This is a genomic window from Fimbriimonas sp. LA-C6, assembly GCF_055398105.1.
In genome coordinates this window covers 1542313-1599983 of the sequence record NZ_AP038796.1, presented here as the reverse complement: position 1 = coordinate 1599983, position 57671 = coordinate 1542313, and the positions used below count along the sequence as shown (strand labels likewise).

The following is a 57671-nucleotide window of genomic DNA, read 5'->3' as shown; positions in this document are numbered from 1 at the left end:
ACTCACGGCGGAGGAAGGGAAGAAGGTCCTTGGGCCATCCGCGCAGCTATGGTCCGAGTACATGCCGAACTCCCGCCATATGGAGTTCATGGCGTTTCCGCGCTTGTGTGCTTTGTCTGAGGTGGCGTGGAGTCCTAACGATCAGAAAGACTTCGCCGACTTCAAGCAGCGGCTCTCCACGCATCTGAAGCGCCTCGATGTGCTGGATGTGAACTATCGCAAAGAACAAGCCTCTCCGTTTCAGAAGTCCGTGGGCAGCTGGAAGTCTGGGCAGGTCACTTCCGAAGCTTCGGTCCAAACCTGGGACTTGGGCGGGGCTGTGGGTGGACCAGGGAAGTATGAGGTCACCTTCAGCTACGCCTCCGGCGAGCACCGACTCGACATCGAGTGGGTCGAACTCCTCGAAGATGGCAACCCCGTCGCCCGAGATGAGCACGCGGGCTTTACGGGCGGCGCTGAGAAGCTGAACACCTATCTTCTGGAAGTCAAGACTGCTACGGCAGGGAAGAAGTACACGCTACGCGCAAAGGTGAGGGCCGATGGAGGAAACGACTCCAACGGCAACATATTTATCAGTCGGAAGTAGAAAGCTCTGGGCCGCTGCTCGCGCGGTGGCCCAAAGCCTCGTCCAGGGGGACCTAATCACCCACCTTGTCTCTCAGACGTCGAAGCAGGTCAGTCTGTGAGTTCGTCTAGTCCGTGCATGCGACGTTGTGCCTTGCCTCTCATCGAGAAATAGCGGACATCATTCCCGGTCTTCCTGAATTTGCTTCTGGTCGTAAGAGTTCCTGCTATCGCAACAAAGGGAGTAGTCGCCCACATGTATGGGAACCGGACTCCAAGTGTCCATACAACAGTGACTGCAATCAGGATCAGCAACAGTTGACCAACAAAAATCGCAGCAAGGAGTTCTAATTCATCCAGTAAGGCTCTCTTGGGAGATGTGTGGCTTGTCATTTTTACTCTTGCGATCAGGCTTCAGTTTGACGGTGCGGGTCTCTTGACAGGTTTAGGACCCGTGCCATAAGGTGCCGCGTCAACCAAGCGGGCGCGCTTGATGAGCGGTGGGTTGTTCGGGCGATCCTCTTTACCCACAGCCACAGCCGCGGTCTTCAGAATCGTGTCTCCACCCAGGATGGCTTCGCCGAACGAGGCGTATTTGTGGTCGAGCCGCGCCGTTCCTTCTCGGCTGAGACATACGAAGAACTGGCATCCGTTGGTGTTGGGGTCGGTGCTTCGGGCGATGGAGATGACGCCAAAATCGTGTGGCAACGGGGAGTCCTCCAGCGGGTAGGCGAAACCAGGACCGCCGTTCCCAGAACCCGTCGGGTCGCCGCCTTGGATCACGAAGGGGTTGCCCCTTGCCACTGCCACCACGCGGTGCCAGATGACATCTCGATAGAAGCCACCTTCCACCAGCTGCATGATGTTCCATGTGGTGTTCGGTGCGCAGTCGGGGCGTAGACGGAACCGGATATTGCCGAGAGATGTTTCCAGTAGCAGTTCTTTGTCCACCCAGGCTCGGATCCCGGCGTATGCCTGGTCTTCATCAGGCACGAACTCCACGGTCTTGTCGTCCTTTGCAAGACGTGAGATCTTTGGGTTGGTCATCGGCTGCAAAACCACTGCCGGGCCGATTCTTCGTCCGCCAATGACTAGCTGAGCGTAGAGGAGTCGCGGCTTTTTTGTCTTCCAAAGGTCTGGGAAGATCGCCGCGAGATCGGCGATGCCATCGGTTGCCTCTGCCCGTGAAACCACCTCAGCGGTCACTGGAGCCAAGAGGAGAATTTCTGCCCGACCAGCTTCGCTGTTTGGAATCTTCACCCGTGCCCAAAGCGGGCGGTTGATGCCGTTGTAAGCGTAGTTGGGGGTGATTTGGGACAAAGCTGCTGCGCTGCAAAGTGTTCCAAATAGCAAAGCCAGAATCTTCACATGGATAAGCGTATCACTTTTCCTGCTCAAGTCGGATAGGTGCATAGTACACCTGACGACGAAATGTGAGCTAAAGTCTTGAACGTGACTCCAATCGAACTCCTGAGCGACCTCGTACGTATCCCCGGCCCTCCTGGTCAAGAAAACCGGGTTCTGGAGTACCTTGCTGAACGGGTGAGCCAACTCGGACTCACCTCAACCAGCGACGCGAAAGGCAATCTCTTGGTGAAGTTAGGCACGGCCGAGAAGCCAAAGATCGTGGTCACCGCCCACATGGATGAGATCGCCATGATCGTCCGGCGCATCGAACCAGACGGCCAGCTCGTGGTAGGCGCATTGGGAGGACTGTTCCCTTGGAAGCTGGGCGAAGGCCCTGTGCAAGTCTTGTCCCCGACCCGGGACATTGACGGCGTGCTCTCCTTCGGCTCGATCCATACTGCCGACCCCAGCTCTACGGTTCGCAAGCTCGATTCGGGTTCGCTGAATTGGGACATGGTGCGTGTGTTCACTGGGCAAACAAAGGACCAGTTGGAGTCTCTAGGCGTACGCCCCGGCACCCGCGTGGTGGTTGGGAAGCAGAGCCGCGACCTTTTCACCTTTGGCGAGTATGTCTCAGGCCACTTCTTGGATGACCGCGCAGACCTCGTCGCCTGGTTGCTGGTTCTAAACGCCCTGAAAGACTCTGGTGTAGAGGCTGTGTTTGTCGCCAGCGCCGCCGAGGAAGTAGGCGGTGAGGGTGCGCTGTTCGTGATGCAAGAGCTGAGACCCGACGTGTGCATCGCCCTGGAACTCTCCCCCAGCGTGACCGACGCCCCTGTTGAGTTGAGCGCCGCCCCTTCCATCTGGGTGAACGACAGCTACTCAGCGATGTCCGCAGCCGATGGCGACCTACTCGCGTCGATCAGCTTAGAGAAGAGAATCCCCATCCAGTTCCAGGCTCTCTCAAGAGGAGGCAGCGACGCCTCTTGTGCGGCAAGTCACGGCCTGTGCGGACGACCCATCACCCTTGGCATCCCAATGATGAACAGCCACGGCTACGAGATCATGCATCGCGACGCGATGGACCAGCTTGCAGCGCTCACGATTGAACTCATCAAGCGGTTGTGATCTCACCTATTGGCAAAACACGGCTCTACATTGCTACGATATCGGTATGGCAGTAGAAGGTAGAGCCGTTATTTTAGAGGAGCCGGGCCAGCCCTCCGTTTTGCGCGACATCGTGATCGATTCGCCAGGCCCTAATGAGGTTCTCATTCGATTGGCCGCCAGTGGCGTTTGCCATACCGATTTGACCGTGAAGAACCTGAACGGCAACGGCATGTCGTTCCCCATCGTGTTAGGACACGAAGGTGCAGGTTATGTAGAAGAGGTCGGTCCTGGTGTGACCCACCTTCAAGTAGGGGACCCCGTGGTCATCGCTTACCGCGCTCCATGTGAGCAGTGTCCAGCTTGCCGAAGAGGAGATCCTCGCCACTGCTATGTAGCTTTGAGGCCACAACAGAGAATCCATCGCAAGAGCGACGGCGCGCTTTGCTCACAGGTCCTGCGATGCGGCACTTTTGCCACGCACACAGTTGTTCACGCAAAGGCCGCCATTAAGATGCCGAAAGAGATGCCGCTGGACAAGGCCTGCCTCATCGCCTGCGGCGTTGTCACCGGAGTTGGAGCGGCCATGAACACCTCACCCGTGTTTGCAGGCGCGCGTGTCGCGGTCATCGGCTGCGGCGGTGTGGGACTCAGTGTCATTCAAGGCGCCAAGCTGTGCCATGCCAAGCAGATCATCGCCGTAGACGTGAACCCGACCAAGCTGGAATGGGCCAAGATGTTTGGAGCTACTCACCTGGTCAACGCGAAAGAAGTCGATTCGGTCGCGGAAGTGCGACGCATCACAGACGACGGTTGGGACGGCGGCGTGGAGTTCGCGTTCGAAGCCACGGGTATACCGGCATGTACAGAGCAGGCCATCAAGATGCTGTCCTACGGCGGAACAGCCACCACCATCGGCTTCCCAGCCGCCACGGACTCCGTGAACCTGAACCTAGGTGACATGGCAACCGGTGTGTACTGGAACAAAGCCGCCCTGCACGTATGCCACTGCGGCGACGCGCTTCCCTCACACGACTTCCCGTTATTGGCAGATCTGTACCTGAAGGGCGAACTGGACCTCGATAGCATGGTCACTCGCAAGATCGGGCTAGAAGACGTAGAAGAGGCATTCCATGTGATGGAAACCGGCGATGTGATTCGCTCGGTCATCATTCTGTAGGTTCTCATTAGTCCCGAGTCTAAGACTCGGGACTAACGCGTGGCTCCAGAAGCTCATTCAGGATTGCTTCGTGTTCTGGTTTCCAAAATTCACGAGGCACCAGACTGTTCTTAGAGTAGTGCCCAACCCAATCCCAGACCGATTCGAACCAAAGGTGTTTCCACGGCAGCAAGTCGAAGAGTCGCTCATCTCCCCAGATTTCGAAACCTGGATTGTGATAAGTGCCCTCAATTCGAATCGGCCCGAACTTCAAAGAGGTCACTTCGAGATTAACCGTATCGATTTTGTATAGTGGGGCGAAGTTAAGTACACTCTCAACCGACACACCATCAAACTTGCAAGAACCCGGAGTGAATTTGCGAATCTCATTCTGTAGTCCTTCGAGCGGCACAGAGTACTCCAAACCACCCGAAACAACGGTGTCTTCGAGCAGCGGCGAGATGTTGCCGAAAATCTCTTGCCATTCGCTGCCCGAACTCACTGGCGAAAACACTTGAGTCGAGCCATACATGCTCCAACTCGCAACCATCGCATGTCGCTGGGTCGCTTCAAACCTTATAAGGCTTCTCCCGCGCACTTGAGGCTCCATTACACTTATGGAAATTTACTTCGCCGCGTTGTAGTGACCCAGCACGCAAGCACGAGTCCAGGCGTCGCACTCTTTCAGCCGTTGGAACAGCGTCAACTGGGCAATGCCTCGAACCTTGTTGAGATCGGGCTCGTCGCCGGGGCCCAGCATGAAGTAGTTGTCTCCACGCAGGTAGTCGGTGAGGAAACGGACGCCTAGCTCCAAAGTGATGATCTGCACGGCATCAGCCATCAGTTCTACTTCAGCTTCGGTGACCTCTTTTGCAGTCTGCAAGAAGCCGCGTGTTACGTTGTCGTAAACCGACTGATCCACGCGAATAAGGTCGGTGTTGGCCTCTTTCTCACCCGCAACGTTGCACAGGGACCGCATCATGTCGCCCCAATCGGCAAGCCAGGTGAACGGCATGATCGTGTCGAGGTCTACCAGGCAGCGCACCTGTCCACTCTCGCGGGCGAACAGGAAGTTCTCAATCTTCGTATCCCCGTGGATGGCGGTATTTCGGATGGTGCCCTCTTCGAGAGCACGGAACAGCGTGAGGGCGTTGCGCTCTTCTTCTTGGATCAGCTGAATGAATGGCTGAATCTCAGGATCGTTGAGCCTGTCTTTCGCTTCTTCTTGGGAGATAGCCAGCACATAAAGCTCTTGGGTGGACTCGCGAACTTCGGAGTCTGTAGGCAGCAGGTCTTTGCAGTCGTCTAGGCTGGTATTGCTCGCCACCACGGAATGGAACTGGTTGTAATAGCCCTTGGTATCGCGATAGCCGGGAAGCGAACTGACCAAGCCATCAATCTTCATGCGCGAGGTGAGATCGGCGCTCAGTGCGAGGCCGCGACCGACTTCTTCGGCGAGTGCCGCACGCTTATCAAGATCCTCAATGGCGCTGAGGCTCTTGTAGCTCACGCTGTCGGCAATCTTGATCATCATGCGCCACACCGACCAGCCCGTCGAGTCCGAGATGTCCAAGAACGACTCTTGAGAGGTGGTCTGCACAAGGGTGATCGGCTCCCAGATGGTCCAGGTGGGTGCCTTGCCGCTGGCGATGTACTCGGACTGCGCTTTGATCCACTCCTGCATCGCGTTCATCACACGGTAGGGCTGTTTGAAAACATCCGTGTTGATCCGCTGGAGCAAGTACTCGCGACCCTCGACACACTCCACCAAATAGGTCTGGAGGTTGATGTTGCCCCGCTCGGCAAAGGGCGTGATGGATGCGATCGGTGCAATCCCGAACTGCGACGCTACCCAGAAAATATCTGATTCCGAGAAGTTTCGGAAGGAGCCGATGAGATGGTCGGGCTTAACGGCACCATTGCCGTGGCCAATGACAGAGGGGGGCAGCATCGGGACAATTCTACCGGCGGTTGGGTCAATTTCTTAACAAGAGAATCTCTAAATCAAACAATTGCTTTACGAATCGTTGTTCAACTCAGGTCCCCACGTATGGACTAGGGGACCGGTTGACGCTCGGACTGGAACTGCTCCATGTACAGCTTCGCGTACAAGCCATTCAATGCGAGCAGATCCGCGTGCTTGCCACGCTCCAAAATCTGACCATCTTGCACGACCAAAATGAGGTCCGCGTTGAGGATGGTAGACAGTCGGTGAGCGATGGCAAAGGTGGTTCTTCCGACCATCAGCGAGTTCAACGAGTTCTGAATGATGCGCTCGGAAGTGGTGTCCAACGCCGACGTGGCTTCGTCCAAGATGAGGATCGGCGGGTTCTTGAGAATTGCACGAGCAATGGCAAGCCGCTGTTTCTCTCCACCCGAGAGCTTGTACCCACGCTCACCCACCACCGTGTCGTAACCCTCAGGAAGGGAAGCGATATGGTCGTGAATGGCTGCGTTGATGCATGCCTGCTTCAACTCCTCATCCGTCGCATCTGGCTTCGCGATCAGCAGGTTTTCCTTGATCGTCGTGTGAACCAAGTAGGTCTCCTGAGTCACCATGCCGACGATCTGCTTGAGGTCCTCCATCCGGATATCGCGGACATCCACGCCATCAATCAAAACCCGCCCCGCATCCACATCGTACAGGCGAGGAATCATATAGGTCAGTGTGGTCTTACCCGCGCCGGAAGGGCCCACCAGTGCGACCAACTGGCCGGTCTTCGCTTCAAAAGAGACATCCTTCAACGCCCAGTCGTCGCCGGATTGGTCGTACTTAAAGCCGACGTTCTCAAACACAACCTCACCTTTCGCAGCCGACCTCGGTAGCGCTTTGGCGTCGGGTTTGTCTTGGATGTCGTGAGGCATGTCGATGTACTCAAAAATACGGTCGAACAACGCCATGGAACTGATCAGCTCCACCTGAAGGCTCATGAGTCCTGTCACAGGGAAGAACATGCGCATCTGCATTCCAGAAAACGCGATGAGCTTTCCTACCGTGATGGTCTGGTCTCCCCGGAAGATAAGCCAACCCGCAAACCAGAAGATCAGCGCGGGCACGATCTGCGTGATGATGCGGATCATCCCAAAGAACACGTACTGCAGGATCGATGCCTTGATCTGCCACTGGGACAGCTTCTCGTTCTCAACATCGAACTTGGCTGCAAGAACGTCGGCTCGCCCAATGGTCTTGCCCAACAATGCACCGGAAACGGAAAGGTTCTCCTGCATCATCGAGTTCAGCTCGGAGGTCTGCTCTTGGGTGCCGGTCCTCACGTCACGGCTGAAATCTCCCACCCACTTGCCGATGAACCCGATCAAAGGGATCAGCGACAAGGAAAGGATCGTGAGCCGCCAGTCCATAAACAGCATCGCCAGGATCGCAGAGATCACAATTCCGATGTTGCTGAGGGCATCGATGAAGGTGTTGGTGAGGACGTTCTGTACACCACCCACGTCGGAGATCAACCGCGTCTGAATATCGCCCGTTCGAGTGCTGGTAAAGAACCGAAGCGACATCCCCTGGAGGTGCGTGAACAGCGTGTTCCGCAGTTCCCGCATGATCTTCTGCCCGATTACTGCGCTCTGATAGCCGTAGAGCAAGGTGAAACCAGCTGCAAAGAGGATCGTGACAATAGTGAGCGTGGAGTAAGTCGAAATCACGCTCAGGTCAGCTTTCGAAAGCCCCTTGTCGATAATGATCTGCGTGAAGAAGGGCGGGATAATTCCCAGCACCACCGCTACAAGCACCGAGAGAAGCATGATATACGCCTCGCCTCGGTGAGGCTTAAACAAGCCAAACACGCGCTTGAAAGATGTGGGGTTGATCTTGGGAGTACCCGGCTCGTTCGGTTTCACACTCCCTTGTTACCCAATCGGGTCGGGTGGTTGTTGGATATTGAGTGCGAACTTTGGATTGTTACCCACCGCACCTGAAACCCAAGCCCTGAGAGACTAGGATTTCAAAGCTTGCTCGCGTTTCATTTTGCCAATCGCCTCGAGGATCGCCACCGCATCTTCAGGAAGAGTGCCGTCCGGTTTGGGGCCGATGCCGAGGAGGAAGTTGCCTCCGCGTTGATTGGTGATGGATAGCTCTTCGAACACAGTCTCGGCCGATTTCAAAGGCTGATTCTCAACATGCTTCCAGTCGGGGCCAAGGGGCAAGCATGCTTCCCAAGCTCCGGGCAACTGTTCGTCAGGGATCTCGCGCTCCGGCGTGACGAAGTCCTCAAAGTCTCCCACCGTTCTATTAGCAACGATGAGTCCTGGCTGAAGCTCCCTCGCCATAGCGACGAGTTCGCCCATGCGGATGTCCTCTTTCTCCTTCACCCAACCGCCATCGAGCCACAAAATATCGACCTTGCCGTAGTCCGTCATCAACTCTCGAATCTGGGTGTGAGTGAACTGCACAAACTTCTCCCAGGTCTCGGGGTTATCCAGCGTGTTGGCTCCTCGGCTCGTGGGACGAGGCTCGGGTGCCCAGTAGTAGGGGCAGTGCCAGTCGGCTTTACTGAAATAGACAGAGATGCCCAGCCCGGCTCGGCGACAAGCCTCGAACAGCTCCTTTGTAAAATCGCGCTGTGCGGGGCAGCGGGGACCGGTCACTTTGTAGTCGGTGGTAGCTGTGTCCCACATGCAAAATCCATCGTGGTGCTTGGTGGTGAAACACACATACTTGGCACCAGCCCGCACAAAGGTCTCTGCCCACTCGTCCGCATCAAACTCAGTCGGATTGAACTGCTCAATGAGATTCCAATAGTCGCGCTGAAAGAGGTCAAGGTCCTTGTTGCGGTCAGTCCAGCACTTGATCTCGTCCCGGCGAGACCAGTCGTCCTCGGGCACCAGCGGCCAACTCTCACAGCAGTCCCAAAACGAGTACAGCCCCCAATGGAGGATGATGCCGAACTCAAGGCTCTTGAACCACTCCAATCGATCGAGTAGCCACTGGGGCTTGTCGGCAGTCGAGTTGGAGGAATAGGCAATAACATCATCCCGCATGATGCGTAGATCCTACTTGAAAGCCACGCTTCCTCGTCACGTTAAGGTTTTGTTGTCTTTAGAACGAACGTGAACACAGTCAGGATAATTTCACCATGGCCACGGAACACGTTGCCCTTTCCATGAAATCCCAATCAAAAGACGCCGTTGTCGTTGGTGCTGGCATTGTTGGCCTTGCCCACGCCTACCATTTAGCCCGTGCTGGACGCAGGGTCACCGTGATCGAAAGAGATAACCGCGCAGTGGGTGCATCGGTGCGCAACTTCGGCATGATCTGGCCCATCGGCCAACCAGCCGGCGAGGTCCGAGAAACTGCCCTTAGATCGCGCAGCCACTGGCTAACACTCCTTCGTGAGGCGAATATTTGGCATCGCGAATGCGGCGCCCTCCATCTCGCATACGCTGAAGATGAACTCGAAGTCATGCAGGAGTTCGTCGAGAGTGCCCCAGATACTTCACGCATCATCTCGCCTGAGGAGGCTCGCTCCATCAGCCCACACATCCGAGCCGAGGGCCTCATCGGAGCAATGCACAGTGACACAGAGCTTGCCGTCGATCCTCGCATTACCGTCCGCGAGCTAGCAGCTCACCTAGAGACTGCCTACGGCGTCGAATTCCTGTTCGGAACCCCCGTGCAAAGCATCTCATCCGGCACGGTCGTTACGGAAAACGAAGTCTTTGAAGCAGAGCAGATCTACGTTTGCCTCGGACCCGATGCCTACTCGTTATTTGGCAAGAGCGTGCAACCGCTCCGCCGGTGTCGGCTCCAAATGATGCGACTCGTTCCGAAAGATCCAAGCTTCCAGCTTGGCACCCATCTGTGCGCAGGACTCACGCTCACGCACTACGCAAACTTCGCCAACTGTCCTTCGCTCCCAGCTCTGGCAGAGCGATTCGGTCGAGACTGGCCCGAACAAGTGGAGCGCGGAATCCACCTGCTCGTGTCGCAACAAGGCGATGGCTCCATCACCGTAGGTGACTCCCACGAATATGGGCATACCTTCGCTCCCTACCGAGACGAGCGAACAGATGACCTCATCCTAGAATACCTAAACACCTTCCTGCCCGTCGAATTATTCCGCGTGGCCGAGCGATGGGATGGCTTCTATAACACCAGTTCCAAGATGCCCTGGCTGATCGACCAGCCACTACCTGGCGTGACTCTGGTCAACCTGTTTGGAACCGGAATGACGCTCTCGTTCGGCGTCGCTGAGAAAGTGGTTTCGGAAAGCAAACTCGGAGCGATGGCCTAAGCCACCGCTCCGGCGATTGTCAATTAGCCTCGGCTCTTATGTCGTCGGCTCTTGCGAGTCTTCGTTGCCTTCTTGGCAGGCTCTTCCGTAGCTGGCTGAGCGGGGCTGATCGCATTGAACTGCAAGAAACCAGCGTCGTTGGTCGTCACCAAAGTCGATCCATCTGCCGTGAAGCAGAGCGGCGAACCAACCGGGCTCTGATCCTTCAGGTCAGCAATCTTCTGGAACGTATAAGCGTTCCAAACCTTCACTGTTCGGTCGCTTGAGGAGGTCGCAACCAGCTTGCCGTTGGGCGAGAACGCGACGTTGACCACCCAGTCGCCGTGCCCCACAAACTTCCCAAGCTTCTTGTATTTCGCCACGTCCCAAAGGATCGCGTTGCCGTCTCGACCAGCCGTGACTGCTCGGGTAGCTGACTTGTTGAATGCGACGTCAAAAGTGCCTTGTCCGCCTTCGTCTGTCAGGAAATTGTTGATGTTCCCGTTGGTCGCGTTGTAGAACCTCGCGCCGCCCGCAAGCATGCCCACCGCCAAGGTGTAAGGAAGCTTGGAGTGGAACGCAGCGCCGTAGAAGTTGGTGCCTTTACCAAGAATAACCCTGGCCTCCTTCGGCTTCGGAGAAGTGAGGTTATAAATATTGATCTGGTCGTCTTTGCCCGTGCTCAGAAGCAGAAGACCGGTTGAGTTATAGCTGAGCTTCTGAATGCCCTTGGTATGGGTTCGGTACTCGCGCGTTTTCTGACCGGTAAGCGGATTCGAAATCCAAATGCGCGCGCTCTCATCGCCTGTAGCGATGAAATTGCCATCAGGACTCCAGGCTGCCGCATAAGCAGGCTGTGGGTGCTTGGGCATCTGGCGGATGGTCTGGCGAAGCTTGGAATCCATGATCCGAACGGAGCCGTCTTCCATGCAGGCCACGAATCGGGTCCCAGTGGGGGCAGCTGCAAATGCAATGGGCCTAATGCCTGGAATAACTTTGACTTGGGTTACCTGAATGGTTGGGGTTTGCGCCAGGGCGAGCGCAGCAACGAGAATGGTCATCTTTCCTCCGTGAAACGATGCAATTTTGACGCAATAGGAAGCGACATGGCATGCACAGCAAACATACATACGTTTGAGAACCCCCTGCAATTCTCCCAAAACGTGAAACCTACCCCTATACATCCCGCAATTTAACGGGGGTTTGGTGCAAAATCGCCTCGGACATGGCGATCAAGCTCACAGATTGGACAGTGGACTACGGCGATGGCAGAAAACCGAAGCCCGTTCGAATCCCTCACTCATGGGGCCAGCAGCTGCCTCTGGAAGAAGAAGGCCCGGTCATCTATTCTGTCCAGACCCAGGTGCCCGCAGACTCCGCCACGCTCCGATTCCATGGTGTCAGCTATGCGGCCTCGGTCTATCTCAACGGCACCTTAGTCGCCGAGCACAAAGGACTCTGGGACGCCTTCGACATCAATCTCTCAGCCTACAAAGGCCAGGATGTTTCGCTTGAAGTTCACGTGGTGAAAAACGGCGGTCCGACCTATCCAGTCAAGGACGTCGCCAGCGGATTCCTGCCCTACGTCTTCCACACCTTTGGAGGGATCTACAAAGATGTCGAGTGGGTCACACCCGCCCCCGCCCCAACAATCACCGAAAGCCGCGTGGAGCTTGACGGCAAAAAGATCTATGTAGACGGCGAACCCTTCTACACCCGCGGACTGCTCCACTGGGGCTGGTACCCCGATTTTGGCCACACCAACCCGCCCGAAGACGTCATCCTCCAGGAAGTCCTGGCCGTGAAAGAACTTGGCTTCAATCTCATCAAGTTCTGCTTGTGGGTGCCCTCGCATGAGTTCCTCCAAATCCTGGATGACTGCGGCATGTTCGCCTGGCTGGAACTACCCCTGTGGGACCCAACCGACGATCCAGATAAGCAAAGCGCCATCACAGCCGAGTTCGAGCGCATCGTAGACCAATACCGACACCACTCCAACATCCTCTTCTGGACCATCGGCTGCGAGCTCTCTCAATCAACTCCCCCCGAGTTCCGCCGCTACCTCACCCAAATGGTGCGAAACCGCACCGGATGCCCACTCGTGAAAGACAACTCAGGCGGCGCAGAAATGTACGGCGGCGACCTACGCGAGTTCGGAACCTTCGAGGACTTCCACCCCTACTGCGACACCCCGTTCTACGCACCCGTTCTCGACTCCCTCCTCCCAGGAGCAAGAACCGAACTGCCGATTCTCCTCGGCGAGTTCAACGACTGCGACGTTCACCGAGACCTGCTCGAACTGCATCACAAGCTCCCCTTCTGGACTTCAGCCCTCTCGGAACTCAACCACCAGGGTGTCCGCTGGAAGCACGATCTCCCCAGCCTGCTCCACTCCAACCGCTTCGCCCAAGAGCCCGAAGACAACAACCACGATTGGCTCATCGAGTCGTCCCGCCACAAGGCGCTCTTCATCCGCAAGACCGTCAACGAAGCCGTGCGCGCCCGCGATGCCATTCAAGGCTACGTCATCACCGGCCTACGCGACACCCCGATCTCGACCTCTGGCATGTTCGACGACTGGGGCATCCCGCGCTTTTCTAGCCAAGAATTAGCGAATTGGAACTCCTCCGACTGCCTATTCGTCCTGCCAAACCGCTATCCCGCCTGGACCTCAGGTGGCAACCGAGCAGGCTGGATGGACCCCTTCAACCACTTCGTCGGTCAAATCCACCTTCGAATCGGATTCAGCTCCGAGCACGGCAGAGAGTCTGGCCTCGTGTGGAAGATCCTCGATGAAAGCGGAAAAGTCGTCGCCCGAGACGCCTGTTCCGAACAGTTCTGCCCACCACTCGAAGCCCACGAAGTCGGCCAAATCTCCTGGCACTGCACACAACCCGGCAGCTACCACTTAGTCGTGCAGTTCGGCGAATCCACCAACGAATGGCCCCTCTGGGTGGTTCCCCAAGACAAGTTCACGGACCTCAAAGTCACCGACCCACTCGATCTGCTGAGCGATCTCAAAGCAGTCCAAGGCCTTGATGTAGCCACCGCATTCCAAACTGGCGAACAGCCCGCCATCACCCTGCTGCAAGCCGAAGGAACCACCGCAGCGCCCTTCTGGCGAGAGTCCATGTACGAGTTCCTCGACGACGACTTCTGGATTCACGTCCCCTTCGCCGAACAGTGGTCGCGCCTCCTCCCCGTGTCCGGAGACCGAGTCCTCAACGCAACCTGGCTCCAAGAAAAGCTGGGGACAGAATTGGAAGTCCTCCTGAACCGAGTGGACGTCCGCACCTACGAAGAAGCCCCCATCCTGGTGAGGGCCAACGGCAAGTTCTACACCACACTCCGACCGTTCGGCGGACTCGGTACCCAACCCACCGGCATCACCCGCAACCCAGCAGGGAACTACTTGCTGAGGTCCCTGCTAAACGTAGTCGGCTAAGTATCGCTTAGCCGACTCCTTGTCGTCGGGTTGGAGTTTGCCTTCCATCACCAGTTCCGTCAGCAGGTCCTTCAGCTTCCCAACCTCGCGTCCTGGCCCAAGCCCACTCAGCTTCATAATCTCCTGACCCGAAAGCGGGCTCACCAGCTTCTCACGAGGCGTGTTCTGGGTCACCTTCTCCAGCGTCGCGCGGATCGGTTCCAGATCCATCACCCGCACCCCAGCCTTTAGCCCGTTCGCATCGGCCTCAACCAAGCTCAGCAGCCGCTCCAAGCTGTCCCCCAGATCGCGAATCAGACGCCGCGCAGCCGACTCCGTAAACACCGGCGCGCTCCCCAGTCGCATGTGGTTGTGAACCAGCAGACACACGCTCTCGATCTCCTTCTCAGAGAACTTCAAGCGCCGCAACACCTTCGCCGTCATCTGCGCGCCCACATGCTCATGCCCAAAGAACCGGATGTTCCCATCCGCATCGATCGACCGCGTCGGTGGCTTCCCGATGTCGTGAAACAGCGCCCCAAGCTGCAACATGAGGTCCGAATGGCCCGAGTTCCGCAACACCTTCAGCGTGTGATCCCACACATCCAGATGGTGGAACTTCCCCTGCTCGCAACCCACCATCGGAATGAACTCCGGCGCAAACATCTCCAGCAGCCCCAGCTTCATCAGGTCGTTCAGTGCATCCGGACCCGTCGGGTGGGACAGCATCTTCACAAACTCATCCCGAACACGCTCAAAGCTGATGATGCTCAGCCGACCCCGCATGGTGGCAATCGCCTCGTACAAACCTTCGGCAGGCTGAAAATCCAGCTTCCAGCGGAACCGCACCGCCCGCAACATGCGCAGCGGGTCGTCGTGAAACGTCTGAACCGGGTCCAGCGGAGTGCGCAGCACCTTCGCTTCAAGATCCCGCAGCCCCTTGCCCAAAGGGTCGATCAGCTCACCCGTATGGATCGATTGCATCAGCGCGTTGATGGTGAAATCCCGCCGACTGGCATCGTCCAAAAGGGAAGCCGCCTCCACCTTGGGCTTGCGCGAGTTCTTGGCGTAACTCTCCTTCCGAGCCGTCACCAGCTCAATATCCACCCCCTCCACCCGAACCATAGCCGTCCCAAATCGCGGATAGACCACCGGGTTCTTGGCAAAAAGATGAGCCAGCTCGATAGCCGAATGTGTGGTCACCAGGTCGAAATCAGCACTATGCTCAATCCCCAGCAGCTCATCGCGCACAGCTCCGCCCACCAGGAAAAGGTCATTCTCAAACACAGTCCCCAAGGTTTTTTCACGTATGACGTCAAGCGCTCGATGCTGCATGCTCATATAAGTATGGAAGGCAGTTGACGAACCCCAGGTCGAAAGGGTTTACTATACATTCCTATTGGGGATATAGCTCAGCTGGGAGAGCGCTTCCATGGCATGGAAGAGGTCAGGGGTTCGAGCCCCCTTATCTCCACCAATACTTTGAAACTCAACGGCTTTTAAGCCTAGTTTCTAAGTTCCCAACCCTTTTCGTATTAAGGCAAAAGGACAGTATCCAGCGTTCTTGCTAGGAACCGAGGACCGAAAAGCACGAGAGTGAATGGCGCGTCCGAAGTGACCGATTGTTTTGGAAACAAAACCCTAATCTCGTCAGAAGGCTTCCGCATGATCAATGTGTGTGAGTCCTTGTTTGACTGGCAAGAAGACCATTGCTGCGAGGATAGACCGGTTCAAGAAATACACCCGACCGTCTTGTTTTAACTCGTCTTCTATGATTACGGGCGGGAGGGAACGATTGGCAGTAGAACATTTCTTTTGCTCTAAAGTCGCAACCTTGAATGCTGAGTCCTCCCCCACAACCCATCATTCAGCACTTGAAGTGAGATTCAAACGTTTCTCGATCTTCATTTATCACAGGCCATGCCGACACCAGTTGCCGGCCCTTCCCCCTTACGTTTGAGCTTCTCTTGAACATGTCAACTTTGCAGTAGCTCATGCACGTACAGATGCTTCTTGCGCAGCAATTGAGATGATCATCCAGGCACGGTTGATACTTAAAACCCGTACACCTCTGTCTCTGCATCCATCTAGCCACGATGGATATGCCCCTGCCCCAAGAGTCACGCCTGGTTATTACAATAATGAAATCTATGTTAATTCTAACAAATACTTTGGTTATATATTGACTAAAGGTAGAAACTGTCTTATAGTGATTTTGCCTGATCAAAGGTAGAAATACGAGTGTGTTAGGCAATGAGGAGACTAGAATGCAAACAAAAGAAAAAGTACTTTTGACAAATAACTCCATTAGCTTCAATGTGACAAGTACTGAATCAGTTCAGCTGCAGCCAATCGACATCGAGCCTGGATTCATCGCTGTTTCATCCATTTGGCCAAACGGTAACGATCCTGTAGGGAACGGCAACAACGTGTTTGTATGGCTTAACAACAGCAGCACAAGTGTGCCATGGGGACAGCAGCCAATCGCCTCAGCAGCTGTTACCGGCCAATCTGTGGCGGTTACAGGAACCTTTGGTGCCAACCAGTATGTCGTTGGTTTCTCGGACGGTCCAGCCGTAACGGTTAATGGCGTCGTGACTTATCCAAACATCTGCGCTACTGCTGCTATCCCTGCCAACTGGGACCTAAACAACTGCAAAATCGAGTCTTCAAGCGTCGTTCCAGGCACTGTGCAGGCGAGCATGGTAACAGCCAACTACGCCTTCACCTCTGGCTTTAATCCAAACACGTCTGGAAGTTGGGTTGGCCTCTTTGCCGGCAATGTCACTCCTTACAAGAACCTTACCAATCTCATTGGGTTTGGCGGGATTTCCGCTAACACCAGCAGCGGATCGGCAGTGATCGCCAACGTCATCGTTGCGCCGAACCAGCCATACACCTTGGTTTTGTTCAACACCGGATACAACGCAACTCAGTCGAAGCTTGTTTTGACGTCGGTTGCTGCGGTTGCCGTGTTCCAGACCGGCGCTTCAATTGTGTAAGGCCCTCTAACTTAGCCGGGTGCGTGATTCGCACTCGGCTTTACCATGCCGCGAGTGAACTATGTCGTTCTTCCAACCAGCCCTTGTGCCACAACTTTTCGTAGGGCAGAACCCAGGAGGCAATGTTGGCCTGGTAGTAGCTGTTATTCCTTCTACAGCGTCCTCCTCTGGGTTCGAGATTCCGGATGCAATCCAAGATAAATCGCTCAACGCATCCATTGTGTTCCTGCAAGAGCCACTGAGTTCAGTGCAAGCGGATCAGCAGGCATTTGTCGATAAGGTTCTGCAGTTAGCTGAGCCGACGCTCAATGATCGGATCCTGATGTGGGTGTCATCGGATACGGGCTTGACGAGTGGAAGTGCAACGCCGAACTTTGTGGGCCTTACATGGCCGCTTGGTACGGGAGGAGTGCAGACAAACGGTGCCCTAGCCATCAATATCGGGCCTACTCTCACTCTCACCATGGGATCAGGGATGACCCTTGCGCCTACTGAGGTAGACGTGACTTTTTCGGGTGCGTTCATCACCTTCTCTGGACTGTCGGCACCATCAGGCGCATCAAGCGTAACTGCTGCTACCGTGCCGTTCACCGGCTCCAATCTTGGGTGTTTGCAGTTCGAAATCAACCTTACTCAGACCTCCCTTGCTGGCACTTTGAACATGGGATTTGAGTTCTTTTTCCCATCTGACGCGGCTTCAGGTCCGGCGATTTTGATGTTACAGGCGCCACTGGTAACTCCCGATCCGGGTAGGTCTCCTGGCTTCAACGCCAGCTTCGATCCACTTGATCCTTTTAACACCTTTAGTCCGAACCGGACCGCACTGATGTTCTCCGGCACTGACCTAAACGGGAACCTGACAACACTTAATTCCTGTTACAGCACGACGTCTGGGCAAGCAATCACCTTCACTCCGATTTCTCAACCTGATGCGAGTGAGCAGCTGGCCGGGTTGGTGTTTACAAGTGCCAATAGCAATCTTCAACCCGCGAACTCGGAATACCTTGCACTGGCCCCGGTCGGGGATTTTGTGTTGTCTCTTCCAGGCGTCACTTCAACGCAGACGCTTCTTTGTGGACTCCAAGGGACCGAATACCTTGTATTCCAACCGCAAGGGAATGGCAATGCCGGTGATCGACTTCGATTCATTCCGCAATGTCACGCTTACGCTCCAACTTTTCCATTTCCTGTGTCGTCGCCCGTGCTTGCTCCAGTCGATAACACCTTGCTTGACGGCACCTATGTGACTTCTTGGGCTACTTTGCTGCCTGCTGTCTCAACGTCTCCGATCCAATCGGTTGCTCAGCCTCCAGGCTTTAACTTGTTTGGGCATGATGCGGACATCTACTCCCAGAACCCTAACTTGATGGGGTCAGTGGATCCCGCAACAACACTTAAGGTGAACCCAACGCTGGCCTACCCACTTGTTCCGTTCTCAAATGTTGCGTCGGGGGACGGCATCATTAGCTTCACACAGCAGCAGATCCAGGAGTTTGAGACTCAAGTCATTAGTCCGACACGGCATTCTGTGATCACTAGTCTTGCTTCTGGTGGAACTCTAAGTGCCCAATCGAAGTTGGCATCTAAGTTTAAAACGGGAACAGTTGGTGATCCGGTTACAAGCAGCGTCACCACTCCCTCTGGTTTCCTTGTTGAGCTCCAGCAGACCGGATCGGATATGGAGTGGACCTCCATTCTGCTTGGTCAAATTCTAGAAACGAATCAGGAGTTTGGGTTCAACAACCCGACGCTCACTTTGCAGCAAGCGTTCCAAACAGGGCAACTGTTTCTCGTGGTGGCAAACAACCTAAACTTGGGGACACTTGGCGGAACAGGGACAGGACCGACATTTGCCAACAGCCTGACGATGGGTGACTGGACTCTCATTGCAGATGTTGGCGAGGACAGCACTTTCTCGGACTACGCCAACGTGATGATCGTTAAGGGTATGCCAGGCAAGCTGTACGATCCAACCCAAGATAATAGTGCGAACTTAGTCTCTAGCCCATCAAAGTGGACTTCGGCAGACACATTTGCTTCTCCTACAACTATCTCAAACTCTGTTCCAGATCCGACGCAGCATGTGAATCTATCACAGTGGCTACAGAGCTACTTTCAGGAGGCGGCCACTAATCCGGACACGTACTATTTCAACGACTTTAACAAGATCGCGCGAGACTATGACTGGACCGGCGTGATCGTTCTGAAGGGGCAGATTGGGGAAATTCCTCCGGGACTCAACGGCATCATGGCTGGTGTCACCGATCCAAGCGCCTTCAATGTCCACCACATGGCCGTCGCGTTAAGTTCTGTAAAGAACGGCCCAACGGGGCCAGTTTTGAGTCAGTCCAGCTCCGTATATGGACTTATTTACTATCTGGACCCAAGCGCAAACCCGGCAGACCCCTCGGCACCCCTGCCAGCAAGTACAAGCGCTCCGTACGACTTTCGGCTCCTGTCTCTCAAGGTACTTTTTGAGAACACTGCGGTCAAATCGTTCTCAAGCTACGCTCAGCTCAACCTGCAGAACATACTTGGCATCCCTGTTTTAAGCATGGGGCTTGGTGGTAATTCGTATAACGCCATCGTGCTTCAAGGCACCTACCAACTGGTAGACAATCAGCCAATCTACAGCCTAGCCAGCGTTGCGGATTCTGTCTTCATGTTGAACAGCAACGTACTGAACAGGGTGGAGATGACTGGCGTGACTATGTCGACAGTGCAGGCCGATCCTACAGGGCTTTCCATCTCAGATTTTTCCTTTACTGGCTATCTAGATTTCGCTCTCGTTCCAGGAAATAGCAGTCCCATCGATATCTTTTCCTTTGGAAACCAGAGTGGTCAACAGCTACCTTTCCAGGGACTCGCCTTCCAAGATCTCATCCTTTCGATGAGCTACCCAACAGAAACGCCGAACAACCGAACCTTCATTCTGTCTACGGACTCGATTCGGTTCGATCTTCAGACAAGCACAGTAAGACCCAACAGCCTCGTGCCTTCGCTCGGGCTTACTGTCCAGAACCTAGTCAACGGAAACAGTAGCACGACTTTGTCTCAACTCGGCTATCTGCCTGTAACACTCGATTTTCGATCCGGTTCTCTCGGTAAGCAATGGTACGGGTTGAACCTAAAACTGAACCTAGGAACACCGGGAGACTTGGCGAGTAACGCCGGGTTTGATGCTGCGCTGATCCTTGCGTGGTCCACCCAGAGTACAGGTACAAACTTCGGCATCCAGGTAGGTCTGAACCTGCCGGGGACAGCGCAGGGAGCACCGCTGATCAGTTTGCAAAACGTTCTCAAGCTCTCAATCGGCCAGACCTTCTTAACCTACAACACCTCAGATCAAGCCTATCTGCTGATGTTGAACGAGATGGCTCTGTGCTTTATGAATGTGCTGAAAATCCCGCCAAACGGATCGAGTTCTTTCTATCTTTTTGGAGGACCCACGGGAGCCACCGATGGACTCGGTTGGTTTGCAGCCTACAACAAAGAGCCCAAGACTCAATCGAGTGCCAAGGCGCTTGTCTCGTCATCAACGAAAGCAACAGAAGCAGAGACTTCTGGTCACCTGTAGGAAAGCCATGCCTTTTAGCGATCTTCTCAAACAATTAACGCAGCAGGCGAAAGGCCTCAATGTCACGTTGGCTCAAAAGTCAACGGACGATGTCAAGGCCTTTTTTACGGGCCTGGCCTCGTTGCGTGTTGTGTTCGTGAATGCCTCGGGATTTGGTCACCAGGCTTCCACATTGATCGCCATGCAACGCGCGATTCAACTGGGTTATACAGGCACGATAGATGTCTTCTATGAAGAAGTTGAGGGAGATTACGTTGCAAAGAGGCTGGAACTCCTCATCCCAGGATTCGTTTTTGGAACGACGGTGACCATGCAGTACATGGGAGTGACGCTCAACTTCGAAACAGCCGAAATTGATCGAGATAAGCCGGAGCTTGATACGAAAGCCTTTGGGTTGACGGGCGGCATGGACCCTTCGCAATACATTGCAAATCCTGCGGACTACTTTTCAACCAATATCTTCATGCAGTTGCAGCCGCCGGGTTGGGAAGCGAAATCCACTGCTGATGGTAATCCAGCACTTAACATGCTGTGGCATGCAGAAGTCGCGGATGGCACTCGACTCACTTCAATTGCCCAGCTAGGCGGAGCCTATTTCGACGGGTTTGCCTTTAACATGCTTGATCCGGTGCTTACGCCACAGGATTGGGTCGATCTTGCAGCCGTCCTTACGGAGCCAGAGAAGGCGAACGACTTACAGTGTTCAAAAGCCATTATTGATTACCTGGGAGCAGATAAGACTGCTGCGCCCGCCAACATGCTGGCTGGATACGGAGTTGCTAAAGGAGCGAGACAGACCTTTCCAACAGAGCCCAATAGCTACACGTACATGCTGTCGCTCTTGTGCGTCTTTGCGGGTCTGCAAAGTCAGGCTAGCCCGGCCAATTTCAGAAAGCCCATTGTCATGCTCATGCTGGGAGACTTCGGTGCGCAGTATTGGCAAACGCTTATCGCAATGGCGAATGGCACGTTCAACTTTGATCCACCCGCAGAGGAAGACGACCTACTTGCCGAGTATTACAGTTCCGCTGCGCGACAACTGATCACCCAATATGCACAACAGCTAGCTACCTATGGAGCTGCCGCAGGCATCTCTTATTCGTACTGTGGACAGAACGGTGACGACGCGACAACGCTTGAAGGAAAGCTAGCAGCGTTACAGAACGGGCAAATCCTCATTGTCAACATTCCATCGACACCGCCGCTAGTCTTCAACCTCCTCATGGCGTCTTGCACGCTGCCCTATATCTTTGAGGGGCAAGGCACGGCGATCTTGGCTTTGAACCTGGGAACGCCCTTCCTTAAGATGGCTAAGTTTGCCGAGCGGAGAGATTATCAGGACGTTGTTTACAACCTGCCGATGATGCCACCGTTGAAGACGAAGGTCTCGGCGAAGATGATCAAGGCCATTCGGAATCTCTGCATCCAAGACTCCGCCGTCACCATCAACAATCGGCTAGCTGACTTGTACACGGTGATGGATAGTGCACTCAGTGGACAGGGAGCTGTTGTCAACTATTTCAAGCTCCTTAGGCGCTTTTATCATAACAACGCCTTTGATAAGCTAGTCTTGGGGACGCGATACTACACGTCGACGCTTGCAGAAGAGTTTGTTGAACAACCGGTCAGGACGGCTCAGGCATCGGATATCTATCCTAACCTACGACCTGTTCCCGAGGGAAGAAACAATGATATCGTGCCGCCATGGTACGGCGATTTGGATCCGACCAACCCGTTGGATCAGCTGTACCTCTCGATTATTAATAACACATCGAATGGGACGCTGAATCTGTATCCGGGAGCCATCCCGGCCGACGGTAGCGATATAGCGACGTTCCTTCAAAGTCTTCTTGGAATCGCTAATATCCTCACGATAGAGGGCGTTAATAAGCCTCCACCTCCTGGAACCAGCATCACCCTTACGGGAACTTGCAACTACTTTGGCACGATGCCCGATGATATCAAGGTTGTTTTCACTCTAGGATCGGATGGAAAGACCCTTGTGATGGATCTCATCGCGAGCGACCCATTGCTCCAGTGGAGCGGTGCGCCTTGGTTCTCAATCGCTGACCCGTACATGGGGATTCTGGTCTCGAATGGCGGAATCATGAGCCTGGGGCAATTTGGCGGTCAGGTCAAGATTGGTGAGATCACAGTAAGTATCGACGCAACCTTGCCAACGTCCGATTCGATGATTCTTACGGCTACCTTCCCAGAAGTGGGGCCGAGCCTCGATTCGGTATTTCAATTTATTGGAGGTGTCAATCTCACCTCATATATCCCGCCACCTCTCAACACGCTAGTCGATTTGGAACTCCAGAGCGTTTCGTTCTCTTACGACATGAGTACGAACGCCGTGGACGCAATGACCGTGCAACTGCAGTCCACTCCCGACTGGACTCTCTTTGGCGATTTAACTCTTGAGACGCTCAACTTCGCCTGTACGGTAGTGGACCCCGTAGGCGATCGCGAAGTTTCATGGGAAGCGTACGGCACCTTTAGTCTCCCGCCTGGAACGCTCGAATTTGGGGTGTCTTACCCCAACTATGCTGTCGCCGGAGGACTGGCAGATGGTAGCCCTCCTATTCCACTCAGCAACATCGTTGCCTTCTTTATTGGTGGCATCGAGGTTCCGATCAGTGGCGAGTTGACGAGCTTCAGCATGTTGGTTACGCCAGCGACAGTGACTACTTACTCCATCGATATGGCTGTCGAAGGTGATTGGGCGTTGCCGAGCGTCGAAAGCGCGATCTTTACGGTTACTGAGCTTGGATTTGGCATCAGCGGAAGCAGTGATTCATCCGATTCTAGCAATAGCTTTGTGACGGGTTACATCACTGGCACGATCGAAATGTTTGCCAGCGATCCAACTTTGATGTTCGCTCTGACTGTCACATCAACCTATGGTGAAGACGGAAGCTGGGACATTGTTGGGCAACAGTCAGACGCCCCAATCAAGGTCACGGACATCATCAAGGCATACCTGCCAGCTAGTTGGCTCACAGATAGTCTGCCCGAGGTGCAGGTCTCGAATCTACATGTAGAGATCAACACCGGAAGCGCAAAGACGAACGCGTTTTATATCATAGGTGGCACCGTCACGGTTTGGGACATCCCGTTCATTACCGGACCGGTAACCGCTACTGCCGAGATAGGGGACACCTTAGGCACACCAACCCAGCCGCAAACGAAATTCCCCTTTGGGGACATAGAAGCCAGCCTGCAGTGGTACGGAATCGATATCAAGATCGGTTACGACTACAACCCATCGGTCACCTCATACACTCTTGAATGGAATGGACTTATTGCGACCGTGAGTGAGCAGGTTATCGACGGCAAAACTCACTGGATTAGCACACTCACGTTCAGCTCTACCACCACACTGGGCGGCATGATTGAGCAGGCAATCTCTTGGGCGACGGGTACTCCGTATGGACTAGCTTCACCGTGGAACTTGCTCAACGATATCTCTCTGAGCGCATTCTCACTTACTTACGACTTTACGGCGAACACTGTCAACTTCGCGGTGAACGTCGGCCCGATCGACCTTGGGTTCTGCCGAATTGACTCCATTGGCGTTACCTACAACAGTTCGGATACCGGAACGGGTGGGGTTCAGATTGCCATCAGCGGAAGTTTCCCTTGGAACACTGGAGCAGAGGCAAGCAATCTCTCGTGGGATGCTACCAAGCCAGAGACCACGCCAGCGCCACCTGGTGGAGGCAACAAGTATTTCGACCTCCGCTTACTCGCCATGGGACAGCACATCAATGTTGCGGGAGTAGCCGAAGCCCAGACCGTGGAAGCAGCGATCCTCGCGATGTCCAGCCTTGAGCCACCCAGTTCTGGCGAGATGCCAAGCGTCACTTTTGACGCAAGCAACGCGTGGATGACTGGGCTTGATGTGGGCATTCTTGGGTTAGAAGGGGGTGGCTACTGCATCACCGGACAAGTTGTCTTTGACGATCCAGATCTGTATGGGCTGCGGTTAAAACTAGAAGGACCTCCGGCCAAGATCTTCGGTGGTCTCGATTTCGAAATCATGTACCGGAAGATCAGCGACACGCTAGGTGTGTATCAAGCTGAGTTAACACTTCCCACATCCATGAGGACGATTCAGACTGGAATCTACACCATCCAGCTTCCTGTCTTCGCCATTGAGGTCTATACAAACGGCGACTTCCAGATCGACGTCGGATTCCCTTGGAACGAGGACTTTACGCGGTCCTTCACTGTTCAGGCGATTATCTACCCAGGCATTCCGCTCATGGGATCTGGTGGTTTCTACTTTGGCAAGCTTTCTAGCGCCTCAAGCAACCAGGTTCCGGTTGTGTCGAACGGCACCTTCAACCCTGTCATTGTGTTCGGCTTTGGTGCGCAGGTTGGGTTTGGAAAGAGCGTCAGTTACGGTCCACTAAGCGCTTCTTTCAGCCTTACTGTGCTTGGAATTATCCAGGGAGTGATCGCCAGGTGGTGTCCGTTTGAGGCAGGGAATAGTGGCAATTCCACTCCCTCGCAGCTTGATGGACAGTACTACTTCAGCATCACGGGAACCTTTGGCATCTCGGGAATTCTTGCTGGATCCATCGACTTTGCAATCATTAAAGCAAGCGTTAACATTTCTCTGCTTGTGATTGCTCAGATCGTATTCACCTCATACGAGCCGATCGTCCTTACCGTCGCCGCTTACGTGGATGTGTCCGCCTCGGTTAAGATCAACCTCGGATTCTTCTCGATCAAGTTCAGTTTCCACTTCTCGCTCAGTATCCGCGAGTCGTTTACGATTGGTTCTCAGGGATCGCCTCCTTGGAATGTTGTTGGCAGCACCTCGACTGGCCGTCTCGATGGCCCGCTTTATCTTCGCCACACACCTACGCGGCGGGCTCTTCTCGCAGCGCAAGGCAAAGAGCATTTGCTACAGACGGTTGCCGCTGGTCCCACATGGACAAACCTTGCTGCTGCCACTACCAAACTGCAGCTTACGGGTTACTACTCGCTCGCACTTACAGCAGCGGGAGACGAGGCTACGACCCTGAGCCAGCAGATTCCTTGCTACGTCGCCATTTTGGCCGTTGATGCACCTGCTCCAGCGACAACCGAATCTCTTGCAGCATCACGTGTTCAGGCAACTTCAGATACGTCGTTCGAAGCACTCTGCAAGCTCGTAACCCGGTGGGTAATTGCGGCGTTCCAGCTGAACGTACAGCAGCCTTTGACCGAAGCGCAAGTCGATGCACTGATCATTTCGAGTGACGACCTAGACGCGATCTTCGCGTGGCTAGCAGACACTACCAACCCAGTTCCGATTCCAACCTCTGTGATCGAAGAAATGCTTGCCCAGCAGGTGTTGATGACGATCATTGGGCCAGACTCAGGCACCGCAGACGTCCAGGGGGCATTCTTCCCGATGCCGCTAGAGCTTCAGTTAGACGTTCCGTCCTACCAGGGCTCCACCGCATATCAATACACATTTGCCGGATACAACACGCTTTCATCGACTGCTATCTCGGATCTCGAGACCTACTTTAACCAGCTTGCGATAGAGGTAGAGAAGGAAACGAGCGACAAGGTGCAGGCAAAGGCCGTTCAGGAGAATGAGCCTCTGTCTGTGGGTGGTTTTGTATTTGCGGATTACTTCTTACTGATGGCCCGGCAGATGATTCAGGCGCTGCAAGATAGTCTCAAGGACTTCTTGTATCCGCTCACTCCTGGCTTAACTCCAACGGTCGTTGTTGGTAATGTCAACACCACTGCGGGCTTGAGTGGAACGGAACAAGTCACCGTTTCGGACCTTTTCACCGCCAACCAAGACAAGGCACTAACTGCATCGAAGACCGTGACCATAACGGCGGCTACTTACATCGTCCAATCCGGAGACACGTTCCAATCGATTGCGACCTCAACTCGATTCGGCGGTGCTTTCACAGCTACTGAATTTGCAACGCTGAACTCTAGCAGCACCACCCTCCTGCAACAAGCCACAAGCGTAACCGTAGGCGGAAGCACCTATATTGTGCGGGGTGGAGATAGCCTCGTCGATGTTGCATCGGGATTAGGAATGACCCTTGAGGCGCTCCTTTCTGATGCTACCGTGCTCAATTTAAGTGGCTTGTTGATGGCGTATGCCGTCGCCGATCTACCGGACTACACGCATTCAACTTCCTCTGGAGAGACTCTCCTTCAGATTGCGACGGCGAATGGAGTGACACCCGCGATTCTTGGCACTTCTACCAACAACGGGCTAGTCGTGGATCTGTTCGATACGACAACCGTTACGGATCTTGACATCTCCCATCTGCCGCAGTACCAAGTTGGTGCTTTGCTCGCAGAGACACAGCGCACTCCAGCGATTACTCATCTGTCGAGCATGATTTCACGCTTCCACTTCCAGGGGCTTCGACTTCCGACATCTGGAATCACGCCGAATGCGAAGGGAATGTGGGTTACCGACAGCATGACCTTGCCAGCCGTTGCAGGTTTGTATGCGCTGACGGGACAACAGTTCCCGATTCCGACCATCACAAGTGCTGCCACGTACACCGTCAACCTGCGAAACCCTTCGTCCATCTCTTGGGTCACTTACAAGAATGGAACGGCGGTCATCACGGTCCCTATCAGCACCGGCTCGCCAGAATGCAATTCGATTCAAGCGTTGACCTCGTATGTACAAAGCACACGGTTAGTAACCGGTTACACCGAGTTGCAGGGCCAGTCCACCGTTTTGCAGAGTGCCGCCAGCTACTCGTTCGGTTCGTATATCCCGTGGTTAAGCCCAGCACTCCCGACACTGCCGTATGGCTCGGCTGTTGTAGGAGCCACGCAGGCAACCCTTTGGAAATTCCCGACTGCCTTACAGTCTCAACTAGACCGCCTTACGCACAAGGTGAATCCTTGCTTCTTGCCACAGGTTCAGACATACGATGACACCACGGGCGAGACGGTCAGCGTCGATGTGGCTAACTATGGCTGGGCTACCGCCCTAGAATTTACGATCAAGCAGGTTCCGCCGAACGCGAACAGTCCTGCATCCGCTACCACTTACGAAATTGTTAGCGTTGGAGCGGAAGACACGGTCCTGCTGGAGGATATCGTTTCTCAGTTCGGAAGTGGCTCAACCATGCTTCAGTGCATTTGGATTGGCTACCCACCAGTAGGTGGCATTGGTTCGAACGGAATTCAGGTCGGTTCATCTTCAACCGTGTTTGGAATTTCCCAAGTGAACCTGTCCACGGTGACGAATCCGGGTCTTAGCGCAACTGCAGCGCCGCAAGCAAGAACCACAACGCTGCAAGCAGGTGCGCTCAATGGCAATGCAGCATTCCTTCGATTATTGTGGGAAGCTGCGATTACTGCGGACGGTGGCTACTACCTGTACTACTCGGACCAAGGAGAAGGACTGCCGGGAACGGCATTCAACTCCAGTGGTGAAGCCATTTTGAGTTTGGTTGTGCTTTACGCACCAGATGTTTCGCCTGCGCCAGCAAATCAGATTTTCGACTGCATGAACTCTTTGATCCTCACGGATCCGATTCAGGGGTCAGCGGCACTTGTTGCAGTCGCTCAGCCGAATACGGTAACACAAGCCACGAACGCAGAAGACTCCATCTCCTCCCTGGTTGGGGCTTACTATGCGGATATTGGCGATTTTGCAGAGACCAACTCTGGACTTACTCTGAAGTCTGGTACCTCGCTTACACTCACTCAGGGTGTTTACATGGTATCGCCTTTAGGCACCGCTCCGGGCGGCCTTCTGGCCAATATTGCGACCTACTTCGGAATGGATGCGACTGCAATTCAGAACGCAAACCCGAACATTCCAAGCGCAGAGTGGGGTGCTGCTCTGCCAAGTTACACCGCGATTCGGTTGCCAGTCACCACGCTTGTGGTCGGGACTAGCCCTGGTGGATCGACCCTTAGTTCGATCTGCACCTACTACGGTTGTGATCTCACCGGCTTCGCAACGGATAACCAGTACGTGGTCGGCGTGTTTGCACTCAATCAAACACTGAACATTGAGGTTGGACCGACTTCGAGATCTTCGAATGTGCCTCTTGGCAGTCAACTACTGGAACTCCAGCGCCCTATTCCGCCGGACGACTACTCGACGCCTCAGAACCTCATGCTCAATCAGTTCAGCCTCTTGGGGTACCAGATTGCGGCTAACCAAGACTATAACGTCAGCAACCTAGGTGTCCCCGTTGGACCGACTGGAGCAGAGGGGGATGGTGCTGGAAAGATGCGTGTTGCGCGTATGATGGCAGCGGACGATTTGTGGTCGTACGACGTCACGCTTGCCTACCTCTCGCAGCTTTCTCATCCGACCGGAACCGGCCCCTACTCCGGTAACGGAACGCTTCTACAAGTCGATTTCTTCTGGCTGGACCTCTACGGCAATACAATTATTTCGGACCTAAGCACTCCAGCGGCTGGAGACTCTAGTCCGCTCAATATGTCCCCGGATCTCGTGGGCTATACGGACTCTCTCATTGGAGTAGGGAAGTGGCCGTCCTGTTCCACCTCTTGGAGTGTGGTTCCAGGGACTTCGCCAGCGCCGCCACAGATTCTTATTCCGATCTCGTTCGACAAGAGCCGCTACATCTACTCAGATACCAACCCAATGTGGCAGGCAAATGCTGCCTCGGACTTGGTGATCTACCAGGAGCTAGCTGATCAGCTTGCTGATCCCAACGGAATCGCATTCTCCATTGAGACCAGCCTAGTTTCGACGAGCATCCCGGTGAGCGCAACGAATGTTTCTAACCTTGTTGCGTGGGTCAGTACCATAGTCGAATTCCTCACCGCTCAAGCCTCGGGGGGCTCCGGAACAGCTCCTGTTCCTGTGTATCCAATTTCCGAGAATATTCCGGTATCGAGTCTAAACACATCTCAGATATTCGAGCTTGTTTGCAGTCTTACGATGATTCGCCCCGGTGGCATTGTCGAAGGTGAATACTCTGTTCTAGGAGGAATGCGTTACGACACGACAGCGCTCTCTCCATCTGGTGCGACGGGTTCCACTGGCATGACTCAGTTTGCTGAGGACTTCCAAACAGCATTTCTCACCGCTGGCGTCAATCAACTTCAGGTAGATCTTGGTATCGATAGATTCCAAGGTGGATCGGCGACTGCGCAAACTCTTTGGGCAGTTTGGCTTGGTCTGGAGGCTTCGCAAGGAATCAACTTCTCTGTCGATCCTAAGACGAACCCTCCATATATCTACGCACCATGCCCGATCTCCACATCGCTTCAATCTCGATCAGGGGTGCCGATTTACGGATACACGAGTGGCAAGGTCATCAACCTACAGACTCCCACCACATACCAAGACTTCTCGAACATTGACCTCGACCAGTGGGTAAGAACCATCTTTGCATCAGTCGACGGTGTCCTCACACCGGAGTTCATCTCTTCAATTCTCGTGGTCGATGCGATCTCTTCCGGCAGCTATATGTCGGGCTTGCAGGCAAACAAGACGCAGTTGGCCCAAATGTACTCGGCTCAGATGGTGCCGGTGTTTGTGGACCAGGCTTCTGCGCCGACTGAAACGATCCAAGAGGCCTTCTCTCAGCAGTTGCTTTCACAACTAGGAAACGCTTATGCGACTCAGGCAGCTCTACAATATGCTGCAAACATTGTTGCACAGTCGGTTCCTTCGGGCGAGACCGCGCCGAACTTCTATGGCAACATATCGCAGACCACGAGCACGGTAAACGTTACGTTTACACCTGTGAAGATGCCAATCGCTCCGGCAACGGGTACGCCACTGCCTATCCTTATCACAACGCCGAATCAGACAACAGGCTTCACTGAATCTTCGTTCATCACTGTGGACCTTGCCTATTCGGTTACGAATATTGAACACCAAATCGGTAGTGTCCCAGGCATCGAAGGCTATCTTGCTTCGACTTGGCTAACCCCTGCGCTACCACAGACTGGTGCGATTGGAACTCCTGGAAGCCTCTCGGCGTCTCTGGGATCAGTCGAGGTGCCGATGGCCCTTCGCTCTTACCCGGCGAATCCCTCACTGAATCAACAGTCGGGCACTGAAACGGACCCGCTGGCAACAGATATTGCCGATCTCACGCAGTGGACTTACGCCATCGATTACTCGATGCCCTTCCACTATCCGCAGGACGTCATTTATTGGACAGTTCTGTTCAATGTGGGCTTGTCGCAAGTGAACAAGCTGGCGTCCTTCCTCGACTCTTTCAATGCAATGGCCGAGTTTGTAACGGTTTACCCGGCTGTCCAGGCAGACCTGGTCGCTTGCCTGGCCCAGATTACGGCGGAGACCACCGATCCAACTTTGATTGCCAATGCAGAAGCAGCTCTTGAGTCACTGATCTTGCTGTTGGACTACATCACAGGTCTTAACAATACTGTTTCTAGTCCGGGCAACGAACCGAGCCGCGCTTTCTCAGTGCGGCCACGTGTGACAAGCCCGGCAAGTGGAACTCCTTTCGAGTTCAATCTGCAAGAGTCTTCTGGTCCTGCCGGTGGAATTCAGAACGCGCTTATTATCGCGCTGAATGTGACCACTACTCCCTTCGATGCAGATTCTGCACCGCAGTTGGGTGTATTGATTCCCTCGTACACCATGAAGACGCTGTCGAGCAGTGGCAATACGTTCGAGTACTACTACGTTGACGGTTTGGGAAGCACCCTAACAGCGGACCAAGGCCAGCTGATTCCAGATCGCACCATAACCATGGCCGGTCTTCAAATCCTGGATAACCAAAACGCGCTTGCCTCTGCATATGTAACGAGGAACCAGATCCTGGTACCAGGCCGTACGACTTCGGAGAGCTTTATCTATCAGACGCCAACCCTGTCGTTCACAGACGTATTACAGCCAACCATCACTTCGAGTCAGACTATTGATATCGCGATGATCGGTTCTCAGAATGGCTTACCTGTCCAACGTTCGCTGAACGATCAGTTGACAGCACTCTTTGAGGCCCTGGCACAGGAGACCTCACAGACGACGATGACGGTGCAGATTGCTTGCTTCTACCAATACACGTTGAACCAGCAAGTAGGAACCTCTGCGCTAGGCGTCACGCTCCCTGTTCTGAGTCAACCGCCGTTAAATATAACCCTGGTAGGTACGCCGCCTTCCGGTGGCATCACGCTCGCTCAGGCGACGACAGACCTCTCAACCGCAATCTCCACGTGGTTCGGAACGACCTCTCCAAGTACCACGGGTGCATCGCTCACCTTCTCCTTGACTGTCCTCACGAATGAAGCTGGTAGTGGCAAGTTGATGCCACTACTGACCCTCCAAGACCTCGACCTCTTGTTGTCCGACATTGTTCCTCCTCTAACCTAGAGTAAGTGCATAGCATGAAGCAACCAGAATTTATCGTAATGATCAAGTCATTTGAAGCCTCAGCGTCCGCAAGGTCCTATATTTCTGCAGTTGTACGAAGGTGCTTGCAAATTCAAATGTATGCGTTTCAGCCCATGAATATTTTCATGGCATGGAAGAGATAAGTGGTTCGAGCCCCCTTATCTCCACCAATACTCTTTCTTCAGTTGCAGCACGGAATGAACCTCTAATTGTTTGTCAGGTCGCGGAGTCAGTGGCTTGCCAGCCTGTCAGTCTCCCTTCCTTCCACCTTCACGTACGGTTACTGATTTTTTAGTGTGAGCTTTTAGGGCAGGTGGACAAAGGAACAGCCTGAGTAGGTCAATGTGAAAGGCGGTTCGATTGCGAACTGCTGCTCGTTTCCCAAATACTAGAGCAAGAATGTCTTCACGGCATCCCAATGCCGTGAAGACCAAAAGCCAGCTGAAGGCTCAGATCTATCCTGAGAGCGCCAAAAGCCTCCACAGACCATGATGGGCAATCCACAAAAGTCAGCGAAAAGCCTCAGTGAAGGCTAATATCGTCATCAAATGACCGAAGTGTCTCGTCTATTTGATACTTTCAGTGTGAATTTTCGTGTAACTCATGACCTTACTTGAATACATATAGTGCGGAGTGGTATATGTACTGCATGTCGAGTACATGTAGAACATCGCTTGCAATTGTCTGCCTAGGTATTTGTGGTTTTTCTCAAGCAGGAACTTTTTCTTCGGCTTTGAGTGTTACGGGAACTCATTTTCGTTCTGTTGGAGGAGTGAAGAGTTTCTATAGTGCCTCGAAGACGGATGCTGAAAGCGGAGTTTTGTCAGATCCAAAGTCGTGCACATACACAATGAAATTTTCCTTGACGTATGTGGGTACCGCAACAGACACGCCACCCACGTCAGTAAATGTCTCGTATCACTATACAGTGAGCGGTTCTTGGAGTTATAAGATGCCCGCGGGTTCAGCTCCATTTGCCTCAGTGCTTGGTAGCTTTGATTGGAGTGGTTCTGGGGCAGCCGCAGGTGCAACGTTGACAGGAACATCTGGTTCTGTGTCACAGACCGCCTTGGGGCAAAGCAACTCTTATGCGTCTCCAACCTTAACCTACTCAAAGACGAGTGTAAGTACACCCACACCTTTAGCCAATTGGACAGCAACAACATCAGGTAGCGTCGTGACCTATACACTTGATTTGGATGTTATTGGTAGTGGATCTGGTTCGTCTGCTGCGACGATTTCTAATGCCACAGTTCAGTTGAAGGCATTCGAGGTTTCTGGCGGATGGACATGTGCCCTTGACAGCTTCCACGTCTCTGCGAACTAGCTTGACTGTTTCTGAAATGTTATTGCAGACCTATTTGCTCGGAATTCTGTGTGCCTCTTCGACTTTTCGAGTCGAAGAGGTTGCACCGTTGTCGACTCTTAAATCCTTTACTCCGACACCCTTGAAGAATGAGGTTCTGATGCTGTCTTTGGACACTTTGGATGCAACCTCTGAGAAGTGCATTGGTTTAGCGCTTCATGCAGATATAGAGAGGCAAACCAGCGGACGCCTGCGCGTATTTAGACGTTCCAAGACCCTAAAGGAAATCACTGAGCAGGATAGATCAGGTGTAGCATCGGCTGCTGAACAGACAATAGTTGGCTATCGATCTAAGCTGAAAAACTACCCCCGTGTGCCGGCTAGCCGATTGCCCGTTTTCGTCCTTAGGGAAGAGATAGAGAAACGGCGGGCTGAGAATCAAGTTACAGCAGATATGAGTGCTGTTAGGGCGATGGAACTAATGCCTGCAGCTAAATTGTTGGCCGAAATTCTTAAGGATTTCCCTCAAGCCGATTGGGGCTTGTGCCGGGCGGGCGTGAATACGACCTTTTCCCTGGATCCTGTGGGGAATGAATTGAGGCTGCGCACGCCTCTTCAGAAACTGCTTAGTCAATACTCGAAAGATCAGGAAGATTGTTTTGACCAGTTTCAGAAGGCTGATACATTTTCCAAAGAAGAGATTAAGAAGTACGGGTGGATCTTTCCGAAGCCGTCTGGAGTTGCCTCCAAACGAAATGTGCTTTTGACTGTTGGTCGAGCACGTGGTGAAGCGGTATTTAGTTTGCAAGTCTTTGACGGAGCTGGAAAACTTGAGTCAACAGCATCGCTCTCTCCGAAGCCTTTTACCGGTTTGGCGTTAGTTGATAGTAAGCCTTCAACAAGCCAGAAAGAATCGATCATAACACCGATTTCTATGAGGTCAAGAAAGCTCTTAGGGATTATTGGGCCCGATTCAAGATATGAAAGACTCTTTCTTGGATCAACGGTTGACCTTGCAAAGGATTGGAACCTATTTGATCCATTGCTCAATGAACCACTCTCGTTCTACGTCAAAGATGCAATTGAGGGGTTGGCGCGAGCTAAAGGATTGCGTAACGTGGTGGCGTGCCTCCCGGATTCCCTATTCGATTTTGCTCGCTTATCTTTCGTTTCTGGTGGTGTCGATGTAACAGAATTCGAAACCAAGGTCCTTGGCCTGGCAGATTGCGAAGAGCTAGTGGTAGATAACACCCTTATAATTCGCCCGAGGTTTGCGTTGAGCGAAGAAGCTCAACGCGTCAGTCGATTGCCCCTCTCTAGACTGCTCAACGCTGCGCGAAAAGCCCCAGTTGAACTGAGAGAGCTTGCGAATTACCATACTGCTTATGTGGATTCACTAGGTTGGAATCCTATAGTAAGTCGGTATGACGGCACCAAGTCTCGAATCTTTGGAACTGAACGATTTACTGCGGAAGACCTGCCACATGCATTTCTTGCAGTTCTTGGAGACCTTGAGCCGGAAGAATGGCTGAAGCTGAATACTAACCAGCGTTTAAAAGTTGATTGGTCCGCTCATTCTGCAATCTTGACGCAAGTGATTGAGATGCCGTGGTTTTGGAAAATGGAGTCTGACTTGACTGATCAGGAAAAGACTTCCGGCAAGCTCGTTCAGCGAGTTGCCAAAGAAGGGGGGGCAATATCGCTACAAAGCTCCGTTTCGACCGTAGTCAAACGGATTACGATGGGAGAGTCAGAGCAAATTGCCTATGTTGATACTGGCAATGGCTTTCAAAAGCAGACAACGCGGGGAACTAATCTGCCATACGATACTGCTTGGCTTACCGTGACTCGACTTTTGGAGGAGCTGCCGTTCACAACAATTCCTGACAAACTCGAATTGCTTGAAAAGAAGTACAAACTCCTGTGGGCTAAGCGCAACTCTCTAACAGCAGGGATGAGCCTTGGAAATGCAATGACCATGGGAAGCTTCTCGTTGCATGTCGATTTGGAAGGGACAAAGACCCCGGTTCCCTGGAAGGATGTTCCTGGATTTGAGATTCCAAAATGAGCGGACTTACCATTGAGTAACTAAAACCTAATCGGGCGAGAGTAAGCACATGCTGATTGCCATGCTACGTGTGCTTCCTCATCGATACCGAAGAAGTCACTCAATAGACATTGTCGTTGGACAGATGCCCCTCATACTCAACGCCCCGGCGGCCAGACCCAAGACCGGCCTACCGGAGCGCCCACGAACTCACCCCTTAAGAATCCCCGCCACCGAAACGCTCACCGGCGTCGTCGGACGACCGATCAGCTTCGACATCGTCCGGCTGTCATCAAACAGACCACCCTGCGCAGCTCCCGTATCCCACCCAGCAATCGCCTGGGCCAGGAACTCCGGCAGGCCGTGGCTGGCGAGGAGTGCGGCGTACTCGGCTTCCGGAAGGTTGTTGTAAGGAATCTGCTTGCCGGTCTGCTTCGAGATCTCGGCGGCAAGGTCGGCGAAGGTGTAGGACTCATCCCCCGCGAGTTCCAGGGTCTCATTCTCAAGGCCCTCTGAAACCAAAGCCACAGCAGCAGCCTCAGCGTAGTCCTCACGAGCAGCGGTCGAGAGCTTGCCCTCGCCCACGCTGCCCACCAACGCGCCATGAGCCGCAGCCGCACCGATGGAACCTGCGTAATTCTCCGTGTACCAGCCGTTTCGCAGGAGCGTGTACGGAACGCCCGACGCCTTAAGGTGCGCTTCCGTCGAAAGATGATCCTCAGCGAGGCTAATCGGCGACCGATCCGCATGAAGAAGACTGGTGTAAAGAATCCGCTTCACACCCGCCGCCTTCGCAGCGTCAATCACGTTCTTATGCTGCGCCTGACGTGCGCCAATCTCGTTCGAAGAGATCAAAAGCAGCACATCCACACCACTCAACGCAGCGGCAAGCGTGTCCGCATGGCCATAGTCGAAAGCCCGAGCAGGTACCCCAAGGTCGCTCGCCTTATCAGGATTTCGCACAAGCGCCAAAACCTGCTCGCTTCCCACTTTCCCAACCAACTTCTCAACGACGATGCGGCCCAGTTGGCCGGTAGCTCCAGTAATTCCGTAGATCATAGTTTCCTCATGTAAGTGTCTTCGTTACAAGTTAAAGCAGGCTTTTGAGCCGATCAAGGCATGATTGTTTTAAGAGGCGAACTCCAATCCCATCCGACCCACAACATCGGCCACGGTGGTCTCACCCAACCGCTCCTCCATCTTCCTCTGCGCATCCGCCAGTTCGCCCTCCAGCGCCGCCTGGATGCTAGCACCCACCGGACACTGCGGATTCGGCCGCGCGTGCATAGAGAACAGGTCGTCGGGCGTCTCAACCGCCCGATAGATGTCCAAAAGCGTGATCGCCTCCAGCGGCTTGGTGAGATAAATCCCCCGCCGCCCCTGCTGCGAACTCAAAAGCCCTGCTCGCTTGAGCATTCCCGACAAGTTACGAATCACCACCGGATTCACCCCCACGCTCCCCGCAATAAACTCCGAAGTCAACTCCTCAGGTGGCGCTGCACCCAGAAGGGAAAGGATATGTACCGCGATCGAAAGCCGAGTGGAAATCTGCATAGATGATTGACTTGTAATAATTATGATTACAAGTGAGCGATTTGTCTAGAGGGAAGAAGAGATTTCTAGTCCTTTTGCCGGACTAGAAATCTCCTTCAGTTAGAGCCCGAGGCCCCGCTTCAGTCCGGCCACGCCGTCAACAACAGGCAACACGATGTGCGTAGCATCCAGATCCACAGTCAACTTCGTACCAGCCTTAGGCCACAGCGTGAAGTCGCGATCGCTGGAGAGAATCATCAAACCAATCCGCTTGCCCGCAGGAATGATCTGATCATCAGGCTCCAAATCGAAGGTCATGGTCACAAACTCGCCCGGCTTCAGCGGCGTTCCGCGCTCCATGGAGTGGTAGTCGCCACCCTTCTTCAGAGACTTCGCATTCTGAGGATCGGCCCAACCACGTGTGATCAAGTTCGCCGTCCCAATAGGACCGTTCGTCCAAGGCAACTCCACCAAGTACACCGAGAGGTTCGCCGCCGCTGCACTGGATGAAAGCCGAATCGTAATCCGCGAAGTACCCGAAAGGTGAACCGGCGCCTTCAACTCAGGCGTCGCAAAGATCAACCGATTCGGAGATTCCTCAGTGCTTGCCAGAGTAGGAGCACTGAACGCGACATCATCAATCAGCTCTTCTTTGCCCTGTTTCGCCAGCTTGGTCGTCGAGAGTCCGCCCATCCTCTTACCACCCGAACCCGGATAGAACGTGAGGGGTACCGCAGCCGGATTCGGATAGTCCGCATATGGCGTCGGAGCCATGCGAGTTCGTCCTGGCGTTCCGGGTGCCTGTTCGCGCACGATATACGCCTTCGGTCCGTCCTCAACTCCGTTCTTCACGCCATACAAAAACCGCGTAAACCATTTGTTCATCAGTTCAAAGGGAGGATCGCCGCCATGTCCGCCCTGGTGGAAATACTGAACCAGAGGAACCCGTCCCTTAATCGCCTGGCTGATGCGCACACTGTGCTCGGGCACCACGTTCCAGTCGTTGAAAGCGTGGGCCATCAACACAGCGCACTTGATGTTCCCCGTGAACCGCAACAGATCCCGCTCAGCCCAAAAGGCGTTGTAGTCGCCAGTCAGCCGATCCTGCCCCTTAGCAAACTCCCCATCTCGATAAAGCCGATCGCTTACCTCACGCACCGCCGGATTACCGCTGTGGATGAAGTCATATAGCGAATCGACGTCCTCACCCAGCCAACCGCCAGGGTGCCGAACAAGCCCATTCGTTCGATAGTAGTGGTAGTAGGAAGTGTTGGGAGCTACCGGAATAATCGCCTCCAACCCCTTCACACCCGTACAAGCCGCCGCCACCGGGATGGTTCCGTTATACGAAGTCCCGGTCATCCCAACCTTGCCCGTGCACCAGGTCGCCCGAACCTCAACCTGCCCATCAACAGTCGTATAGCCCTTCGCCCGACCATTGAGCCAGTCAATCACAGCCTTAGGAGCCAACCGCTCCGGCGCACCGCCGACGGTAGGACAGCCCTCAGACAATCCCGTACCAGGAGCCTCTGAATGGACCACCGCAAACCCACGGGGCACCCAAGTTGAGACCAGTGTGTTCGAGATCATCGTACGGTTGGGTTCAAAAGGAATACTCGGGTGGCTGGTTCGCGCAGGCGGCTTCTCGCCCAACTCATGCTTCACATCCCACAAGATCGAACCCGTTTGAGCGACGCCCGCAAAGTAGGGCGAAGATTCGTAGATCACCGGCACGCGCAAGCCGTCCGTCTGAGTCTGCTTCTGCCGAATCACATCCACATGAACGCGATCCCGCTTCCCGTTGTGGTCCGTATCAAACTCGGTTTCCACCCAAAGATGTTCCCGAATCCACACCGTCGAATCAGAAAACTCCGGCACAATCTGTGCCTGACCATCGACAAACTTCGGACCGACAGAAGAAGTCTGGGCGACTGCCGAAGATGAAAGCAGCGCAACGGCGGCAGCAACCCACCCCAACGCAGCACCAAAGCGAAAACGAGGCGATAATCCCCTGGACATGGTGGTGCCATTATGCCAGATACCCCCGCGAACGGCAAAAACTATTTGGTTTGAGCCAAACGAAGCCGGTCAGCCTCTTCCACAGCCTTCTGAACCACCTCGCGAGCAAGCTGCATCCGCACATCCGGCAAAGCCGACTGCGCAGCAACCTGCAAGCTGGCAGAACGCCGATGTGTGCGCAAGAACTTACCCTCAGCCAACTGCTTCAGCGGCCCAATCATCTCAGGCCTCGCCATGGCCGGCATCGCGCGCACAGCAATAAGTGCGAAAGAGTCCTCACAGGTCATCAGGTGTTGAACAAGGCACTGATACTGAACCGAATCCAATGCAATCGATCCCACTGGCTGCTGAGGAAGCATCGTAGACAACGCCGACTCCGCTAACTTCACCAGCTCCCGATCACCCGATCCCAAAGCTTCCACAAACGAACCGATAGTGGCAGGATCGTTCCGCTCCACAACGTCTTTCAGGGCACTCTTTGCACGAGGCGAAAACCCCACGCCAAGCCCAATCATCGGCACCAATCCAGCGAACATCGCGATCGTGCTGGTGTCACTCTTGCCCTTGGCAATCATGAACCCAAGCGACACCGCACAAATCGCAAGGATTCCAAATGTGACCCACATGATCACACGCCGGACCTTCCGCCTCTGAGCTTGCTCCTCAGCCAGAATCATCAGAACATCATCGGTGCTCATCCTGACTGGTTTACGCAATGTTCTGACCGTTTGTTTCTAGCAAGAACAGACGTAGGACGCAAGCCCCACCCTCACTTCTGGAGGGTGTAGGTCAAAGTGTCTGCCGTCTCAAAAACGCCGGGCTTTTTCTCGGTCTTATAAGTGATGGTCACCTTCATGCCATCCACATCCACCAGGCAGTAGCCCAGCTCCTTCTCCACGTGCCCCAGACGCTCCAAAGTCCAGTCGCCGTCCTTCGTATTAAGTTCCTTGCCCTTCGCAAAAGGAGCACCCGCAGTGCCAATCACGAACTGGTGGATCGATTCTTCATTCTTCCAATCAGGCAGCTTAGCCGCGAGATGATCATAAAGATGATCGTGTCCAAAGAAAACAGCCCGACTGCCAGCCTTCTTCAGCGACTGCATAAAGGCGTCCCGTGCAGCAGGCACCGTACTCATCCCATCGGTGTGGTTCCCAGAGAAGAACGCCATCTTATGAGCAAAAGCGAACACGTGAGGAGCATGGGGCGCGCTCAAGGTCTTATCCAACCAAGCCTGATTGATTCCCAACTCTTTGGACTGGAACTGATCCACTGAAATGAACAGCACGTTGCGAATCGTGAAGGCGTAAGTCAGTCCCTCTTCGCCAGCCGGACCATCCATCGGGTTGGAATAAGGGCCACTCAGCGCCTTTCGCCACACATCATAAGGATGAGGACAGTGCATCTCATGGTTCCCACGAGCGGCCAGAACTTTAATGCCCGCATCATAAACCGGCTTCATCGTCTTAAGCCAAGTCTCAAACTGAGAAGCCTCTTCCTCGTCGGTCTCACCACCACCAACCAAGTCGCCATTAAACAGCAACGCATCCGGCTTCTCGCCGACAATCGCCGTAACCAGCCGCTTCAGACCGGCCACGTTCACCCCGTTCTCGTCAATCCCCGGACGAGGGGCTTTGGTATTCCACCGATCATCCCCCGTCACAACAAACCGAACGTGCTGCTGTGCCGAACCAATGGCGGCCAAAGCCAGCGAAAATGCGAGAGCGAGGGTAATACGGCGCATGCCCTGTATTACCCCCAAAAGTCAGCGCTTCGTGTTAAGCGCAGCAAGAACATCGGCAACAGCCGGTCGATCGCCATGGCTGTGACTCACTTTTGAAAACACCGTCTTGCCGTCCTTCCCAATCACAAAAGTGGAAGGGTAAGCAGTCTCCTGAGGGGCGTCCCAACGCAGACCATAGCTCTCCGTGAACTTGTAACCCGGATCAACCGTAAACCGAAAGTTCTTGGGAATGTCTTTTCCAGCCACAAACTCCGCGGCGTACTTCTTAAGATTGTCCGTCGGACCCGGATACACCAGAACCACAGAAGCCTTGTGCTTAGCAAACTCCCCACCGTTCTGTAGTAACTCTCCAACCTGCTTGGTGCAGAAAGGACACTGATACCCCGGATACCCCCGAAGCACCACCAACACAACCGGCCCACGCTTCAAAAGCGCCTCCAGACGAACTGGTTTATCGTCCAACGTCCGGACATTAAAGCTAGGAGCCTTCTCGCCAACCGCGGGCGGCTTAGCGTGCATTTGCTGACCCGAGATCAGCATGGAGATGAGAACAGAAACCATATGTCACCGTAATACAGTCGAAACGATTTAAGTTCCAGGCTTTTCTCTAAAGCAACGAAATTTGGAGCTTCTCCAACAATCGATCCGCAGCTTCGTCCACCCCGTCCCGATCATTATCAAACACCACCCACCCCTGCTCATGAATCGGCTCGTTCCGATACAGAGGATTCAGCGCATGAATCGTGGGAACCAGAATGTTATAGTCGAACCCCTTCGAAGTCCTGTCTTTGTTCCGCTGCAAGTTCGTAGCCAACTCCGAAACCACAGCAATCTTGTGAACGGACTTACCCTCCAACCGCTCCGCTATCAGCTTGTCCAAAGTAGGCGGCCCCTGGCAGTGGTCAATCGCAACCGCAAACCCAGCCTCGTTGTATCGAATAGCCAAGTCACAAGCGGACTGCTCCGCCAAAGAAAACTGACGCGTGGTCTCGTCGTTCCAATCCAACGGGTGGGCAATACCCGACACTACCCACTCGCGAAGATCATCGACTGGAATATGCAATCCAAACTCGAACCGCTTCAGGATTGCCTGGGCAAGAGAACTCTTACCACCAGCGGGCGGCCCTGTTAAGAAAAAGATGGGCGGATTGCTCACTCACTCTATGTTAGCGGTTTAACGAGCGCATCTGACGAAACAAACAAAAACGCTGGGCGAGTTCGCGCACTCAGACTATAATGGCTGCTTGGAAACTCGCGACCCGATCCACCTCGATGAATCGGTGAGCACTTCAGTCGATGGCGACAGGCAGTTGCTTCACTCGATGGGCTATGCCCAGGAACTACTGCGCGGAATGCGCACGTTCCAGAACTTTGCAATCTCGTTCTCGATCATTTGTATTCTGGCCGGAGGAATTAACTCATTTGGCCAAGGCCTCAGCAGTGTTGGTGGCGCCGCAATCGGTATCGGCTGGCCCCTGGCAACAGGTGTCTCATTCCTCTTCGCCCTCGCAATGGGCCAAATCGGTTCGGCCTATCCCACAGCAGGTGGCCTCTACCACTGGGGCTCAATCCTGGGTGGCAGAGCCCTCGGTTGGGTAACCGCCTGGTGCAACCTCCTCGGACTTCTTACAGTCCTCGCCGCGGTAAATGTGGGAGCCTATCTGTTCGTGGTCGGCTCAGTTCTGCCGAGCTTTGGCATGGACACGGCCGCGCTCATCCCCGCGACCCCCACCGGGCATAGCGTCCTCATCCAAACCCTCTGCGTCAGTGCCATCACCGTCTCCCAGGCACTCTTTAACCACCTCGGCATCAAACTCACCACCAAGCTCACCGACTTCTCGGGCTACCTCATCTTCTTCGGCGCGGTCGCACTAGCCATCACGCTCCTCGTGTGCGCACCTCACATCGACCTCTCGCGACTCTGGACCTTCCACAACTACAGCGGAGACGCAGGTGGAGGCGTCTGGCCCAAAACCCAAAGCATGGGCTACCTGTTCTTGCTTGGACTCCTGCTGCCCGCCTACACCATCACCGGCTTCGACGCCTCTGCCCACACCGCCGAGGAAACCATCGACGCCGCACGCACCATCCCGAAAGGCATGGCTCACTCCGTGCTCTGGTCGGGCGTTTTCGGCTTCCTCATGCTGGCCGCCATCGTGCTCGCCGCACCGAACCTAGAAACAGCAGCATCCAAAGGTTCCGGAAGCTTCGGATGGATCATGGAGCAGACAGTCCCCGTCCTCCCAAGACAGGCACTCCTCATCGTCATCGCACTAGGCCAATACCTCTGCGGATTGGCAACGGTGACCTCCACCAGCCGAATGACCTTCGCATTCGCTCGAGACGGCGGCCTGCCCTTCTCAGCAAACCTAAAGTCGATCCACCACAAGTACCGAACCCCAGTGGCCTCCATCTGGACGGTCGCCGTCCTCTCCATCGCGTTCACCATCTACACACCCGTGTACACCACGCTCGCGGCGGTCTGCGCGATCTTCCTCTACGTCTCCTACGCTCTGCCCATCATCGCAGGCCTCATCGGCTACAAGCGAAGCTGGACCCGCATGGGCTCGTTCGACCTAGGCGCGTGGTTCCGCCCCATCGCCTTAATCTGCGCCGTAGCGTGTGGAGTCCTGATCTTCATCGGCGTCCAACCACCCAACGACGTCGCCGTGAAGGTACTTCTCGGCTCCTTGTTGCTCTCCGCGATCGTGTGGTTTGGCATCGAACGACGTCGATTCGCAGGCCCTCCCACAGGCGCCATGGTCTTAGATCGTCAAGGCGAAATCCTTGCCGCAGAAGAGGCCATCGAAGTCTAGATGACTTCAGCCGGGCCTTCGAGGGCACCCTCGGAGGCCTCTTTCAACATGACACCCGTCATGCTCCGACGACGCGCCTCCGTTGCCAGCCAAACCAGCTTTCGCCCAGCCTCCTCATAAGAAAGCCCATCCGAGTGAATGTTCGAAATACAGTTCCGCTCCGAGTCGATCCGCCCCCTCCTAGGCTCCCAAGTCAGGTAAATCCCAAGACTGTTAGACACCGTCAAGCCCGGCCGCTCTCCAATAAGAACCGCAACCATCCGCGCGCCAAGAGCCTCACCCACCTCGTCCCCCAGCGCAACCCGCGCATTCGATGCGAGAACGATAGGAGCCACCCGCCACTCAGAAACCCGCTCCAAAATAGCGCGAACCATCGGCGCACCATGGTCATTCACCGCCGTCGCCGAAAGCCCATCAGCCACCACAATCGCAAGATCCCAATCACCCTTTTCCAGGCTCGTATCCGCCAACTGTCGCCCCAGATCAGGCCGAAGCAAATACTCAGCCCGACTCCGAGCACGGCTCAAAACCTCCACCGAAGGAACCCCAAGTCGCTCAGCAATCCCAACAAAATCCGGCTTGCTATGAACCGCATCCCGCGCCCTAGCATGCCCCAACTGGAACTCCAGCAGCGCCTTCGTCGGTAGACCGTCGCCCGATCTCCCCAACCCAATCCGCGCCCGGGTCTGTTCCCGCAGCTTATGCCAAGGGTCCATGAGCCTCCAATGCCTTCATCACGCTGCCCGTCTGAAGCACAGGAACCTTGCCGTCACTCATCAGGCCGATCTTCTCCAGCCAAGCCTCAAACTCAGGAGCAGGCCGCAGACCCAGTAGATGCCGAAGCCCCATCGCATCATGATTCGATAGGCTCTGGTAGTTCAGCATCACATCATCAGCCCCAGGCACAGCAATCAGGAAGTTCACCCCAGCCACTCCCAACAGAGTCATCAAGGTATCCATATCGTCCTGATCCGCCTCCGCATGGTTGGTGTAGCAAACATCCACACCCATCGGCAACCCCAGCAACTTGCCGCAGAAATGGTCCTCCAGCCCAGCACGAATGATCTGCTTGGAGTCATACAGATACTCCGGCCCGATAAACCCAACCACCGTATTCACCAGCAACGGCGAGAACGCTCGGCAAACCGCATAGGCACGCGCCTCCAATGTCTGCTGGTCCACCCCATAATGCGCGTTGGCAGAAAGCGCACTCCCTTGCCCAGTCTCAAAGTACATCACGTTCTGCCCCACAGTCCCACGCTGAAGGGAAGTCGTAGCCTCAAACCCTTCTCGAAGCATCGCAAGGTTAACCCCAAACCCGGTATTCGCCGCCTCCGTTCCCGCCACCGACTGGAACGCCAAATCAACCGGAGCCCCCGCCTCAATTGCCGCCAATGTAGTCGTAAGGTGGGCCAAAATGCAGCTCTGAGTCGGGATCTCAAACCGAGTCCGCAAATCGTCCAAAAGCTGAAGCAACTCAACGCAACTGGACACGTTATCGCTCGCGGGATTAATCCCAATCACCGCGTCCCCCATCCCAAACAGCAACCCATCCAGCGTAGAAGCCCAGATACCCTGAAGGCTGTCAGTCGGATGGTTCGGCTGCAACCGAGTCCCCAGCCGCCCCCGCAACCCCTGCGTGTTCCGGAAAGCCGTCACCACCTGAATCTTGGCAGCCACCGCAATCAGGTCCGAGTTCCGCATCAACTTGGAAACCGCTGCCGCCATCTCAGGCGTAATCCCATCGCAAGCCGCCTTAATCGCAGCGCCATCCGCCTGAAGCAACCACTCCCGAAACTCACCAATCGTCAGCGAAGACAGAGGAGCAAACGCCACCAAATCGTGCGAGTCCACAATCAACCGAGTGACTTCGTCGATCTCATAAGGGATCAAAACCTCCTCAAGAAAGACCTTAAGAGGCAAATCGGCCAGCACCATCCGCGCCGCCACCCGCTGCTCGTCACTCTCCGCCGCAACCCCCGCAAGCTGATCCCCAGATCGCAACGGAGAAGCACAAGCCATCACGGCTCGAAGGTCCTCAAAGGTATGGGTGCGAATTCCCAATTGGCAAGAGAACCTGGGCATGGGGACTATTTTAGTCGACTTCCACAGGCTTCTTGCCAACCGCGCTCACGGGTTACTCAGAACGTCGATGAAGTGTCGCCGCAAATCCGAAAGACACCACCGAACACAAAGCCCCAAGCAAGAACAATGACGAATACCCAAACACTCCCGCCGCCGCCCCAGACAACGGCCCCACCACTCCAAGAGCGATATCAAAGAACGCCACATAAGCCCCCATCGCCGCCCCCCGGTTCTGAGCAGGGATCCGCTTCACCGCCTCCACCCCAAACGAAGGGAACACCAACGAGAACCCAAACCCCGTAAGCCCAGCACCCAAGAAAGCCGCCGTCGGACTGCCAGCCGTCCACAGAATCAACTGCCCAACACACTCAATCACAAGCGACACACACGCAACCCGCGACCCTCCCAACTTGTCGGGCAGACCCGAGAAGAAAAGCCGAGCCAGAATGTACGATCCACCGAATGCAATGAGTGCAGTAGAGGCCCCAACCCACCCCTTCGCCGCAAAGAATAACGACCCAAACGCAGCCAGACTGCCATAGCCCACCGCAGAAAGCGCCAGCCCCAAACCAGGTCTCCAGATAAGGCTGATAACCTTGTAGAAAGGAATTCTCTGAACCCCAGCTACCGGCTGAGTCGGCTTCAAAACCGCGCTGATCAGCAATGCAACAACTGGGCAACCGGCAACAGCAATGGACACGGCAGGAAAGCCCCCAACCCGCTCAATCGCAATGCCAATAGGTGCCCCAGCTGCAAGTGCACCATACATGGCGATCCCATTCCAAGAAATCACGCGCCCAGAACTCTGCGCCCCAACAAGCCCCACACCCCAAGAAAGAGCACCGGTGATCAGCAAACTCTCACCCAAGCCAAGCACAACACGCCCAGCCGCAAGGATTGCGAGACTCAAAAGTGCAGAACTCGTCTGCGCTGAAAGCAAATACACAACCCCCGAAAGCGCCGACAAAACCAACCCATACAACACCGCACGCTTCGGCCCACGGGAGTCAGAGAGCGTGCCCGCAAAGTGCCGAGTCGCAAGAGTCGCAATCGACTGAAGCCCCATCACCAACCCAACCACACCCGGCCCAAAGCCAAGCGTCTGACGAATCGTAAGAGGCAAAACAGGCAAAGGCAACCCAATCGCCAAGAACCCGAGAAACACAACCGCGCAAATAGGAAGCAGTCGAAGAAGACCCAACCCGGGTCGAGAAGAAGACGCTACAGCGTCCTGAACAGGTGATACAGACATGACAAACTCCTCTGACCGATGAGGTTGTCATCACCTATAACAAGATGATGCCCGCCACCAAAGGGGTTTGTCAACTGTCCAATTTACAGAGAAGCCACTCGTGTCAACTCACATCCCGCTCCGTCTTTTCGCCGTCGCCCTATTTTTCAATCCTCAAACCCGGATATTGCAAGGCTTCAGGTTCCTTCACTCGAAGCATCCGGGCTATTGCACTCATTCGGGAATCTACACGTCTGTATCATTCACGCCTGGTCAGAAACAGATCAGGTTGGGACCACCGTCCAGCAATATAAGAAAAGTATCACCCAAATGGATCGGGACGAGTCTTGTTGATGCCATCGACCCGCCCGACCCCCGATAAAAGACTCAGCTTGCCGCCGAAACCAAAGCCCGACGGCCATGACGATACGCCAGGAACACCAGCGAACCCACACACAGACCAATCAACGCCATGCGCAAATACGTAGCCGTTGCCATCGAAAGCCCAACCCCACTGCCAAGCGCCACATAAGTAGCAAGGCACATGGGGCATTTCGGCATCAGGATGAGCGCCGCACCCGGCAAGAACCATCCCAGGAACTCTTTAAGAAACCGAACTACGGATTGATAGAAACCCATAGCTCGATATCGCCTTGTCCCTTGTCCGGACAGAAATCCTCGCCATACCGCTCCAACATCACCGGACGATCAGGAACGGTACACCCGCTCTGAGGCAGCCAATCACACCAGATATGCGCAGCCGCCTGCTTCATCTGGGAAATATGCTCGGTAAAGGCAAACACGGCATACCGCTGAGCCGGAAGCTGAATCGTTGTGAACCCTTCGGGAAGCTGGTCCGTTGAACTCAGTTCCACACCAGCCATATAGCTGAATTCCTCGGGCGAGAGTTCGTGACAAACACCGTAGGCGACGAATCCAACCTGGCCCGGGATGGACCCAAAGGAGGGAGCAATCTTCTGCCACTGCTCCGGTATGGCCTGAGTCTGGTCGCACTTGTACCGTTGATCAATGCCACCCAGCAACATTGCGGGTGCGTCAACAAATTTAGGAGGGGTGAGAGTTGTCATATTCTTGATTTCCTAACCGTAAGTAGGTCGTTGTGGCCAGCCTTCAGGGGAGTCTTCCCAATCTTCCTGCCGACCATAGGGAGTCCTGTCCAACATCGCATAGGCGTCCGTGAGCGACTCCACTCCACGCGCAAAGGTGGAGTAGGTGTGATACACGTCTTGCCCATCTCGCAAGAACACACTAAAGCCGGGCGCCTCGCCCTTCCAAACACCCTTGTCGGTGTAGTTGTATTGCATCGGCGCAACGGCTTCGTCGTTCGATACGTGAAAGTCAAAATTGAAATCGCTGCCAAAAGAAGAGACCCACGGTCGGTCCCATCCACGCTCGCGCTTGTAGGCCAGTAACTTCTCAAGCGGTCCTCGCGAGATCACAACAAACGTCGCATCCCGAGAATCCAAACTCGAAAGGTCGCCCAACGCGTCCACAAAACTGGTGCAACCTGGGCAGGCCTTCGTGTCATCTGGCCCATACATGAAGTGATAAACCAGCAAAAGCGTCTTGTCGCCAAACAACTCAACAAGAGTCTTGTTGCCTTCAGTGGTGTCAAACCGGTAAGGCTTATCCACCTTAACCATCGGCAACCGCCGGCGTTGAGCACTCACGCGGTCGTAGTGGCGAGTGACTTCCTTTTCATCAGCAAGCAGCTTCTTCCGCGCTTCCAGCCACTCTTCCTGAGTGACGACTTTGGGTAAAGGGATCTTCGTGGTTGTTTCCATAAGCTCGTCCTTTCAACACATTCAATTGAACGACGAAGAACCGCAGAAAACAAGGACACTCTCTCAGGAAAACCTCTTAAAAGCTAAGCGCAAGGCTGAATCGGCCGGTGAATCCTTCCCGTATCCCGCCGCTCATATTCAACATCAAGTCGGACCCAAACAGCGTCCCGTCCGCATGAGTGGCGCTGTAGACATGATCGTTTGCATTAAAAACAGTGCGCCCCGCCCGATACGGAATCCGGCTGTGAGCTTCCATCGAGATAGAGTCATCGATAAACAAATCTGTCGCGAACTCGCGACAGACATGGTTCACCGTATCATGGGAGCGCACCTTCAAATGGAAATGGACCGTGCGACCCACATACCAGCCAGGATAGATCGTATGGAAAATGGCAAATCCATCCGCATCCGTGATCTGATACCCGCGAAGCCACTTCTGCCCCCGCGTATTTTCAGTTTGCGTCTTCGAGGGAGCCTGATCACTGTACGCCCCAATGCAATCGCAATGCCACAACTCCACAATGGCACCAGGCAAGACACTTGCGGACTTCCCAGCGATGGCATAAAGCGTGATCTCAACCGAAAACGGCACCCCGTTCACCACGGTGGCCCGATTCGTACAAGACATCAAGTCCGACCGCTTTAGCCGCTCATCCAACACGACACGGCCCACCCGAGTGGTCGGAACAGCAATGATGTCAACCACAGAGTTCACCCACAAGGCAACAGGTTCGGTGCTAACCGTCCCCAGAGGATTCGAAACCGTCACATGGTATTGGCCCGAATCCCGGGATTCAGCTGACCGAATGCTGAAGCTGTTCCCGTTAGCACCAGGTAGCGGAAACCCGTCTTTAAACCACTGAAAGCTGAGATTGCCGCCCGTAGCCATAACAGACAAAACCGCCGTGGCCCCAACCATCACCGACTGTTCGGTCGACCGTCCCGTGATCTTCGGAGCAGAGAAACTTTTGCCTCTTGGACTAGCCAAAGCCACGCTCAGTCCAGCGTGGAGAGTCACCGCAAGCGCTTGCCGCCGAGGGAGGACCTTTCCAATACTCAGCTCCTCAGCGTCAACATCAGGATGTTGCTGATCATCGTGGCCATCCGTGGTTTCCATCTCAGACCTCAAGAAGCTGAGCGCGCATCAACGAACTCGCCCGCCCCTTGTCGTCTGCTACTCTAACTGCAACTTATTTGATTTCTATTTGGATAACACTTTTCATGCAATCTTCATGCGAAACTCAACTCACATGTGCCAGTCAAGATCGCCATAGATCGTCTGAACATAGTCCAACTGCGCGGCGTGCCAGGTGATGTGCTCTGTCATAAACCCGATACACACTCCAACCGGCAGATGCCCCATGCCAAACGGGAGCTCGGCCATCACTTCAAGTCCTTCAGGCGTCAGCTGCTCCAACCAAGCCAAATAGTCAGCGGAGTTCTTCTCAAGCAGTCCCAACGCTTCTTCGCGAGTACTGAACGGCTTCTCACCCGCGCGGAAGTAGGCTTCCGCCTCAGCGGTCGTCTTGATGGGGAAGACTTTCCCTGCCCACATCTCGTGCATCGCTTTCACAGAGGTCGCCGCGTGCGCCACCAAATGGATAGGCGTTCGAGCCGTAGGCGAGGGCGACCAGTTAATACGGTCATCCGGCGTGTTGGAAAGCCCTTTCACAATCAGGTCCTTGGCTCTCAGGAAGTCGTTCTTCGCTTTTTCAGTAGCTTCATTCATGGTTTCATAGACTCAATAAAATCGCGAACAGTTACAATGTTCTGCCGCACGGCTCGTACAGAAAGGTTAGGGAATTCGTCTTCCAAGATCATCACGATCTCCACAAGATCAAGTGAATCGATGACCAGTTCCGACAACTGTGCATCCAGAGCAATCGCTTTTGGATCACACTCGAGACGCTCAGAAAGGAGCGAGAGAACCCGCTCCGTAAACTCGTTCACTTAACCAGGGTAGCTTCCAGCGAGATCGTGACCTTCACATCATCACTCACGCCCTCAGTGCCGTCCGGCAGCTTGAACTGAGTTCCAATCCCAAAGTCGCTTCGCTTAATCACAATCGGCTCAGCCACTACACCAATCTGAGTAAATGGCTCACCAACAGTGATCGTCACCGGCCCATGGTGCTTAAAAGGGATCGAGACAGACTTGGTCTTGCCTTTAATCGTCAGGTCCCCAACCACCACAAAACCGGCCCCTTTCTTAGTGATCTTGGTGCTCTTGAAGCTGAGCTCGGGAAACTTCTTTACGTCAAAGAAGTCAGCCGTTTTCAAGTGCTCATCCCGAGGAGCAACTCCCGTGTCAATCGTGTCCATCTGAGCGGTGAACTCGACGCTCGACTTCGTAAGGTCCGAGGCGTCCTCTTTGATCTTGCCGCTAAATTTATTGATTCGACCGTGCACCTGAGACAACCCCATGTGCGTAATCTCAAAGTAGATGCTGGTGTGCATCGGGTCGATGTTATAGCTAGCCTCTTTCGCCAGAGGCGTGAGGGGGGCTTTTGCCATACGTGGCTCAGCATAGGCTAGGCCCGGGTGAAACGCGACATAGGCGGCCCCAGCTACGATGGCGGTAGTCGGGATGAGGATGGTTCTAAGTTTCATGTCTTCTCCTTATTGAGTAGTCACCAGGGTTTCGAGACGCTCAAACATCTCACCCCAGCCAGTGTAAAAGCCCATTTGTTCGTGCTGTTCTCGATTTTCGACTGTCCAGTGCAGCACTTTGGCAGTGCATTCCGTCATGCCTCCCCCGAGGTCTTCAAGGGTGATAATCGCCACCATAAACGGGCTAGGAACCGGTTCCCAACCTCCTTTAAAGGCGTCGGTGAACACAATCTTCTTGTTCTCGATGAGTTCCAGGAACACACCCGTGTTGAGGTATTCCGTTCCATTGGGATCGCGCATCACCGTCCTCATAATGCCTCCAGGCTGGAGGTCCATTTCGCAACCAGGCGTCGTCATCCCATGCGGCCCCCACCACTTTGGCAAGGTCGTCGAGTCAGTCCACGCTCGGTAGATCGTTTCGGGCGATGCTGCAATGGTGCGAGAGAGCACAAGCTCGCGATCAGTAACGGTAGCTTCTGCTGTTGTCATGATCTCAAACCGGTGCCGTGACGGCGGTCGGAGTCTTTGTCTCAACGACATCTTTTAGGTTGATAAGGCCAATTTCGAAACTCTCGCCAACCATCTTGTCCATGTTGCAAAACACGCTAAACACCTTACTGATGTATTTGCTCTGGCCATGCATCGCCCAAGTAACTTTGCAAGACTCCCCCTCGGGTTCAATGGTGAACTCGGCAATGTTGTTACAAGCAAGCGGCTTGGTGAAGTCAAGCTTAATGGTGATCTGGGAGGGTGTCGATTCCGTAATCTCCATGGACCCAACACCAGCTTTGCCGTTACCAGCCCACCCATAGATAGCCCCGACACCGCTCTGAGCTCCGCTGTAGGTGCGCTTCATATTCGGGTCCAGCTTCTCATACGGAGACCATGCTGTCCAGAGGTGAAAGTCGTTGATTTGAGCGAGGATCTTCTCGGCGGGAGCCTTGATGAGCTGAGTTCGCTGATATCGAAAGGTGTTCGGCTTGGTCGTAGCAATCACAAGCACAGCCACGATGATGAGCACGAACACAAGATCAACAATCTTAAGGATTTCCATGTGACTGCTCCAGACTTAGGCCTTCGACAGAAACGCGTCCAGCCGATCTAATGTGCCAGTGAAACCCTGTCGCATCTCGTCAGCCCCAGCCGCAAAGATCGCCGTCTCCTCTTCCGAAGCATCCACTGGGTGGATCGTAATCGTCATGGAAGTCTTGCCACCCAAATCGGTCAAAACCATCCCGCCACCAGTAACCGCAGGCCACTTTTGGTTCATCGGATGGCGTGTGATGCCTCCATCCTTGTCAGAGAAACAAACCTTCATGTCTAGCACTCGGGGAGCCTCGATCGCATCAATGGCCCACTTGCCCCACATCTCGTGACCATCAGGCGACTTCATGCAGTAAAGGAAGGATCCACCCGCGCGAAAATCAAGGAGAGCAGTAACCATCTCAAAGCCCGCTGGCCCCCACCACTGTCTCAAAGCCGCCTCATCGGAATAAGCAGCCCAAACCTGCTCAATCGGGAAATCAAATACACGGGTAATGCTGAACTCAGCTACGGGACTAGTTGTTTGGCTCATCTAAGATTGCTCCTTCGCAAAAACGGGTCTTTCCACAGCGACCGCTTGCGCTCAAACTACAACGATCAACGCTAGGACTTCAGGACACTCAATTTTCGAAACTCGTCCAGACGCTTAGATAACATTGCTTTCTCTGACGCAAGTAATGTTAATTGTATCGCCTTTTCCAAGTGCATGGAAGCAACAGAATAATTCTTCAGACCCGCCTCAAACTCAGCCAACACCGCATAAAGCAGATAGTAACACTCAAGCACCTGCCGATTCTGAATCCGATAAACCGCATCCAACCCAGCCTTCGGCCCCTCGATCTGGCAAACCACCACAGCCCGATTCAACGCCACCACTGGTGAGTTGTCTAAAAGCAGCAACTGGTCGTAATAAGCAAGAATCTGCCCCCAATCCGTCTCTGAATAGCTCGGAGCAAGGCAATGCGTCGCTGCAATCCCAGCCTGAAGATGCCAAAAGCTAAGCTCCCCCCCAGAAGCCGACATCGCCAGATGCCGCAACCCTCGCCCAATCATCACCCGATCCCAAGCCGACCGATCCTGATCGCGCAACAAAAGAATGTTCCCCTGACCGTCCACCCGAGTAGCAGTATGAGACCCGTTCAGCAGCATCAACGCAAGCAATGCATGGGTACGCGGCTGATTCCCAGCAGGGTGCTTACACACCAACGTCGTAAGCCGAATCGCCTCCCGACATAGATCCTCACGAACCAGCCTATCCCCACTCGAAGCCTTATAACCTTCGTTAAACAACAGATACAGCGTCTGCAGAACCCCGTCCAGCCGAGACTCCAACTCCTCCCCCGACGGCAACTCCAAAGGGATCTTCTGGTCACGAATACGCTGCTTCGCACGCGTAAGCCTCTTTGCAATCGCCGCCTCCGAAGTCAAAAAGGCGTTCGCAATCTCGCTCACATCAAACCCACACAGAGTTCGCAATGCCAAAGCCGACTGAGACTCAGCAGGAATCATGGGATGGCTGCAAACAAAGATCATGCGCAAAACCGCATCCTCAATCTCATGCTCAAAGAGCGCAGCATCCACCCGCAGCGCATCGGAAGACCACAAAGAAGTCGATTCCGTAATATCCGGCTGCTTGTCGCGAAGGTTCTTCTCGCGCCGAAGAACATCCAGCGCCAAATTCTTCGCCGTCTGCGTAATCCAAGCAGCAGGGTTCTCCGGCACACCGTAATACGGCCACGTGCGCAGCGCCCGCATCAGCGCTTCCTGAACCACATCCTCGGCCAGCTGAAGCCGCTCAACCCCAAAAATCCCAGTAAGAACAGACACCAACTTTCCCGACTCTTGTCGGAAAAGATGGTCCGCCAAACTGCTAATCCCGGAGTCCGCGACCTCGCTGATTATCTCACCAGGAACTCAGAGAGGTCACCAGAAACCTTATGCATAGAAGGACACATATCCGCAATCGGACGGACCTCCACAGTCAAACCGTATTCCAAAAGAGGATGAGCGCGCGCAATCTCCATCGCCGCTTCCATCGTGGGAACATCCAGAATAAAATATCCCCCGACAGCTTCCTTAGACTCAATAAACGGCCCGTCCGAAATAGCGCGACCATGCTGCGCCGTCAAAACACGCCCGGTCATCTCAAGAGGTTGAGCCGCCTTAATCGTGCCCTGAGCAGTCAAATCGTTCACCCATCTCATGAACTTGCTCATAATCGCCTGCAACTCCTCGGGTGACAAATCTTCATCCCAATCCACTCCCTTAAAAAGCAGCATGAACTCAGGCGTCGTCTTATAATTGCTCATCGTCGTACCTCTCGATCCACCGGACATCCGGCTCATCAATGGTACGACGAATCGCAACACGATTGCAGGACAACCAATACCAGAAACTTAAGCGACCTGCTTCTTCCCAGCTATGATCGAATCGACCAGCCCGTACTCAACAGCCGCCTCAGCAGACAACCAATAGTCGCGATCACAGTCCTTCATCACCTGCTCCTGCGTCTTCCCAGTCCGCTCCGAAATGATCCGCACATACGTGTTAAACATCCGGTCCATCTCCTGCATATAGATCCGCGCATCCGTCATCGTCCCCCGATAGCCCCCACTCGTCTGGTGCATCATAATCCGCGAATTCGGCATCGCAAACCGCTTCCCCGGACTCCCCGCCACCAATAAAGTCGTCGCCATAGAAGCCGCCATCCCAACGCAAACCGTCGCAATCGGGCACTTCACGTGCTGCATCACATCATAAATAGCCAGCCCAGCCGTCACACTCCCGCCCGGACTGTTGATATAAATATCAATATCCTTCTCCGGATCTTCCTTCTCCAAAAAGAGGATCTGAGCCATCACCAGATTCGCCAAAGGATCAGAAATCTCCTCCCCAATAAACACAATCCGATCCTTCAAAAGCCGCGAGTAAACGTCATAGGCCCGCTCCCCATGCGAACTCTGATCCACCACCATCGGAACCATTGTCTGAGTCATCAAACCGTCACCAACTCCTCTTGAACATAAACCACTGGCACCGGATGAGAATCCAAATGCTGCAACAAACAAAGCAGCCCAGGAAGCGAATGCTTCAACGCATACTGCCAATTGAAATAGCGATCCACAGCCAAGCAAGTAACCACAGGCTGAGCCATCACCGAATGCTCAAGCCGCAACTGCGTCCCGCCATCCTTCGGCTCCAGAGTCCACGCCACCAAAGAAGGTTGCCCCTCCTCGTCATCCCACCAGGTGTAAGCCAGCCGCTTGCCCTCTTCCGCTTCAATCACCTGGCACTCAATAGGACTCTTTCCCGGTCGGTCCAACCGAAAACGAAATCCAATCATCGGCTTAAAATCAGTGGGCATAAGCCAACGGCCGAGCGCCGCCGGATCAGTGAGCGCCTTCCACACCCGACTCGGTGGATGTGGATAGTTGGCCTCAAGTTGGACATTGTCTTTCATGGGTTTTCCTCCAAGTAGTCGCCCAAGGCAACGAGTTTGTCAGTCCAGAACGTTTCATACGACTGAACCCACTCCGATACCTCCCGTAAGGGCTCCGAATTGAGTTTGTAAATGCGCTGACGTCCCGCCTTCCGAACCTCAACCAGCCCGGCATCCCGCAACACCGCCAGGTGCTGAGAAACCGCAGGCAAGGACATCGCAAACGACTCCGCCAGTTCTAAAACAGGCATCTCATGCTGTGCCAACCGACTCAAGATCGCCCGACGGGCCGGAGCCGCAATCGCGGAGAACACATCAGTCGTCGGAGAAGCACTAGCCATAACTCACTATACTTAAGCATTTACTTAAATGTAACCAAATCAACGTAAAAAAGCCCTCCCGTCCCGAGAGGGCTCCACCAACTCACCGTCTTCGACGCTTCAGAAACGCCAGCGCACCCACTGAAACCGCCGCCAGGGACATCGGCTCAGGAACAGCATTCGCGTGCTATAGCACCGCTTCATCAATCCCTAACTTGCTGTTGTGAGCCATCCCAACGATGTCCCCAGTATTCGGATCAATCCCAAAGGCCATCGAGGTCGAAAAATCTTTGGACAGGAACTTGTGCAGATTGATGCCAGACGCTGCACTGCCTGTCCACAAAAAAGCGTTGAAATCCAAACTACTCGTGCTGTTAAACGCCCACCCAACCTGATGGGAACCCCCAATACCCCAGGCCTGGCTGTAACTAAAGCCTGTAGGGTTCAAGTCAATCACGCTACTAGCAGTGCTATGCCAGAGCAATGCATGAACACGGTTTCCAGTCGAGATGCCAGACCCAGTCCCAACCTGATACCCATGATCAACACCCGCACCATAAGACTGGGTGAATCCAACCGGATTTAAATCCATTGCAGAAGCCGCCGATCCAGCCCAAAGAATCGCATGATTATTCCCGTTCGCGGCCCGTCCATAACCAAACTGCTGACTCCCAGATGTCGCATAAGCAGCACTTGAACTGAACCCCACCGGATTCAAATCCACCGCCGAAGCCGCCGTCCCCGTCCACCTCACGGCATGCAGTCGGCCCGAGTTTGTCGCTCCAATCCCCACCTGGTCTACCGACGAGATCGCAAACCCATCCGTGTCCGTGAACCCAACCGGATTCAAGTCAACGGCCGAACCCGCCGAACCGCTCCACAACAAAGCGTGCTCGCTGCCACCCGGAGTCACCCCGTAACCAAACTGCTTTCCTCCCGAAATCCCATACCCAAAACTCTGCGTAAAACCCGCCGGATTGAGGTCAACCGCCGATCCAGCAGAACCTGACCAGAGGGTGGCGTGGGCATTACCGCTCGCACCTGTTGACCATCCAAATTGAGACCCCCCAACCACCGCGTTTCCTTGGCTCTGAGTAGATCCCAAAGGCCGCAGGTAAGTCACCGAATACTGAGCGTGACCACGAGCAATAAACAGGCAAAAGCCGCTAATAGCGACAGAACGAACCATGATTCTCTCCATAACAAATCTAATATATATCGAATCGTAATATTACGAAACGGAATATTTGAAAAATTTCTCCTAAACCCAACTGCTAGAATGAGCAAATGGAACGGACACGGCTTTCGGCAATCGAATTCACCGTCCTAGGAATTGCCTGGAAGCGTGGCCCCTGCACCACCTACGGCCTCATGAAGGAGCTCAGCTCCTCCACTTCCACCTACTATAAAAAGAAGGCAGGAACCGCCTATCCACTCGTCGACCGTCTCATCCAAGCAGGCCTCCTCGAACAAGCCACAACCGTCGGCGCACGAGGTGAAAAGCTGGTCAACGTCACCCCAAAAGGGATCGATGAACTCAAACAATGGGTATCCACTCCCTTAGACATCGCCGAGATCGCCCACACCGCCGATTTCCTGCGCCTGCGAGTCTTCTATCTCGGCGTCATAGAGGGTGAGCAAAGGCTTCACATCCTCGACAAAGGCATTGAAACCCTACGCGAACAGCGCCTCGCGTGCGAAAAAGCCATCGAAAACTACCGAGAAATGGGCGACACCTTTAGCGAACTCGCCACCCTCGGAGTCGTCCATGAAACCAATGCCCGCATCGATTGGCTTCTAGCCATCCGAGACCGGGTCGAACAAATTCCAGCCGGTAAACCCTGAAGAGAGTCCTCAAAGCGAAGTCAAAGATGAGCAGCTACAAACTCCCCCACGTCCAAACTCCCACGCAACTCCGA

At 54.3% G+C, this 57671-nt stretch carries 47 protein-coding genes, 1 tRNA gene and 1 pseudogene (2 of these 49 only partly in view); 14 read left to right on the top strand and 35 right to left on the bottom strand.

Annotation, left to right across the window (positions count from 1 at the left end):
- A protein-coding gene (locus ACZ51B_RS07485) for a beta-N-acetylhexosaminidase (RefSeq protein ID WP_464296612.1) crosses the window boundary here: on the top strand, window positions 1-586 show its 3' end. It extends 1340 nt beyond the left edge of the window; 586 of the gene's 1926 nt are visible here — the last part of the coding sequence; its start codon lies off the left edge, out of view; its stop codon occupies window positions 584-586.
- An 89-nt stretch (window positions 587-675) separates the two neighbouring features.
- Here the strand turns inward: ACZ51B_RS07485 and ACZ51B_RS07480 are convergent, their stop codons facing one another.
- Both ACZ51B_RS07480 and ACZ51B_RS07475 read right to left on the bottom strand, forming a co-directional pair.
- Window positions 676-957: a hypothetical protein gene (locus ACZ51B_RS07480; protein ID WP_464296611.1), complete on the bottom strand. Its 282-nt coding sequence runs from the start codon at window positions 955-957 to the stop codon at window positions 676-678.
- Window positions 958-978: 21 nt separating this feature from the next.
- Complete coding sequence (locus tag ACZ51B_RS07475; RefSeq protein WP_464296610.1) at window positions 979-1962, bottom strand: peptidylprolyl isomerase; 984 nt, start codon at window positions 1960-1962, stop codon at window positions 979-981.
- Window positions 1963-2016: 54 nt separating this feature from the next.
- On the opposite strand from ACZ51B_RS07475, the gene ACZ51B_RS07470 reads away from it, so the two are divergent.
- Complete coding sequence (locus ACZ51B_RS07470) at window positions 2017-3039, top strand: M42 family metallopeptidase (protein ID WP_464297176.1); 1023 nt, start codon at window positions 2017-2019, stop codon at window positions 3037-3039.
- A 46-nt stretch (window positions 3040-3085) separates the two neighbouring features.
- Window positions 3086-4198: a Zn-dependent alcohol dehydrogenase gene (locus ACZ51B_RS07465; protein WP_464296609.1), complete on the top strand. Its 1113-nt coding sequence runs from the start codon at window positions 3086-3088 to the stop codon at window positions 4196-4198.
- A 19-nt stretch (window positions 4199-4217) separates the two neighbouring features.
- On the opposite strand, the gene ACZ51B_RS07460 is transcribed toward ACZ51B_RS07465, so the two are convergent.
- The 4 genes from ACZ51B_RS07460 to ACZ51B_RS07445 all read right to left on the bottom strand — a co-directional run bounded on the left by ACZ51B_RS07460 (window position 4218) and on the right by ACZ51B_RS07445 (window position 9172).
- A complete protein-coding gene (locus tag ACZ51B_RS07460; RefSeq protein WP_464296608.1) occupies window positions 4218-4727 on the bottom strand; it encodes a hypothetical protein in 510 nt (169 codons plus the stop codon).
- A 75-nt stretch (window positions 4728-4802) separates the two neighbouring features.
- The gene (locus tag ACZ51B_RS07455) at window positions 4803-6128 is read right to left on the bottom strand and encodes a phosphotransferase (RefSeq protein ID WP_464296607.1); all 1326 of its coding nucleotides are present in this window, start codon (window positions 6126-6128) and stop codon (window positions 4803-4805) included.
- Window positions 6129-6232: 104 nt separating this feature from the next.
- Window positions 6233-8032: an ABC transporter ATP-binding protein gene (locus ACZ51B_RS07450; RefSeq protein ID WP_464296606.1), complete on the bottom strand. Its 1800-nt coding sequence runs from the start codon at window positions 8030-8032 to the stop codon at window positions 6233-6235.
- Between the two features lie 96 nt (window positions 8033-8128).
- Window positions 8129-9172 (bottom strand): alpha-L-fucosidase, encoded by a 1044-nt coding sequence (locus tag ACZ51B_RS07445; protein ID WP_464296605.1) that lies wholly within the window; start codon window positions 9170-9172, stop codon window positions 8129-8131.
- 95 nt (window positions 9173-9267) lie between these two features.
- Between ACZ51B_RS07445 and ACZ51B_RS07440 the strand changes: the two genes are divergently transcribed.
- A complete protein-coding gene (locus tag ACZ51B_RS07440; protein ID WP_464296604.1) occupies window positions 9268-10425 on the top strand; it encodes a TIGR03364 family FAD-dependent oxidoreductase in 1158 nt (385 codons plus the stop codon).
- A gap of 23 nt (window positions 10426-10448) precedes the next feature.
- Here the strand turns inward: ACZ51B_RS07440 and ACZ51B_RS07435 are convergent, their stop codons facing one another.
- On the bottom strand, window positions 10449-11465 hold the full coding sequence (locus ACZ51B_RS07435; protein ID WP_464296603.1) for a WD40 repeat domain-containing protein: 1017 nt from the start codon (window positions 11463-11465) through the stop codon (window positions 10449-10451).
- Window positions 11466-11629: 164 nt separating this feature from the next.
- Between ACZ51B_RS07435 and ACZ51B_RS07430 the strand changes: the two genes are divergently transcribed.
- On the top strand, window positions 11630-13849 hold the full coding sequence (locus ACZ51B_RS07430; protein ID WP_464296602.1) for a glycoside hydrolase family 2 protein: 2220 nt from the start codon (window positions 11630-11632) through the stop codon (window positions 13847-13849).
- On the opposite strand, the gene ACZ51B_RS07425 is transcribed toward ACZ51B_RS07430, so the two are convergent.
- Entirely contained in the window at window positions 13832-15169 is a 1338-nt protein-coding gene (locus ACZ51B_RS07425) for a CCA tRNA nucleotidyltransferase (RefSeq protein ID WP_464296601.1), read from the bottom strand. The genes ACZ51B_RS07430 and ACZ51B_RS07425 overlap by 18 nt on opposite strands.
- Before the next feature lie 60 nt (window positions 15170-15229).
- Between ACZ51B_RS07425 and ACZ51B_RS07420 the strand changes: the two genes are divergently transcribed.
- The 6 genes from ACZ51B_RS07420 to ACZ51B_RS07395 all read left to right on the top strand — a co-directional run bounded on the left by ACZ51B_RS07420 (window position 15230) and on the right by ACZ51B_RS07395 (window position 35131).
- Window positions 15230-15305: transfer RNA gene (locus ACZ51B_RS07420), tRNA-Ala, on the top strand.
- 790 nt (window positions 15306-16095) lie between these two features.
- Complete coding sequence (locus ACZ51B_RS07415) at window positions 16096-16830, top strand: hypothetical protein (RefSeq protein ID WP_464296600.1); 735 nt, start codon at window positions 16096-16098, stop codon at window positions 16828-16830.
- A gap of 61 nt (window positions 16831-16891) precedes the next feature.
- Window positions 16892-20407, top strand: coding sequence for a hypothetical protein (locus ACZ51B_RS07410; protein ID WP_464296599.1), 3516 nt, complete (start codon window positions 16892-16894; stop codon window positions 20405-20407).
- 7 nt (window positions 20408-20414) lie between these two features.
- On the top strand, window positions 20415-31736 hold the full coding sequence (locus tag ACZ51B_RS07405) for a hypothetical protein (protein ID WP_464296598.1): 11322 nt from the start codon (window positions 20415-20417) through the stop codon (window positions 31734-31736).
- A 973-nt stretch (window positions 31737-32709) separates the two neighbouring features.
- Complete coding sequence (locus ACZ51B_RS07400) at window positions 32710-33084, top strand: hypothetical protein (protein ID WP_464296597.1); 375 nt, start codon at window positions 32710-32712, stop codon at window positions 33082-33084.
- A gap of 1 nt (window position 33085) precedes the next feature.
- Complete coding sequence (locus tag ACZ51B_RS07395; RefSeq protein ID WP_464296596.1) at window positions 33086-35131, top strand: hypothetical protein; 2046 nt, start codon at window positions 33086-33088, stop codon at window positions 35129-35131.
- A gap of 189 nt (window positions 35132-35320) precedes the next feature.
- Here the strand turns inward: ACZ51B_RS07395 and ACZ51B_RS07390 are convergent, their stop codons facing one another.
- The 7 genes from ACZ51B_RS07390 to ACZ51B_RS07360 all read right to left on the bottom strand — a co-directional run bounded on the left by ACZ51B_RS07390 (window position 35321) and on the right by ACZ51B_RS07360 (window position 41559).
- The gene (locus ACZ51B_RS07390) at window positions 35321-36169 is read right to left on the bottom strand and encodes an SDR family oxidoreductase (protein ID WP_464296595.1); all 849 of its coding nucleotides are present in this window, start codon (window positions 36167-36169) and stop codon (window positions 35321-35323) included.
- 69 nt (window positions 36170-36238) lie between these two features.
- A complete protein-coding gene (locus ACZ51B_RS07385) occupies window positions 36239-36664 on the bottom strand; it encodes an Rrf2 family transcriptional regulator (protein ID WP_464296594.1) in 426 nt (141 codons plus the stop codon).
- A gap of 99 nt (window positions 36665-36763) precedes the next feature.
- On the bottom strand, window positions 36764-38662 hold the full coding sequence (locus ACZ51B_RS07380) for a Xaa-Pro dipeptidyl-peptidase (protein WP_464296593.1): 1899 nt from the start codon (window positions 38660-38662) through the stop codon (window positions 36764-36766).
- A gap of 41 nt (window positions 38663-38703) precedes the next feature.
- Complete coding sequence (locus ACZ51B_RS07375; protein WP_464296592.1) at window positions 38704-39360, bottom strand: hypothetical protein; 657 nt, start codon at window positions 39358-39360, stop codon at window positions 38704-38706.
- A 71-nt stretch (window positions 39361-39431) separates the two neighbouring features.
- Window positions 39432-40403 carry a metallophosphoesterase family protein gene (locus tag ACZ51B_RS07370; RefSeq protein WP_464296591.1) on the bottom strand — a complete coding sequence of 324 codons (972 nt, stop codon included), beginning with the start codon at window positions 40401-40403 and terminating at the stop codon, window positions 39432-39434.
- A gap of 21 nt (window positions 40404-40424) precedes the next feature.
- Entirely contained in the window at window positions 40425-40964 is a 540-nt protein-coding gene (locus ACZ51B_RS07365; protein WP_464296590.1) for a peroxiredoxin family protein, read from the bottom strand.
- Window positions 40965-41010: 46 nt separating this feature from the next.
- Entirely contained in the window at window positions 41011-41559 is a 549-nt protein-coding gene (locus ACZ51B_RS07360; protein WP_464296589.1) for a phosphotransferase-like protein, read from the bottom strand.
- An 88-nt stretch (window positions 41560-41647) separates the two neighbouring features.
- Here ACZ51B_RS07360 and ACZ51B_RS07355 point away from each other — a divergent pair, with 88 nt between their 5' ends.
- Complete coding sequence (locus ACZ51B_RS07355) at window positions 41648-43219, top strand: amino acid permease (RefSeq protein WP_464296588.1); 1572 nt, start codon at window positions 41648-41650, stop codon at window positions 43217-43219.
- On the opposite strand, the gene eutC is transcribed toward ACZ51B_RS07355, so the two are convergent.
- From eutC to ACZ51B_RS07255, 20 genes and pseudogenes are all read right to left on the bottom strand, one after another.
- Window positions 43216-43935: an ethanolamine ammonia-lyase subunit EutC gene (eutC, locus tag ACZ51B_RS07350; protein WP_464296587.1), complete on the bottom strand. Its 720-nt coding sequence runs from the start codon at window positions 43933-43935 to the stop codon at window positions 43216-43218. The two genes, ACZ51B_RS07355 and eutC, sit on opposite strands and share 4 nt — an antisense overlap.
- Entirely contained in the window at window positions 43919-45304 is a 1386-nt protein-coding gene (locus ACZ51B_RS07345; RefSeq protein ID WP_464296586.1) for an ethanolamine ammonia-lyase subunit EutB, read from the bottom strand. Before ACZ51B_RS07345 ends, eutC begins: the two co-directional genes overlap by 17 nt.
- Before the next feature lie 52 nt (window positions 45305-45356).
- The gene (locus ACZ51B_RS07340) at window positions 45357-46556 is read right to left on the bottom strand and encodes an MFS transporter (RefSeq protein ID WP_464296585.1); all 1200 of its coding nucleotides are present in this window, start codon (window positions 46554-46556) and stop codon (window positions 45357-45359) included.
- Window positions 46557-46922: 366 nt separating this feature from the next.
- Window positions 46923-47174 carry a hypothetical protein gene (locus ACZ51B_RS07335; protein ID WP_464296584.1) on the bottom strand — a complete coding sequence of 84 codons (252 nt, stop codon included), beginning with the start codon at window positions 47172-47174 and terminating at the stop codon, window positions 46923-46925.
- Complete coding sequence (locus ACZ51B_RS07330; protein WP_464296583.1) at window positions 47153-47623, bottom strand: GyrI-like domain-containing protein; 471 nt, start codon at window positions 47621-47623, stop codon at window positions 47153-47155. Before ACZ51B_RS07330 ends, ACZ51B_RS07335 begins: the two co-directional genes overlap by 22 nt.
- 12 nt (window positions 47624-47635) lie before the next feature.
- Complete coding sequence (locus tag ACZ51B_RS07325; RefSeq protein ID WP_464296582.1) at window positions 47636-48340, bottom strand: DUF899 domain-containing protein; 705 nt, start codon at window positions 48338-48340, stop codon at window positions 47636-47638.
- A 76-nt stretch (window positions 48341-48416) separates the two neighbouring features.
- Window positions 48417-49457: an immunoglobulin domain-containing protein gene (locus ACZ51B_RS07320; protein ID WP_464296581.1), complete on the bottom strand. Its 1041-nt coding sequence runs from the start codon at window positions 49455-49457 to the stop codon at window positions 48417-48419.
- A gap of 129 nt (window positions 49458-49586) precedes the next feature.
- Entirely contained in the window at window positions 49587-50069 is a 483-nt protein-coding gene (locus tag ACZ51B_RS07315; RefSeq protein WP_464296580.1) for a DinB family protein, read from the bottom strand.
- The gene (locus tag ACZ51B_RS07310; RefSeq protein ID WP_464296579.1) at window positions 50066-50290 is read right to left on the bottom strand and encodes a phosphopantetheine-binding protein; all 225 of its coding nucleotides are present in this window, start codon (window positions 50288-50290) and stop codon (window positions 50066-50068) included. Before ACZ51B_RS07310 ends, ACZ51B_RS07315 begins: the two co-directional genes overlap by 4 nt.
- A complete protein-coding gene (locus ACZ51B_RS07305; protein WP_464296578.1) occupies window positions 50287-50949 on the bottom strand; it encodes a YceI family protein in 663 nt (220 codons plus the stop codon). The genes ACZ51B_RS07310 and ACZ51B_RS07305 overlap by 4 nt, the downstream gene beginning before the upstream one ends.
- 9 nt (window positions 50950-50958) lie before the next feature.
- A complete protein-coding gene (locus tag ACZ51B_RS07300; protein ID WP_464296577.1) occupies window positions 50959-51438 on the bottom strand; it encodes an SRPBCC family protein in 480 nt (159 codons plus the stop codon).
- A gap of 4 nt (window positions 51439-51442) precedes the next feature.
- Entirely contained in the window at window positions 51443-52003 is a 561-nt protein-coding gene (locus ACZ51B_RS07295; RefSeq protein ID WP_464296576.1) for an SRPBCC family protein, read from the bottom strand.
- A gap of 15 nt (window positions 52004-52018) precedes the next feature.
- A complete protein-coding gene (locus ACZ51B_RS07290) occupies window positions 52019-52525 on the bottom strand; it encodes an SRPBCC family protein (protein ID WP_464296575.1) in 507 nt (168 codons plus the stop codon).
- Window positions 52526-52596: 71 nt separating this feature from the next.
- Window positions 52597-53859, bottom strand: coding sequence for an RNA polymerase sigma factor (locus tag ACZ51B_RS07285; RefSeq protein WP_464296574.1), 1263 nt, complete (start codon window positions 53857-53859; stop codon window positions 52597-52599).
- Between the two features lie 32 nt (window positions 53860-53891).
- The gene (locus ACZ51B_RS07280; protein ID WP_464296573.1) at window positions 53892-54302 is read right to left on the bottom strand and encodes a YciI family protein; all 411 of its coding nucleotides are present in this window, start codon (window positions 54300-54302) and stop codon (window positions 53892-53894) included.
- An 87-nt stretch (window positions 54303-54389) separates the two neighbouring features.
- A complete protein-coding gene (locus ACZ51B_RS07275) occupies window positions 54390-54989 on the bottom strand; it encodes a ClpP family protease (RefSeq protein ID WP_464297175.1) in 600 nt (199 codons plus the stop codon).
- Window positions 54989-55453 carry an SRPBCC family protein gene (locus ACZ51B_RS07270; RefSeq protein ID WP_464296572.1) on the bottom strand — a complete coding sequence of 155 codons (465 nt, stop codon included), beginning with the start codon at window positions 55451-55453 and terminating at the stop codon, window positions 54989-54991. The genes ACZ51B_RS07275 and ACZ51B_RS07270 overlap by 1 nt, the downstream gene beginning before the upstream one ends.
- Window positions 55450-55773, bottom strand: coding sequence for an ArsR/SmtB family transcription factor (locus tag ACZ51B_RS07265; RefSeq protein ID WP_464296571.1), 324 nt, complete (start codon window positions 55771-55773; stop codon window positions 55450-55452). Before ACZ51B_RS07265 ends, ACZ51B_RS07270 begins: the two co-directional genes overlap by 4 nt.
- An 82-nt stretch (window positions 55774-55855) precedes the next feature.
- Window positions 55856-55924, bottom strand: a pseudogene (locus ACZ51B_RS07260) (PEP-CTERM sorting domain-containing protein); the annotation flags it as partial.
- Between the two features lie 15 nt (window positions 55925-55939).
- Window positions 55940-56941: a hypothetical protein gene (locus ACZ51B_RS07255; protein ID WP_464296570.1), complete on the bottom strand. Its 1002-nt coding sequence runs from the start codon at window positions 56939-56941 to the stop codon at window positions 55940-55942.
- Window positions 56942-57039: 98 nt separating this feature from the next.
- Between ACZ51B_RS07255 and ACZ51B_RS07250 the strand changes: the two genes are divergently transcribed.
- Window positions 57040-57597 (top strand): PadR family transcriptional regulator, encoded by a 558-nt coding sequence (locus ACZ51B_RS07250; RefSeq protein ID WP_464296569.1) that lies wholly within the window; start codon window positions 57040-57042, stop codon window positions 57595-57597.
- 26 nt (window positions 57598-57623) lie between these two features.
- Window positions 57624-57671: the start of a fucose isomerase gene (locus tag ACZ51B_RS07245; protein WP_464296568.1), read on the top strand. 1578 nt of this gene lie beyond the right edge of the window; the window shows 48 of its 1626 coding nt (coding positions 1-48); it begins with the start codon at window positions 57624-57626; its stop codon lies off the right edge, out of view.

Excerpts from the sequence above, each read along its gene's own strand:
- ACZ51B_RS07480 (WP_464296611.1), bottom strand. The coding sequence starts at position 957 with ATGACAAGCCACACATCTCCCAAGAGAGCCTTACTGGATGAATTAGAA.
- ACZ51B_RS07465 (WP_464296609.1), top strand. The coding sequence starts at position 3,086 with ATGGCAGTAGAAGGTAGAGCCGTTATTTTAGAGGAGCCGGGCCAGCCC.
- ACZ51B_RS07460 (WP_464296608.1), bottom strand. The coding sequence starts at position 4,727 with ATGGTTGCGAGTTGGAGCATGTATGGCTCGACTCAAGTGTTTTCGCCA.
- ACZ51B_RS07455 (WP_464296607.1), bottom strand. The coding sequence starts at position 6,128 with ATGCTGCCCCCCTCTGTCATTGGCCACGGCAATGGTGCCGTTAAGCCC.
- ACZ51B_RS07445 (WP_464296605.1), bottom strand. The coding sequence starts at position 9,172 with ATGCGGGATGATGTTATTGCCTATTCCTCCAACTCGACTGCCGACAAG.
- ACZ51B_RS07440 (WP_464296604.1), top strand. The coding sequence starts at position 9,268 with ATGGCCACGGAACACGTTGCCCTTTCCATGAAATCCCAATCAAAAGAC.
- ACZ51B_RS07435 (WP_464296603.1), bottom strand. The coding sequence starts at position 11,465 with ATGACCATTCTCGTTGCTGCGCTCGCCCTGGCGCAAACCCCAACCATT.
- ACZ51B_RS07430 (WP_464296602.1), top strand. The coding sequence starts at position 11,630 with ATGGCGATCAAGCTCACAGATTGGACAGTGGACTACGGCGATGGCAGA.
- ACZ51B_RS07425 (WP_464296601.1), bottom strand. The coding sequence starts at position 15,169 with ATGAGCATGCAGCATCGAGCGCTTGACGTCATACGTGAAAAAACCTTG.
- ACZ51B_RS07415 (WP_464296600.1), top strand. The coding sequence starts at position 16,096 with ATGCAAACAAAAGAAAAAGTACTTTTGACAAATAACTCCATTAGCTTC.
- ACZ51B_RS07410 (WP_464296599.1), top strand. The coding sequence starts at position 16,892 with ATGTCGTTCTTCCAACCAGCCCTTGTGCCACAACTTTTCGTAGGGCAG.
- ACZ51B_RS07405 (WP_464296598.1), top strand. The coding sequence starts at position 20,415 with ATGCCTTTTAGCGATCTTCTCAAACAATTAACGCAGCAGGCGAAAGGC.
- ACZ51B_RS07400 (WP_464296597.1), top strand. The coding sequence starts at position 32,710 with ATGCCCGCGGGTTCAGCTCCATTTGCCTCAGTGCTTGGTAGCTTTGAT.
- ACZ51B_RS07390 (WP_464296595.1), bottom strand. The coding sequence starts at position 36,169 with ATGATCTACGGAATTACTGGAGCTACCGGCCAACTGGGCCGCATCGTC.
- ACZ51B_RS07385 (WP_464296594.1), bottom strand. The coding sequence starts at position 36,664 with ATGCAGATTTCCACTCGGCTTTCGATCGCGGTACATATCCTTTCCCTT.
- ACZ51B_RS07380 (WP_464296593.1), bottom strand. The coding sequence starts at position 38,662 with ATGTCCAGGGGATTATCGCCTCGTTTTCGCTTTGGTGCTGCGTTGGGG.
- ACZ51B_RS07375 (WP_464296592.1), bottom strand. The coding sequence starts at position 39,360 with ATGAGCACCGATGATGTTCTGATGATTCTGGCTGAGGAGCAAGCTCAG.
- ACZ51B_RS07370 (WP_464296591.1), bottom strand. The coding sequence starts at position 40,403 with ATGCGCCGTATTACCCTCGCTCTCGCATTTTCGCTGGCTTTGGCCGCC.
- ACZ51B_RS07365 (WP_464296590.1), bottom strand. The coding sequence starts at position 40,964 with ATGGTTTCTGTTCTCATCTCCATGCTGATCTCGGGTCAGCAAATGCAC.
- eutC (WP_464296587.1), bottom strand. The coding sequence starts at position 43,935 with ATGGACCCTTGGCATAAGCTGCGGGAACAGACCCGGGCGCGGATTGGG.
- ACZ51B_RS07345 (WP_464296586.1), bottom strand. The coding sequence starts at position 45,304 with ATGCCCAGGTTCTCTTGCCAATTGGGAATTCGCACCCATACCTTTGAG.
- ACZ51B_RS07340 (WP_464296585.1), bottom strand. The coding sequence starts at position 46,556 with ATGTCTGTATCACCTGTTCAGGACGCTGTAGCGTCTTCTTCTCGACCC.
- ACZ51B_RS07335 (WP_464296584.1), bottom strand. The coding sequence starts at position 47,174 with ATGGGTTTCTATCAATCCGTAGTTCGGTTTCTTAAAGAGTTCCTGGGA.
- ACZ51B_RS07330 (WP_464296583.1), bottom strand. The coding sequence starts at position 47,623 with ATGACAACTCTCACCCCTCCTAAATTTGTTGACGCACCCGCAATGTTG.
- ACZ51B_RS07325 (WP_464296582.1), bottom strand. The coding sequence starts at position 48,340 with ATGGAAACAACCACGAAGATCCCTTTACCCAAAGTCGTCACTCAGGAA.
- ACZ51B_RS07320 (WP_464296581.1), bottom strand. The coding sequence starts at position 49,457 with ATGGAAACCACGGATGGCCACGATGATCAGCAACATCCTGATGTTGAC.
- ACZ51B_RS07315 (WP_464296580.1), bottom strand. The coding sequence starts at position 50,069 with ATGAATGAAGCTACTGAAAAAGCGAAGAACGACTTCCTGAGAGCCAAG.
- ACZ51B_RS07305 (WP_464296578.1), bottom strand. The coding sequence starts at position 50,949 with ATGAAACTTAGAACCATCCTCATCCCGACTACCGCCATCGTAGCTGGG.
- ACZ51B_RS07300 (WP_464296577.1), bottom strand. The coding sequence starts at position 51,438 with ATGACAACAGCAGAAGCTACCGTTACTGATCGCGAGCTTGTGCTCTCT.
- ACZ51B_RS07295 (WP_464296576.1), bottom strand. The coding sequence starts at position 52,003 with ATGGAAATCCTTAAGATTGTTGATCTTGTGTTCGTGCTCATCATCGTG.
- ACZ51B_RS07290 (WP_464296575.1), bottom strand. The coding sequence starts at position 52,525 with ATGAGCCAAACAACTAGTCCCGTAGCTGAGTTCAGCATTACCCGTGTA.
- ACZ51B_RS07280 (WP_464296573.1), bottom strand. The coding sequence starts at position 54,302 with ATGAGCAATTATAAGACGACGCCTGAGTTCATGCTGCTTTTTAAGGGA.
- ACZ51B_RS07275 (WP_464297175.1), bottom strand. The coding sequence starts at position 54,989 with ATGACTCAGACAATGGTTCCGATGGTGGTGGATCAGAGTTCGCATGGG.
- ACZ51B_RS07270 (WP_464296572.1), bottom strand. The coding sequence starts at position 55,453 with ATGAAAGACAATGTCCAACTTGAGGCCAACTATCCACATCCACCGAGT.
- ACZ51B_RS07265 (WP_464296571.1), bottom strand. The coding sequence starts at position 55,773 with ATGGCTAGTGCTTCTCCGACGACTGATGTGTTCTCCGCGATTGCGGCT.
- ACZ51B_RS07255 (WP_464296570.1), bottom strand. The coding sequence starts at position 56,941 with ATGGTTCGTTCTGTCGCTATTAGCGGCTTTTGCCTGTTTATTGCTCGT.
- ACZ51B_RS07250 (WP_464296569.1), top strand. The coding sequence starts at position 57,040 with ATGGAACGGACACGGCTTTCGGCAATCGAATTCACCGTCCTAGGAATT.